Genomic DNA, 51337 nt, shown 5'->3' with positions numbered 1-51337 from the left:
CTGAGCCAGAGCGGTCCGGATACCAACGGACAGCTTCTTGATGATCTTGGTCTGATAGGCACCACCCACACGGGATACCGAAACACCGGCGTTCACTGCCGGACGGATGCCGGAGTTGAACATGGCCGATTCCAGGAAGATCTGACCGTCGGTGATGGAAATCACGTTGGTCGGAACGAACGCGGAAACGTCGCCAGCCTGGGTTTCGATGATCGGCAATGCGGTCAGCGAACCGGTTTTGCCGGTTACTGCGCCATTGGTGAACTTCTCTACGTATTCTTCCGAAACGCGGGATGCGCGCTCCAGCAGACGGGAGTGGAGATAGAACACGTCGCCTGGGTAAGCTTCACGTCCTGGTGGACGACGCAGCAACAGGGAGATCTGGCGATAAGCCACAGCCTGCTTGGACAGATCGTCATAAACGATCAGCGCGTCTTCACCACGGTCGCGGAAGAATTCGCCCATGGTGCAACCGGCATACGGAGCCAGGAATTGCAGCGCAGGGGATTCGGAAGCACTGGCAGCCACGATGATCGTGTTGGCCAGAGCGCCGTTTTCTTCCAGCTTGCGAACAACGTTGGCGATGGTCGATTGCTTCTGACCAACGGCTACGTATACGCAAAAAATGCCGCTGTCTTTCTGGTTGATGATCGCGTCGATCGCCAGAGCGGTTTTACCGATCTGACGGTCACCGATGATCAGCTCACGCTGGCCACGGCCGACAGGGATCATGGCATCGACAGCCTTGTAGCCAGTCTGTACAGGCTGGTCTACCGACTTACGCCAGATAACGCCCGGAGCAACCTTCTCGACCGCATCGGTCTCGGTGTTGTTCAGGGGGCCTTTGCCGTCGACCGGGTTACCCAGTGCGTCGACAACGCGACCCAGCAGTTCCTTACCAACAGGAACTTCCAGGATGCGGCCGGTGCACTTGGCACTCATGCCTTCAGCCAGCGATGTGTAAGCGCCCAGTACCACCGCACCCACGGAGTCTTGCTCCAGGTTCAGTGCCATACCGTAGACGCCGCCCGGGAACTCGATCATCTCGCCGTACATAGCGTCGGCCAGACCGTGAATCCGCACGATACCGTCAGACACGCTGACGACAGTGCCTTCGTTTCGGGCTTGGGAGGCTACATCGAGTTTCTCGATGCGGCCCTTGATGATTTCACTTATTTCGGAAGGATTGAGTTGCTGCATTGCTCTGCTGCCCCTTCAAACTCAAGATTTCAATGCTTCGGCTAGTTGCGCGAGTTTGCCGCGAACTGAGCCATCGATAACCAGGTCGCCGGCGCGGATGATGACACCACCTATCAGGGCAGCATCCTCCGCAGCGTGCAGGCGCACTTCCCGGCCGAGCCGTGCACTGAGAACCTTGGCGAGTTTGTCTTGCTGTTCTTGGTTCAATGCGAAAGCACTGGTGACATCCACATCTACCGATTTTTCCTGCTCGGCCTTGTACAGCTCGAACAGTTCGGAGATCTCCGGCAGAAGCTGGAGACGGTCGTTTTCAGCAACGACGTGGATGAAATTCTGTGCCTTGGCATCGAACTTGTCGCCGCACACTTCAATAAAAGTGGCGGCCTTGTCTGCGCTCGTCAGTCGCGGGGCCTTGAGCAGGCGCTGCATTGTGTCGTCTTGCGACACTGCAGCAGCCAGGCCGAGCATGGCTGACCAATTGGCCAGTTGCTGGTGGGCCTGGGCATGCTCGAAGGCTGCCTTAGCGTAAGGTCGGGCCAACGTGGTCAGTTCTGCCATGATCGCCCTCGCTTAAATTTCTGCTGCCAGTTTGTTAACCAGCTCCGCGTGCGCGTTTTGATCGATTGTGGCACCCAGGATCTTCTCTGCGCCGTTGACCGCCAAGCTGCCCAGTTGGGCGCGCAGCGCGTCTTTGACGCCGTTCAGTTCCTGCTCGATCTCGGCCTGAGCCTGAGCCTTGATGCGGTCAGCATCGACACGGGCCTGTTCACGGGCTTCGTCGACAATCTGGTTACCGCGTTTCTTGGCTTGCTCAATGATTTCAGCTGCCTGAGCTTTCGCTTCGCGCAGTTGCTGACCCGCTTTATCTTGGGCCAGCTCCAGGTCGCGAGCTGCTCGTGTAGCAGCGTCCAGTCCATCCGCGATCTTCTTCTGACGTTCGTGCAAAGCCGCGATGACCGGAGGCCACACGAACTTCATGCAGAACAGCACAAAAATGAAGAACGCAACGGACTGGCCAATCAGGGTTGCATTAATGTTCACGCCAACACCTCGCTCGTTCGTTGTCCATCACACCAATCAACTCGAAAATTCGAGCGATTAGCCAGCGAGTTGACCAACGAAGGGGTTCGCAAAAGTGAAGAACAGAGCGATACCAACACCGATCATGGTTACGGCGTCGAGCAGACCAGCCACGATGAACATTTTAACTTGCAGCATTGGAACCATTTCTGGTTGACGCGCAGCGCCTTCCAGGAATTTACCGCCCAGCAAGCCGAAACCGATTGCAGTACCCAGTGCGCCCAGGCCGATCAGCAGTGCAACAGCGATAGCAGTTAGACCAACTACAGTTTCCATCTTTCCTCCCGACTTTTACGTCGTATTGGTTAGGTTTTTTTAGATTAAAGCGGTAAAGCAAAATCGTTTTTTACATCCGCCCTTGCGGGCGCCCCCTCACCGCAATGAGGGGATCATCAGACTCGCCAGGCGGGTCTTAATGGTTATCTTCGTGAGCCATCGACAGATAGACGATGGTCAGCATCATGAAGATGAACGCTTGCAGGGTGATGATCAGGATGTGGAATACAGCCCACGCCCATTGCAGAACCACGCCCAGACCGCTCAGCCAGAGCAAGCCGCTGCCGAACATAACCGCGATCAGGATGAACACCAGTTCACCAGCGTACATGTTGCCGAAGAGACGCAGGGCCAGAGAAACCGGTTTGGCGATCAGCGTCACGAATTCAAGCAAGAAGTTCACAGGAATCAACAGCGCCTGAACCAGAACATTCTTGCTACCGAACGGGTGAAGTGTCAGCTCGCCAATGAAACCGCCGATGCCTTTGACCTTGATGCTGTAGAAAATGATCAGTGCGAAGACCGACAGCGCCATACCGATGGTGGCGTTCGGGTCGGTGGTCGACACGGCGCGGAACGGAATGTGGTGGTCACCGGAAATCATGACGGCCAACTGTGGAATCCAGTCAACGGGTACCAGGTCGACCGCGTTCATCAGGAATACCCAGACGAAAATGGTCAGTGCCAGCGGAGCGATGACCGCGCTGCGACCGTGGAAGCTGTCTTTGACGCTACCGTCGACGAACTCGATCAGGACTTCAACGAAGTTTTGCAGTGCACCTGGTTGACCAGAAGTCGCCTTTTTGGCGGCCATGCGGAAAATCAGGACGAAAATCAGACCCAGAGCAACCGACCAGCCGAGAGTATCGAGGTGGAAAGCCCAAAAGCCCATTTCTTTTGCTTCTGCTGCGGAATGCGCGAAGCCCCAAGTGCCGTCAGGCAAATGACCGAAGGTCAAGTTCTGCAAGTGGTGCTGGATATAGCCCGAAGCTGTTTGCTCTGCCATGGTTGCCTCAAACGCCCTAAGGTCTCAAAAGTCTTGTTCTCATTAGCAGGGGTGCGAACCAACTGACCAACTGGGTCAGTATGAACACGCCGAAGACCGCCAGCGGGGCCAGCGGCTTCACACCTGCGAAGGTCAGTGCAAAAAGCACTGCCGTGAAAATCAGTTTGCCCGCCTCGCCGGCATAGAACGACCGAACGATGGCTTGCGCTGCCCTGGCACCGGAATACCGAAATGCCTTATGAGCAAAGTACAAATTGGGCAGCCACGCTATCAGGCCTCCGCACAGCCCTGAATACCCAGCTACGACTCCATGCCACTGCCAAAGCGTCACCGCCGCCAGTAACAGGAAAATAAATTGAGCCAGCAGTACCGGGAAAACAGCCAGGCGATGGAATGGCAAGCGGTTTGGCGTGCGTGTCTCCATCACATGGGCTCCTCGTATGCCAGCCGCCAAAATCAATAACTTGGCATAATTTGTGCCGACAAAATGCGCGCAGAGTATAGGGGCGGTTCAGCCCCTATTCAACTGCTGGGTAGTGATTTCCGACTACACGCTACGGACTATTTGTTTCAGCGAATGTGGGCGAGGACACCCTGCAACTCATCGAGCGAGTTATAGCGAATCACAAGCTGGCCTTTTCCCTTCTGCCCATGGCGAATCTGCACGTTAGAGCCTAGCCGCTCGGCCAGACGCTGTTCGAGGCGCGTGATATCCGGGTCGGCTTTGGCGGGAGCGGCAGGCTCTTGTTTACCACTCAACCACTGGCGCACGAGTGCCTCAGTCTGGCGCACGGTAAGACCGCGTGCGACAACATGTCGCGCCCCGTCCACCTGCCGTTCTTCCGGCAAGCCCAACAATGCACGGGCATGACCCATTTCCAGATCACCATGGGACAACATGGTCTTGATCACCTCAGGCAGCGCGATCAGACGCAGGAGGTTGGCGACGCTGACGCGCGACTTGCCCACAGCCTCGGCCACCTGCTGCTGGGTCAGTTGAAATTCCTGCTGAAGACGTTGCAGTGCAATGGCCTCTTCGATCGGATTCAGGTCTTCACGCTGAATGTTCTCGATGAGCGCCATGGCGATGGCGGCTTCATCCGGCACATCACGCACCATCGCCGGGATGGTGTCCACGCCGGCCTGCTGACTGGCACGCCAGCGGCGTTCACCGGCAATGATCTCGTAGCGGTTGTCAGCGATCGGCCGCACCACGATCGGCTGCATGACACCCTGCGCTTTGATCGAGTTGGCCAGTTCTTCCAGCGCTTGCGGGTCCATGTCCCGACGCGGCTGGTACTTACCGCGCTGAATCAGGTCCAGTGGAATGTGTTGCAGCTCACGCTGATCAGCCTTGACGGCCTGTTCTTCCAGCGCGCTGACGGTAGGACTGCTCAGAAGTGCGTCCAACCCACGTCCGAGTCCTCGTTTCTTGACGGCCATGGGATTTCCTTAAGTGGGCTGGGCTGCGGCGCGTGACGTACCGCGACGTTGACGACGAACCATTTCGCCGGCCAGGGCCAGGTACGCCAAGGCGCCTCGGGATGTCTTGTCATAGGCCAGCGCCGGCATGCCGAAACTCGGCGCTTCTGCCAGACGGATGTTGCGCGGGATCACGGTGTCGTAAAGCTGATCGCCGAAGTGCTCCTTCAGCTGCGCGGAAACGTCGTTGATCAGGCTGAGGCGCGGGTCATACATCGTCCTCAGCAGGCCTTCGACTTTGAGCTGTGGATTCAGCAATTCGGCGATGCGCTTAATGTTATCCACAAGGTCGCTCAGACCTTCCAAAGCAAAGTATTCGCACTGCATAGGAATGATCACGCCATCGGCCGCAACCAGTGCGTTGAGCGTGAGCATCGACAATGACGGTGGGCAGTCGATGAGGATGTAATCGTAGTTTTCCCGAATCGGTCCCAGTGCGGTGCGCAAACGGGACTCTTTCATCTGCATTTCCAGCAGAACGACTTCGGCGGCGGTCAGGTCACGGTTGGCCGGCAAGAGCTGGTAGCCGCCGTGCTCGGAAAAATGCATCGCCTGATTCAGATCACATTCGCCGATCAGTAGATCGTAGACCGAATGTTCCAGCGCGTGCTTATCCACACCGCTGCCCATGGTGGCGTTGCCTTGCGGATCGAGGTCGATCAACAGCACCCGTCGCTTGGTGGCGACCAGCGACGCTGCGAGGTTGATGCAGGTGGTGGTTTTACCCACCCCCCCTTTTTGGTTCGCTATCGCGAATACCTTAGCCATTCTTGCGTGTGTTCCCTGTCATGCCGTGCGGCGCAGTATCAGCAGATGCCGTTGACCTTGGCAACCGGGTACGGCCAAGGCTTGCGCGCTTTCCAGATGAAAATCTGCGGGCAATGCTACCAGTTCGTCCGCAGGATGCAGACCTTTCATCGCCAGCCAGCGCGTTTCGATGTCGCCCATGTGGCGAGTCCACTGCGTGAAGTCTTCAAGGCTGCTGAAAGCGCGGGAGATGATCCCGGTGAACGGCACGTCTGGCTGGAAGGCTTCTGCACGGCTGTGGATAACTTCCAGGTTGTCGAGCTTCAGCTCAAGTTTGACCTGGGTAAGAAACCGGGTTTTCTTTCCGTTGCTGTCAAGGCACGTGACTTTCATGTCCGGAAACAGGATCGCAAGCGGAATGCCTGGCATGCCTCCGCCGCTGCCGACGTCCAACTGGCGATTCCCTTCGATGAAAGGCACCACGCTCAAACTGTCCAGCAAATGCCGGGACACCATTTCATCCGGATCACGGACGGCGGTCAGGTTGTACGCCTTGTTCCATTTGATCAACAGCGCCAGATAACCCAGCAGCTGCGTGTGCTGGATTTCGGTCAGCTCGACGCCAAGCTCGCGGGCGCCGAGGGTCAATTCTTCTGCGTGTTGCGGGGTGACCATAGAACTCAAGCGCTTTGCTCCAACTGACGGCCCGCGCCGCGTTTTTTCAAATGAATCATCAACAATGAAATCGCTGCCGGAGTAACGCCCGGAATGCGGGATGCCTGGCCGAGGGTCTCTGGACGAGTTATCCCCAGCTTGCTCTGAATTTCTTTCGAAAGCCCGGAAATACCGGTGTAGTCGATGTCCGCCGGAAGCTTGGTGTCTTCACTGGCGCGCAGACGTGCAATTTCATCCTGCTGGCGGTCGATGTATCCCGCGTATTTGGTCTTGATCTCAACCTGTTCAGCGACCTGTGGATCAATTGACCCATTGCCTGTGATGGCTACAAGGCTTGCGTAGTCCACTTCCGGACGGCTGAGCAGATTCAGCAGATTGTATTCGTGGGTCAGCGGCGTCCCGAAGTGCGCCGAGACCGCATCGCCCTGTTCCGTGCCTGGTCTAATCCAGGTGGATTTCAGGCGCTGTTCTTCCAGTTCGATGCCTTCGCGCTTGGCGCAGAACGCCGCCCAACGTGCATCATCGACCAAGCCCAGCTCGCGGCCTTTTTCAGTCAGGCGCAAATCGGCATTGTCTTCCCGCAGGATCAGCCGGTATTCGGCGCGGGAAGTAAACATCCGGTACGGTTCTTGGGTGCCAAGGGTGATCAAATCATCCACAAGCACGCCGATGTAGGCCTCATCGCGGCGAGGGCACCAGCTTTCCTTGCCTTGGGCCCGCAGCGCAGCGTTGGCGCCGGCGAGCAGACCTTGCGCACCGGCTTCTTCGTAACCGGTAGTGCCGTTGATCTGGCCCGCGAAGAACAGACCACCAATCACCTTGGTTTCCAGACTGTATTTCAGGTCCCGCGGATCGAAGTAGTCGTACTCGATGGCGTAACCGGGACGCACGATGTGGGCATTTTCCATCCCGCGAATCGATCGCACGATCTGCAATTGCACGTCAAAAGGCAAAGACGTCGAAATACCGTTCGGATACAGCTCGTGGGTCGTCAACCCTTCCGGCTCAATGAAGACCTGATGGCTTTCCTTGTCCGCAAAGCGGTGAATCTTGTCTTCAATCGACGGGCAGTAGCGAGGACCGACGCCCTCGATCTCACCGGCAGCGGAATACATCGGCGAGCGATCAAGGTTGGCCGCAATGATTTCGTGGGTGCGTGCGTTGGTGTGTGTAATCCAGCAACTGACCTGGCGAGGATGCTGTTCCTTCGAACCCAAGAACGACATCACCGGAATCGGCGTGTCTCCCGGCTGCTCGGTCATCACGGAAAAATCCACAGACCGGCCATCGATGCGGGGCGGTGTACCTGTTTTCAAGCGGCCAACGCGTAAGGGCAATTCTCGAAGACGCCTTGCCAACGCGATTGACGGAGGGTCGCCGGCGCGACCGCCTGAGTAGTTCTGCAACCCAATGTGGATAAGTCCACCGAGGAAGGTTCCGGTAGTCAACACGACAGAATCTGCCATGAAACGCAGGCCCATCTGCGTGACTACACCGCGCACCTGATCCTGCTCCACGATGAGGTCGTCGCATGATTGCTGAAATATCCACAGGTTCGGCTGGTTTTCAATGATCTCGCGGATGGCAGCCTTGTAGAGGATGCGGTCTGCCTGGGCACGTGTCGCACGCACCGCTGGGCCTTTGCGACTGTTCAAAACGCGAAATTGAATACCGCCCAGATCAGTGGCGGTAGCCATTGCGCCGCCAAGCGCATCGATTTCTTTGACCAAATGGCTTTTACCAATGCCACCAATCGCAGGGTTGCAACTCATTTGGCCGAGGGTTTCCACGTTGTGCGTGAGCAGCAGGGTTTTCGCACCCATGCGAGCAGACGCCAGTGCTGCCTCGGTACCGGCATGACCGCCGCCGATGACGATCACTTCAAAACGGGAAGGGAAATCCACCACGCACCTCGTGCCTGTTAATGGGGGGAATAGGAAATTGGCGGCAAGTATAGGGACTTCGCCCCCCTGAAAGGAACCTTTTGCACAAAATTTAACCAGCTGTGGATGAATGGCAAATAAAAGAATAAAAAGAAGAGAAATTTATAAAAGCTTTGTTTTTATGTTTATGTTTAGAGACCGTCATATCTGTGGATAGATCTTTGTAAGTTCCGCAGAGCGTGGTGTACAGAGATTCAAAACCCTGTGTCCATGTAGACAGGAGACCCTTGGATAACATGTCTAAGCCTGTGGATCAAATGGTCTGTTACCCACAGGCGCGTTTACCCTCAGGTTAAAGCTTCACTTATCAACTGACCTCGTCCGTAGTTATACACAGAGCTCATTGTCAGTCTGGAGGCTCCGTTCATCAAAATTCAGACGAGCGAAAGCGCCCGCAGCAAAGCATCGCGAAAATTTCAGGAGGTTTGAGTGAGGGGAATCAGGCACCCCTTGAGAAAAGAGATGCCTGTGGACTAGCGGACTGGCTATTTTCCGATACAGAAGCTCGAGAAAATTCGCCCTAGAAGGTCGTCAGAGCTGAACGCCCCGGTAATTTCGCCGAGAAATTGTTGAGCCAGTCTCAGATCTTCAGCAAGAAGCTCACCCGCACCGGCCAAAGTGAGCTGTGCACGGCCGTGTTCCAACGAGGCGCTGGCTTTGTTCAGGGCTTCCAGATGCCTTCGGCGTGCGCTGAAGCTGCTTTCTGAGGTCTGTTGATAACCCATGCAGGCCTTTAGGTGCTCTCGCAGCAATTCAAGACCTTCTCCCCCAGCTTTGGCACTCAGGTTGATCGTGACGTGGCCGTCGGCGCTCATCTGTAGCCCTACGATATCTCCGCTGATATCGGTTTTGTTCCGGATCAATGTAACGTTGGCAGGATCAGGGCGTTCATCAAGAAATTCTGGCCACAGGGCAAACGGGTTCACGGCCTCAGGCGCAGTGGCATCAACCACGAGCAAGATGCGATCAGCCTCACCAATCGCTTTCAAGGCTCGTTCGACCCCTATCCTCTCTACCTGGTCATCGGTATCGCGGAGCCCCGCAGTGTCAACGACGTGAAGTGGCATCCCATCAATGTGGATATGTTCCCGAAGCACATCTCGCGTGGTGCCTGCGACCTCTGTAACGATTGCAGCCTCACGACCGGCCAGCGCATTCAGCAGGCTGGATTTTCCAGCGTTCGGACGGCCAGCGATTACCACAGTCATACCGTCGCGTAACAGCGCGCCTTGATTGGCCTCACGCTGCACTGTGGACAACTGTTCGCGAACGTCATCAAGCATGCTGAGCACATGGCCATCCGCAAGGAAGTCGATCTCTTCTTCGGGAAAGTCGATAGCGGCTTCAACGTAGATACGCAGCTTGATGAGCTTCTCTGTGAGGTTATGCACACGTTGGGAAAATGCACCTTGCAGTGAGCGCAGCGCATTTCGCGCAGCCTGTGCAGAACTGGCCTCGATCAGGTCGGCGATTGCCTCGGCCTGAGCCAGGTCGAGTTTGTCGTTGAGGAATGCACGTTCGCTGAATTCTCCCGGGCGGGCCAGGCGACTACCGAGTTGTACACAGCGCTGCAGCAGCATATCGAGCACGATCGGGCCACCGTGGCCTTGCAGTTCCAGCACATCTTCGCCGGTGAAGGAGTTCGGACCCTGGAAATACAGCGCGATGCCTTCATCGATGATCTGACCGTGTTCATCCTGAAATGGGCCGTAATGGGCGTGGCGTGGCTGCAGTTGCTTGCCAATGATGGCCTGCGCTGCGGCACTCGCCAACGGGCCAGAGATACGCACAATCCCAACGCCGCCCCGTCCTTGAGCAGTGGCAATAGCTGCGATGGTTTCACGAGGGACGTTCATGGTCCGGTTCCTGAGGAAGTGACAGATAGCAAAACGCCCCACGAGGGGGCGTTCTGCATTTACTTATTCACAGGGTAGATCAAGCCGCGGCTTTCTTGGCCTTCGCCTCGATGCTGCGCGTGATGTACCACTGCTGAGTGATGGACAGGGTGTTGTTCACAACCCAGTACAGCACCAGACCTGCCGGGAACCAGAGGAAGAAGAAGGTGAAGATGATCGGCATCAGCTTCATCACCTTGGCTTGCATCGGGTCCGGAGGTGTAGGGTTCAGACGCTGCTGGATGAACATGGTCGCGCCCATGATGATCGGCAGGATGAAGAACGGATCCTTGATCGACAGGTCGGTTATCCACAGCAGCCAAGGCGCTTGACGCATCTCGACGCTTTCCAGCAATACCCAGTACAGCGACAGGAACACCGGCATCTGGACAAGAATTGGCAAGCATCCACCCAACGGGTTGATCTTCTCTTTCTTGTACAACTCCATCATCGACTGCGAAAGCTTCTGACGGTCATCCCCATGTTGCTCTTTGAGTGCAGCCAGACGCGGGGCAACGGCACGCATGCGCGCCATCGACTTGTAGCTGGCAGCCGACAGAGGGAAGAAAAGCCCTTTAATCAGCATGGTCAGGAAGATGATCGACCAGCCCCAGTTACCCACAATGCTGTGGATATGTTGCAGCAGCCAGAAGATTGGCTGGGCAATGAACCACAGAATCCCGTAATCGACCGTCAATTCGAGACCTGGGGATAGCTCTTTAAGAACAGCTTGGCTCTTCGGACCCGCATAAAGCGTGGTCGTTGTTTCGGCTTTAGCACCCGGAGCGATAGTTACTGCTGGGCCAGTGAAACCGATGATGTAGTTGCCAGCGCTGTCTTTACGGGTGGTAACAGTGTTGCTGTCAGCCTTGTTCGGGATCCATGCGGTCACGAAATAGTGCTGCAACCAGGCCACCCAGCCACCCTGAACGGTGTCTTTGACAGAGCCTTTGTCGATGTCCTTCATCGAAACCTTTTTGTAAGGCTCCGAAGGTGTCCACATCGCCGCACCCAAGTACGTGGCAGTACCGGTCGCAGTGGTCGACGAAGGGTCGGCACTGGCATCGCGCTTCAGCTGAGCGAACAGGTTGCCGTTCCAGGGCTGAGCGCTCTGGTTGTCGATCAAGTAGCTGACGGTCAGGTCGTACAAGCCGCGTTTGAATGTGAAACGCTTGATGTAATTGACGCCGGCATCGCTGAATTTCAGGTCGACGACCAGATCATTCTGACCATCAGCCAGTTGGAAGCTTTTCTGTGTGGCCGAGTAGACCGGACGACCACCCGCGCGTGCATCAGGACCGTTTGCACCCGTCAGGCCGCTCTGTGCGAGAAAAGTACGCTCGCCACCGTTGTCGAACAGCTGGAATGGAATCTCTGGATGGTCTTGACGACGAGGATAAAGTGGCAAGCGAAGTTGCACCACATCACCGCCCACCGGGTCGATTTCCAGATTCAACACATCGGTTTTGACCTGAATCAGGTCTTTACTGGCGACAACCGGCGTCTCGACAGGCGCGGCTACTTCACCTGTTGCACTTGGTACGTCTGCATTGGCAGCAGCTGTACCTTGCGGGGTGTCAGGGAGCGCGGATGTGTTGGTGTTGGCGGCAACATTCTGAGTCGGCAAAGCAGCCTGACCATAGTCCTGGTTCCATTTCAGGACACCGACATAGGTCACGATTGCCAGGGCGACGATCAGGATCGTGCGTTTAATATCCATGATTACTCGGCCATCGAAGAGGAACGGGAGGTGGGAGCTGATGGAACCGGGTCGAAACCACCGGGATTCCAAGGATGACAGCGGCCTAAACGGCGTAAGGTCAGCCAGCCGCCGCGTACCAGGCCATGATGTTCAATGGCTTCGTACGCATAGCAGGAGCAACTGGGGTAGAAACGACAGTTTCTGGCCATCAGCGGACTAATGGCGTAGCGGTAAAACTGGATCGAAGCGAGCGCCAGTTTACGCATCTGGACTGTCTACCCCCGCAGTTTCGGTTTTGACTTCTGGAGTGGGTCGGCTGCGCGCCAGACGTTTCCAGAGCTTGCCGAAATGCTGAATCAATTCGGGGTTTTCAATGTCACCCAAGCCTTTACGCGCGACAACTACGATATCCCATCCAGCCAGGTTGTCCTGGTGGAGACGAAACGATTCGCGCATCAGGCGTTTCAAACGATTGCGCTCAACGGAAAGCTTGACGCTCTTCTTACCGATCACCAAACCCAAGCGGGCGTGATCCAGGTCGTTGTTGCGCACAAGGAGCAGGAGATTTTTCCCCGGAACCTTGCCGGCGGGGGAGTCAAAGACTGCCTTGAAATGCCGGGGTGTCAGCAAACGCTTTTCCCGACTGAAGTCCTGACTCACCACCTGTGCCGATTAATCAAACTGCCAGACGCTTACGGCCTTTGGCGCGACGACGCGACAGAACTGCACGGCCGTTTTTGGTAGCCATACGAGCACGGAAACCGTGGGTGCGGGCGCGCTTGATGGTGCTCGGTTGGAAAGTACGTTTCATGGTGTGTTACCTGGTTCGTCCACAACGGGCCGGAATGACCCCGTTTTAAGAGAGCGGGGATTCTAGAGAAAGCAAGCTCGCAGGTCAATTTCCAACCAGCGTTTCGTGCATTTACTTCATAGATGGATTTTCAGCGCCTTTGGCAAGGCTTCTCGGAGAGCGCGAATGATTAGACATAGAAATAAAGAAGGAAAGTATTTAAAGCTTCTCTGTAATGCTTATAAGAGCTAGGGCTGGTGATATCTGTGGATAAGATTCTGAAAGCCACGTTTTGTGTGCTGTACAGAGAAATGAAAGTCTGTCTAAAAACCGTGCTCCACCTGTGCTGCACCCTCGGAAAACCTGTGCGCGAAACGCCTACTTATCCACAGGAGGGTTGTCCACAGATTTTCGGCCCGGGTTATGCAAAGAGATCACTTGCCGTTATCCACAGGGCTTATGCACAGATACCGTACTGACTTTCATGACCATAAGATCTTGATTTTGAGATGCCTGTCAGCCTGCCACATGTGGATAAGTCGGCCGGGGCTGGGTACAATGGGCGCTTGTTTTTGCCTCAGCGGCTTTCGAAACTTAGGGGATATCCGTGTCAGTGGAACTTTGGCAGCAGTGCGTGGAGCTTTTGCGCGATGAACTGCCTGCCCAGCAATTCAACACCTGGATCCGTCCACTACAGGTCGAAGCCGAGGGCGACGAGTTGCGTGTCTATGCGCCTAACCGGTTCGTGCTCGACTGGGTGAATGAAAAGTACCTGGGCCGTATGCTCGAACTCTTGGGTGAACAAGGCCAAGGCATTGCACCTGCGCTTTCTTTATTAATAGGCAGCAAACGGAGTTCAGCGCCTCGTGCCGCGCCGAATGCTCCACTGGCAGCCGCCGCCGCGGCGTCTCAGGCTGCTCAGAACTCGGGTAGCACTCCTGCACCCGTCCAGCAGCCTGTTGCCGAACCGACGTCAGCGCCCTCGCCCGTTGTGCAGGCGATACTGGAGGTGGACGACGAGCCATCACGTGCCAGTTTTGACCCCATGGCAGGCGCGAGTTCTCAGCAGGCGCCTGCCAGGGCCGAGCAGCGCAATGTTCAGGTCGAGGGTGCGTTAAAGCACACGAGCTATCTAAACCGTACTTTTACGTTCGAGAATTTCGTTGAAGGTAAATCCAACCAGCTGGCCCGCGCTGCGGCCTGGCAGGTAGCGGACAATCCCAAGCATGGCTACAACCCGCTTTTCCTTTATGGAGGGGTTGGTCTGGGTAAGACGCACTTGATGCACGCTGTGGGTAACCACCTGCTCAAGAAGAATCCGAATGCCAAAGTCGTATACCTGCACTCTGAACGTTTCGTGGCCGACATGGTCAAGGCGTTGCAGCTGAATGCGATCAACGAATTCAAGCGTTTCTATCGCTCGGTCGACGCATTGCTGATCGACGACATTCAGTTTTTTGCCCGTAAGGAACGTTCGCAGGAAGAGTTTTTCCACACCTTCAACGCACTGCTGGAAGGCGGACAGCAGGTCATTCTCACCAGTGACCGTTATCCCAAAGAGATCGAAGGTCTTGAAGAACGTCTCAAGTCGCGCTTTGGCTGGGGCTTGACCGTGGCCGTCGAGCCACCCGAGCTCGAAACACGCGTCGCAATCCTGATGAAAAAAGCGGATCAGGCGAAGGTCGACCTGCCTCACGATGCCGCATTCTTCATTGCTCAGCGTATTCGCTCAAACGTACGTGAGCTTGAGGGCGCGCTGAAGCGTGTCATCGCTCACTCGCACTTCATGGGCCGTGATATCACCATTGAGCTGATTCGTGAATCGCTCAAGGACCTGCTGGCGTTGCAGGACAAGCTTGTGAGTGTGGATAACATTCAGCGCACCGTCGCTGAGTACTACAAGATCAAGATATCCGACCTGTTGTCTAAACGGCGTTCCAGATCGGTTGCGCGGCCGCGCCAGGTAGCGATGGCGTTGTCCAAGGAGCTGACGAACCACAGCTTGCCAGAGATTGGCGACGTGTTCGGCGGTCGGGACCACACCACGGTGCTGCACGCCTGCCGCAAGATCAACGAACTTAAAGAATCCGATGCGGACATCCGCGAGGACTACAAGAACCTGCTGCGCACGCTGACTACGTAATGCCAGCGCAGCTTATCAAGGCAAGGGACTAGACCATGCATTTCACCATTCAACGCGAAGCCCTGTTGAAACCCCTGCAACTGGTCGCCGGCGTTGTCGAACGCCGCCAGACCTTGCCGGTTCTGTCTAACGTGTTGTTGGTTGTCGAAGGCCAGCAGTTATCCCTGACCGGTACCGACCTGGAAGTCGAACTGGTCGGTCGCGTGCAGTTGGAAGAGCCGGCAGAGCCGGGTGAAATTACTGTGCCTGCGCGCAAGCTGATGGACATCTGCAAGAGCTTGCCCAACGACGCACTGATCGATATTAAGGTCGACGAGCAGAAGCTGGTCGTCAAGGCGGGTCGCAGCCGTTTCACGCTGTCCACTTTGCCGGCGAATGATTTCCCGACAGTCGAGGAAGGTCCAGGCTCGCTGACGTTCAACCTGGTGCAGAGCAAACTCCGCCGCCTGATTGAACGCACCAGTTTTGCAATGGCTCAACAAGACGTCCGTTACTACCTCAACGGGATGCTGATCGAGGTTCAGTCTGGCGTCTTGCGCGCTGTTGCCACTGACGGGCACCGTTTGGCGATGTGTTCCATGGCCGCAGAAATCGAGCAGGCTGATCGTCATCAAGTGATCGTCCCGCGCAAGGGTATCCTTGAGCTGGCGCGTCTGCTTACCGAGCAGGATGGTCTGGTCAGCATCGTGTTGGGTCAGCATCACATCCGTGCGACGACGGGTGAGTTCACGTTCACGTCCAAACTGGTTGACGGCAAATTTCCTGACTATGAGCGCGTTCTGCCCAAAGGCGGCGACAAGTTGGTGATCGGTGATCGCCAGGCGCTGCGTGAAGCGTTCAGCCGTACGGCGATTCTTTCCAACGAGAAGTACCGTGGTATCCGCCTGCAACTCGCCAGCGGTCAACTCAAGATTCAAGCGAACAACCCTGAGCAGGAAGAAGCAGAGGAAGAGATCAGCGTCGATTACAACGGCGGCTCGCTGGAAATAGGTTTTAACGTGAGTTATCTGCTCGACGTTCTCGGTGTCATGACCACCGAACAAGTGCGCCTCATTCTGTCCGACTCCAATAGCAGTGCACTGGTGCAAGAATCTGGCAACGATGATTCTGCATATGTCGTCATGCCGATGCGCCTGTAACCAGCTGCCACTCGATGTCTCTCAGTCGCGTCTCGGTCACCGGGGTGCGCAATCTCCACCCGGTGACCTTCTCCCCTTCTCCCCGAATCAACATTCTTTATGGTGCCAATGGCAGTGGGAAAACCAGTGTCCTGGAAGCCATACATCTGCTCGGGCTTGCCCGCTCGTTTCGTAGCGCTCGATTGCAGCCAGTCATTCAGTACGAACAACCTGCCTGTACGGTATTCGGTCAGGTTGAACTCGCTGAAGGCGGCCACAGTAACTTGGGCATTTCCCGTGACCGTCAGGGCGAGTTTCAGATTCGTATCGATGGTCAAAACGCCAAAAGCGCTGCTCAGTTGGCGGAGACGCTTCCACTCCAGTTGATCAACCCAGACAGTTTCCGTCTTCTTGAAGGGGCTCCGAAGATCCGTCGGCAGTTCCTGGATTGGGGAGTGTTCCACGTGGAACCTCGTTTCATGGCCACTTGGCAGCGTTTGCAGAAGGCGTTGAGGCAGCGGAACTCGTGGCTTCGACATGGTACACTTGACGGCGCTTCGCAGGCTGCCTGGGACCGTGAGCTGTGTTTAGCCAGCGACGAAATCGATGAGTTTCGGCGGGCGTATATCAAAGCTCTGAAACCCGTCTTCGAGCAAACTTTGAGCGAGTTGGTTCAGCTTGAAGGTTTGACCCTGAGTTACTACCGCGGTTGGGATAAAGAAAAAGACTTGAGCACCGTGCTCGCCTCTTCTCTTCACCGCGATCAGCAGATGGGCCACACCCAGGCAGGTCCGCAACGCGCGGATTTGCGGCTCAGGCTAGGTGGCCATAACGCAGCCGATATTCTCTCGCGCGGCCAGCAAAAGCTGGTGGTGTGCGCGTTGCGTATTGCACAGGGACATCTCGTGAGCCAGGCCCGACGTGGCCAATGTATTTATCTCGTCGACGATCTGCCTTCAGAGCTCGACGAGCATCACCGCAGCGCATTGTGTCGCTTGCTGGAAGAATTACGCTGCCAGGTTTTTATCACCTGTGTAGATCATGAATTGTTGAGGGAAGGCTGGCAGACGGAAACGCCAGTTGCTTTGTTCCACGTGGAACATGGCAGTATCACCCAGACCCACGACCATCGGGAGTGAATGCATGAGCGAAAATCAAACGTACGACTCGTCTAGCATCAAGGTGCTGAAAGGACTCGATGCCGTGCGCAAGCGTCCCGGTATGTACATCGGCGATACGGACGATGGTAGCGGCCTTCACCACATGGTGTTTGAAGTCGTGGATAACTCCATTGACGAAGCGCTGGCTGGCCATTGCGACGACATTAGCATCATTATCCACCCGGATGAGTCCATCACCGTACGCGACAACGGTCGCGGCATTCCGGTCGATGTGCATAAGGAAGAAGGCGTGTCAGCGGCTGAGGTCATCATGACTGTGCTGCACGCAGGCGGTAAGTTTGACGACAACTCTTACAAGGTATCCGGCGGTCTGCACGGTGTAGGGGTATCGGTCGTGAACGCACTGTCCGAAGTATTGAATCTGACCGTTCGCCGCAGCGGGAAGATCTGGGAACAGACCTACGTCCATGGCGTGCCTCAAGAGCCGATGAAAATCGTTGGCGAGAGCGATTCGACTGGTACCGAGATTCACTTCAAGCCGTCGGCCGAGACTTTCAAGAATATTCACTTCAGTTGGGACATCCTGGCCAAGCGGATTCGTGAACTCTCCTTCTTGAACTCGGGCGTCGGTATCGTTCTGAAGGATGAGCGCAGCGGCAAGGAAGAGCTGTTCAAGTACGAAGGTGGTCTGCGTGCTTTTGTTGAATATCTCAACACCAACAAAACGCCAGTTAACCAAGTGTTCCACTTCAACATCCAGCGTGATGATGGTGTGGGCGTCGAGATCGCGTTGCAGTGGAACGACAGCTTCAACGAAAACCTGCTCTGCTTTACCAACAATATTCCCCAGCGTGATGGCGGCACTCACCTCGTGGGCTTCCGTTCCGCACTGACGCGTAACCTGAACAATTACATTGAGCAGGAAGGTCTGGCGAAGAAGCACAAGGTTGCGACCACTGGTGACGATGCACGTGAAGGTCTGACCGCGATCATTTCCGTCAAAGTGCCTGATCCAAAATTCAGTTCGCAAACCAAGGACAAGCTGGTTTCGTCTGAGGTTAAAACTGCCGTGGAACAGGAGATGGGTAAATACTTCTCCGACTTCCTGCTGGAAAACCCGAACGAGGCAAAGGCTGTCGTCGGAAAGATGATCGACGCTGCGCGTGCTCGTGAGGCTGCGCGTAAAGCGCGTGAGATGACCCGCCGCAAAGGCGCGCTGGACATCGCTGGCCTGCCAGGCAAGCTCGCTGATTGCCAAGAGAAAGACCCTGCCCTCTCCGAGTTGTACCTCGTGGAAGGTGACTCTGCTGGCGGCTCGGCCAAGCAGGGGCGTAATCGTAAGACTCAAGCGATCCTGCCACTCAAGGGCAAGATTCTGAACGTTGAAAAAGCCCGCTTCGACAAGATGATTTCCTCGCAGGAAGTTGGCACCTTGATCACGGCGTTGGGCTGCGGCATTGGTCGCGAAGAGTACAACATCGACAAGCTGCGTTATCACAACATCATCATCATGACCGATGCCGACGTTGACGGTTCGCACATCCGTACGCTGTTGCTCACTTTCTTCTTCCGCCAACTGCCGGAACTGGTCGAGCGTGGTTATATCTACATCGCTCAGCCGCCGCTCTACAAAGTGAAGAAAGGCAAGCAAGAGCAATACATCAAAGACGACGAGGCCATGGAAGAATACATGACTCAGTCGGCTCTTGAAGATGCGAGCCTGCACCTGAGTGAATCAGCCCCAGGTATTTCCGGTCCTGCGCTGGAAAAACTGGTCAACGATTTCCGTATGGTGATGAAGACTCTCAAGCGTCTGTCGCGTCTGTATCCGCAGGAACTGACCGAGCACTTCGTCTACCTGCCACCCGTGTCGATGGATCAGCTTTCTGACCACGCCGCCATGCAGGATTGGCTGGCGAAATTCGATGAGCGTCTGCGTGTCGGTGAGAAGTCCGGCCTGGTTTATAAGGCGAGCCTGCGTGAAGACCGCGAGCGTAATGTCTGGCTGCCAGAAGTCGAGCTGATCTCCCACGGTCTTTCCAACTACGTCACGTTCAACCGCGACTTCTTCGGCAGTAACGATTACAAGACCGTTACAGCTTTGGGCGCGCAGATCAGCACGCTGCTTGAGGAAGGTGCTTACGTACAACGTGGCGAGCGTAAGAAGCCTGTCACCGAGTTCAAGGAAGCCCTGGCTTGGTTGATGGCGGAAAGCACCAAGCGCCACACCATCCAACGATATAAAGGATTGGGCGAGATGAACCCGGATCAATTGTGGGAAACCACGATGGACCCGACTGTTCGTCGCATGTTGAAAGTCACCATCGAAGATGCAATCGCAGCTGACCAGATATTCAACACGTTGATGGGCGATGCTGTAGAGCCTCGCCGTGACTTCATTGAAGCAAACGCGCTGGCTGTGTCGAATCTCGATTTCTGACGCGGTCATCGCTGTATCGCTGGGTGATTTAAGCCCGGCAATAGAAAACCGGCCATGTGCCGGTTTTTTTTTGAACACTTCTATCGTGTGTTCCACGTGGAACATTGCGCGGGCGTTTCAGATCTGGACAGCGTTTGATCCAAATATCGAACAGGAGATAAGCCTAACGAACCGAGACACCTGACTTAGAGGGCCCGCTCAGGGGGGGAATGTATCGATGAAATTACACTCTCTGTTGTACGTGTCTCAATAGTGTTACGGCCTCATGGACCGTCCGTCGATAGACTCACACAAGTCATATTCCTCAAGCATACTCAGACCGTCGAGCGATGCCGTCGAAGACATATTCTATTGTCCTGACGCACCCAATGGTCGCCGACGCAGTTCCCCGGATGCGACTGAAGTCGTGACGGATCAGCAGTCATCGGTTGTCCCGTGCGTCCCCGCTTTACGCATGGTTGATGTGAGAAATCCCATTTTGGTTTGCCACTTCCGAGTCATCTCGGTGCGGTAGCTATACCCAAAATTTTAATCCTGCCTGTTGTACCCGCTGCCATCGGACGAACCGATTGAGCAGTACGCCATCTGCCCTGCGATACGCCTCGGCAATGACTGGCTAAAAATCCCAGATCAAGATCGGCCCCACCGGAATGACCGGACGGGCTACGGCTTCGCTTTGCTCTATTTCCATGTCCGTTTTTTGGCCCTGTCGCGTGAAAGGATGTGTGAATGATCAACCGCAAAAATCTCATGACGTTACTCGTGGTCGTCCCCTTCCCGATGGCCGCCATGGCGGGCAAACCTCAAAGCGTGGAACTGGGCGGATTTGATTTCACCCCAACGTTGAAAGTCAGCGAGTTCTACGACGACAACTTTCGAACCCTGCCGGACCACGAGGAGGCGTCATGGATCACCTCCGTGCGCCCGACGTTTGTGCTGGAAACCCAGACCCGCACAAGCGGCTATCAACTGGAGTATGCCGTTGATAGCCGCACCTATCAGGACCACTCAGCCGCCGATCACGTTGATCAAGCTCTGACAGCCAGAAGCGTCATGGAGCTGGATGCGCGTAACAGGCTGAATTGGGAATTGGGCTACAAACGGGCTGAAGACACGGTGCAAACAGCCGAGCCCCGCGAGAACGACAAGTACACCCTGAAGAATGGCAAGCTCGGCTACACCTACGGCGCTCGGACTGCTATGAACCAGCTTGAGGTCTCGGCGGAGTATCAAGAGCTGCGCTATCGCAACAGCGGCACCCTTAACGACGACAAGGAACACGACACCAAAACGTACATCGGCACCTGGTATCACCGCCTTGGCGGCCAGACCCGAACGCTGGTGGAGTTACGCCACAGCGACTTCGATTACGTCCTCTCTAACAGCCCGCGCAACAGCACCGGCGACGCAGCCCTCGTCGGTGTGACACGTGACATCACCGCCAAGCTCAGTGGCAGCGTGCGCGTGGGCTACGAGCGCAAGAACTTCGACAACAGCGACGTGAACGACTACAGCAGCCCGACATGGGAGGCCAACGTCGAGTACAAGCCGCGCACGTATTCCACGTTTTCCATCAAGGCGAGCAAAGCCTTCGAGGAAGGCGACGATGGCGCAAACACCGTACACGACACCAGCACGCGTTTGGGCTGGCGACACACCTGGACGCCTTGGGTTGCCACTGACGTGCATTACCGTTACGCCGACCTCGAATACCTGGGCGTGGGAGGTCGTGACGACAAGCTGAATGACTACGGCGCATCGGTTATCTACTCACCCACCCGTTGGGCCGAGGTCTCGCTCGGCTACCAGCGATGGAAGAACGACTCTGATCTCAGCGATCAGACCTACACCCGCAACGTGTACATGCTGACGGTCGCCCTGAGTCTATAGGGGCGACCGGTCGCAAGCGTTTCATTCTGGAAAGGAGGTGCCCTCATGTCTGTACGTCAAATCATGATCGCCGCGATGTTGCTGGTCTGTAGCGCATCGACGTGGGCGGCGGCGCAGTACCAACTGAGCTCTGGCGATACGATCGCCATCAACGTGTTCGGGGAAAACGACCTCACCTTCAAGGAGATCGTCCTGAACGATGCCGGCGCGTTCAGCTACCCGTTTCTCGGGGAAGTCGTTGCGAAGGGCATGACCCCAACGGCCGTCGAGCAATTGATCACCACCAAGCTCAAGGACGGTTATCTGGTGAATCCCCGGGTGTCGGTCAGCGTGCTCAAGTACCGGCCGTTTTTCATTGGCGGCGAGGTCAAGTTGCCAGGCGGCTATCCGTTCCAGCCAGGGCTGACGCTCGACCGGGCAATTGCACTGGCAGGCGGGTTGACCGAGCGGGCGTCGGACAAACGCATCACGCTGGTCCGTGGTTCTGACCTGAAACGCAATGAGATCAAGGCATCACTGAGCACCCTGGTTGAACCGGGTGACACCATCAATATCGATCAGGGGTTCTTTTGATCATGGGCCAGATCAGCATTAGCAGAAGAAACGAGATTCCACGGTATCCCGCCGGCATGCCCGATGAGGACAAGGATTTCATCGATTCGCGCAAGATCGGTCAGACGCTGTGGTCGAGCAAATGGAGCATCCTGATCCTTACCCTGCTCGCGGTGATACTCGCGGCAGCGTTGATGCAGACCGTGACACCCATGTTTCGAGCGGTCGCTTCGCTGGTGATCGAGCCCAAGGGCACGTCGGTGATCACCTTTCAGCCCCCTGCCGACCCCAACAACCCCACCAGCGATTACCTGCAAACGCAGCTGAGCTTGATCCAGAGTCGCGGCGTGGCGGAGCGCGCGGTGCGCCAACTCAATCTGACGCAACACCCCGAGTTCGACCCGCGCCAACGGCCTTACCTGATGACGCGCTTCAAGGCGATGGTCTCCTCAGTCTGGCCGGAAATGTTTCCGGCGACGTGGAGCAAAGGGGAAGTGCTGACTCCGACGCAAGTGTTCGATGCCGCCGTGGCGGAATTGATGGAACACACGTCGGTGGGCTCGGTGGGCAAGAGTCAGTTGGTGACGATTGGGGTCACGCTGGAGGACAAGCAGACGGCAGCGGCAGCGGCCAACGCATTGGCCCGAGGCTATCTGGACAGTCGGCTGGACGCGCAAGTGAATGACTCACTCAATGCCAGTCGCTGGATGGATTCGCGCGTGATCGAATTACGCACGCAGTTGCAGGAGGCCGAGAACAAGCTCCAGGCCTACAGGGATGCCGAAGGATTGGTGGACGTGGGCGGTGTCACAACGCTGACCGCCAATGAGTTATCCCGCACCAGCGATCGCATGATCGATGCACGCCGTGAACGCGCCGAAGCCCAAAGTCAGTACCAACAAGTCCAGTCGATCAATGGCAAGGGTGCGGGTCAGCTTTCTACACTGCCCGCAGTGATCAACAACCCGGTGGTGCAGCAGTTCCAGGCCGATGTGGCGAAGGCGCAAGCGAAAGTCGATGAGCTGTCGAAACGCTACGGGGATCTGCACCCGAGCATGGTCGCCGCGCGCTCCGATTTGGCGGCCGCCAAGGCGAGCATGGCGACGCAAGTGAATCAGGTCGTTGCCGGTTTGCAGAACAACTACCAACTGGCACAAGCCAACGAGAGCGCATTGAGAACATCGGTGAATACCAGTCGTGCACAGATCCAGGACATCGCACGCAAAGAGTTCAAGTTGCGCGAATTGCAGCGGGACGTAGACAGCAACCGCTCGCTGTATGAAACCTTCGTCAATCGCCTGCGGGAAACCACAGCGACATCCGACCTGGGTTCAACCAATGCGCGCATCGTCGACGATGCCATCCCGCCGTTGATCCCGAACATGCCGCGCAAGTCACTGATTCTGTCGATCGCCGCGATTCTTGGCTTTGGTTTGGCGTGCGGGTTGTCACTGGTGCGTGACGCAATGAAGAACACCGTCAAATCCAGCGACGATGTGGAGAAGAAACTTCGCCTCCCGGTGCTGGGTGTGGTGCCGTTGCTGCAAAAGAAAAATCGTGCACGGATCGCCCGGCAGTTCGAACACAACGACGATTCGGCATTCAGCGAAGCCATTCGAACGGCGCGAACGGGGGTCATGCTCAGCGACATCGAGGTGCGTCGCAACGTGGTGGTGATCACCTCCTCCGTGCCCGGTGAAGGGAAAAGCGCCATCGCAGTGAATCTCGCTTGCGCACTGGGACGCCTTGAGCGCGTGTTGTTGATCGAAGCGGATCTTCGTCGGCCAACGCTGGCGAAAAACCTCGGCCTGAGCGACGGCCATATCGGCCTGGCGAATCTGGTCAACGGCAGCGCTCGCAGCGGCGAATGCATTCAGCAAGTTGGCGACATGGATGTCCTGCCTGCTGGCGCGGTGCCGTCCAACCCGCTGGAGCTGCTCGCCTCTCCCCGCTTCAACAGTTTTCTGGAGTGGGCCAAGCAGCGTTACGACCGCATCATTATCGACTCCCCCGCCAGCCATTCGGTCAGCGATGCGGCGCTGCTGTGTGCATTGGCGGATGCGGTGTTGTACGTCGTGAAGTCCGACAGCTCGGCCACGCCCGTGGTGCAGCGCGGGGTCGGGCAATTGCTGCGCAATCGGGCGCCGGTGATTGGCGTAATTCTCAACCAGGTCTCGGCGGTCAATCTGCGCTACGACCATCAAGGCTATTACGGCTATCTGCCGGGTGAGGCCTATCAGGCAACGGTGTAACGGGATAACGGCGACTGTCGCTACTGGAAATCATCAGCTCAGCCTGGGCAACGAATTACAGGCCACGCGACGAACGCTTGGGAGTACCACCATGCTTGCTCGACGCTTACATCCTTCGGTCAACCGGAGAGGCTTGACGTTCTGGGGTCAGTGGATCAGCGCCACCGCCCTGTCCAATCTGACCATCTGCTATCTGGTCTACGATCACTTCGGTCACATCCCCATTCCCTACCGCGTCCTTCTTCTGCTGGGGATGCTGGCGTCGGTGCCGATTTATTCGGCCCTGCACGTCTATCACAAGCGCTACGGCTACGGTCTTGGACTGCTGCGGTTGCTGGCTGCCTGGCTGGTGCTGATGGTATCGCTGTCAGCCGTGGTGCTGGTCTGCCTCGACTATGCCAATCTGGATCAGCCGCTGTTGGCGAAACTCGTCGGCTTTGGCTTCCTGGCGCAAGCGTGCAGCTACTTGCCATTGCGTTACCTGACCAATCTCCACGCTCGCTGGTTGCGTTTCGAACGCACGGCGCTGATCGTCGGCACCTGTCCCCTCGCCTATAGTCTGGCTCAGCAATTGCGTGAACGAGTGCCTGTGCTCGGCATGGTCGCGACAGGAGATGATGTCCCTCACGCCCCTGACGACGATGATCTTCCGGTGCTGGGCTCGTTGGAAAACCTCAATGATCTGGTGAGCCGAAGCAATATTCGTCGCGTGTACATCGCGATGCCATTGAGCAAGGCGGCACAAATAGAAGCGATTTACCTGGCCCTGCTGGACCTCAGCGTCGACGTGGTGTGGATTCCTGATTTCAGCAGCATGATGCTGCTCAATCAGTCGATTTCGCAGATCGAGCGTTTCCCTGCGATCTACCTCAACGAAACCCCAATCAGTTCGCACCCAGCGGCAGCCTTGGGCAAGGAATTGTTCGACCGTTGCATTGCGCTGATGGCGTTGATCGTCCTGCTGCCGGTGATGCTGAGTGTGGCGGTGGCAGTGAAGCTGTCGTCTCCTGGTCCGGTGTTTTTTCGTCAGCCGAGGCATGGGTGTAACGGCCTTATCATCATGGTCTGGAAATTTCGCTCCATGCGCCTACACGACGACACATCAGTGAAACAAGCGACGCAAAATGACTCGCGCGTCACCCGCGTGGGTGCGTTCATTCGCCGCACCTCCATCGATGAGCTGCCGCAGTTGATCAATGTGCTGCGCGGGGAAATGGCGCTGGTCGGCCCGCGTCCTCACGCCGTCGCCCACAATCACTATTACGGCGACAAGATCCTCGCCTACATGGCGCGGCACCGGATCAAACCGGGCATCACCGGGCTGGCGCAGATCAGTGGCTTGCGCGGCGAGACCGAGACCCTGGAAAAAATGCAGCTGCGGATCGAAAAGGATCTCGCCTACATCAATCACTGGTCGCTCTGGCTGGACATCAAGATTCTGGTGATCACCCCTTTCACCCTGTTCTCACGAAACATTTATTAAGCGCCTGCTGGCGAAGGAGAACGGCATGGCTGATCCCGAATTCACCGCCTCGGGTTTGCCCGGTACTGGGTGGCGCGGCGCGGTTCGGCAGGTATGGCAGGCGCGGTTGGTGCGCAACATCGCCACCACTATTTCCGGGAGCGCGGGGGCGCAGGCGATCAACCTGGCGTTGATCCCGGTAATCATGCGAATCTACGGGCCAGAAGCCTTCGGCGTGGTCGGCACCTTTCAAAGCCTCACTATCATCCTCATCCCGTGGTGCGCCCTTACCTACCCGATGTCGATTGTGCTGCCGCAATCAGAGCGGGATGCCCGGGGTTTGATTCGCTTGTCGCTGTGGGTAGCGTCGCTGATCTGCGGCATCACGGCCCTGCTCTTGTACGGCTGGGGTGAACAGGCCTCCCATGCTTTTGGCATCGACCTGCTGATCCCCTACCTGATGTGGCTGCCTGTGGTCATGTTCAGTTCGGCCGTGCTGGAAATCACCCAGCAGTGGCTCTACCGAAATCAACGCTTCAACCTCACCGCCCGCGCCGCTACGTTTCACGCCTTGATCTATAACGCGACGCGCACGGGCGCCGGTCTGATCATGGCGACGGCGACGGCGCCGGTTCTGGTGATCACCAGTTCGCTCTATTACGTTATCCACAGCGCGCTGCTGCTGATCGGCATTCGCCTGCGACGGGAGCCGAGTGTGTTCAGGGCCTCGACGGAAGCGACGATCGAACCCCGTAAGACGCTGCGTCAGCTGGCGTCCGAATACCGGGACTTCCCGCTCTTCCGTGCGCCTCAAGTCTTGATCAATGCGCTGTCGGTGCACATGCCGACCTTGGTGCTGGCGTCCGCTTTCGGTGCTGTCCCGGCTGGCTTTTTCGCGCTGTGCCTGCAAGTGCTGGCAATGCCGAGCAACTTCATCGGCAAGGCCGTTGGCAGCGTGTATTACCCGCGCATCACCCAAGCGATTCATGCCCGAGAAGCCGTGACCGGTCTGTTGCTGCGTGGCGTGATGGGCATGTCGCTAGCGGGTTTGGTGCCTTTCGCGGCGCTGGTGATTGCCGGGCCATGGCTGTTCGATCTGGCATTCGGCGGGCAATGGCACACCGCTGGAGAGTACGCACGATGGCTGGCGATTTCTGAATTTGCCGGATTCATCGGTGGCCCCTGCCTGGTGGCCATCCCCGCGCTTTCGCTGCAAAAAACGTTTCTGGTGTTCGAAATCGTCAGCACCAGTCTGCGTATTTCGGCCGTGATGGCGGGCGCGTTTTTCTTCAAGGATGCACTGGCGGTGGTCATGGCCTTCGCCGCTGCGAACGTGCTGATCAACCTGTCGATGATTGTGATCGTGCTGATCGAAGGGCGGCGTTGGCATTGCCGTCTTCAGGCGGCGCACCCCTGACCTAAAAAAACGGTTTTTTCCGAATCGGGCGGCAGCCACGCCTGCCGTTCGCTCATCCCTCTTGAGGCTCTGCACCCATGAATACTGAAAAGGTTTGCGCGATCATCCTCAACTGGAACGGTGCCGAACAGACGCTGAACTGCATCCGCTCGCTTGAGGCCTGTGGTTCGATTCCGGTGATCGTCATCGATAACGACTCCCATGCTTCCGATTACAAAAAGTTGCTGAGTGACATGGTGCAGCGGGATGTCACCGACACGCTCATCACCACGCAAGAAGACATCGCGCACGAAGGCCGCCGGTACGACCGTTGCTTGATCAGGAACAACGGCAATCACGGCTACGCCGGTGGCAATAATGTTGGCATCGATTACGCGATTCGCGCCGGGTACGACTATCTCTGGATTCTGAACAACGACATCACCGTCGAACCCGGTGCGCTGGAACGGCTGCTCGACACGATGCACAGCGATCCTTATTGCGGATTCAGCGCGTCCGTTCTGGTCTACGCCGATAACCCGGACATGGTTCAGTGCGTGGGCGGCGGCACCGTTTACCCGTGGTTGGGAAAGACCAGGTTGATCGGTAAAAAAGCCGATCGCTCGCAACTTCCGCAGCTCAATCTGCCCACACCCGATTATCTGATGGGGGCGTCGATGCTGGTCTCCCGCAGGGTGGTCGAAGAAGTGGGCCTCATGGACGAGCGCTATTTCATGTACTCCGAAGAAGTGGATTGGCAACGGCGTGCAGCGGCCCGAGGCATCTCTTGCCAAGTCGCGCTGGGCAGTTTCGCCCGGCATGGCGACAGCGGCAGCACCAAAGGTAAAAGCCACCTGTATCATTTTTACCGGAACCGTGCCGCCATCATGTACAACCGCAAATTCCACTCCACTGCATGTTGCGTCGTTTCATCGCTGGCATTGGCGTCGATCACCGTGCTGCAAAACAGCCGTAGTCTGAAAAACATTCGCTATGGCCTGAAAGGCATCAGCGAGGGGTTCGCGTTTTCCTGGCGCTGAAGGGCTAACCCCCTGCCTTGTCTGGCTTCTCCCATGAAGGTATTTCGTCGTGACCAGAGCGCTTTTTTCATACCGGACGTTGCTGTTCATCCTGCTGTTTCTGAATTCGGCGTGCCTGTTTCTGACCGACAACAAAAAAGCCGGACTGCCCTACGTGCGCGAGCTGTTCATCGTTGCAGTCGTGGTGTCCGCGCTGGGGTTGCTGTTGGTCTGGAAACGGGCGCATCAGTCGAGAGCGGCGCTGTGGATCGTGTGCTTCGGCCTGCTGTTGCCATTGCTGTCAGCGTTCTTGGCCAACGCAAAATTCGGACAGCCCCTTCTCTACGGCATGCTCGAAGAGCGTCGCAGCTTTCTTTACCTGCTGTTCTTCCCGGCCCTGTTTCTGATGATCAGGGCGAAACCGACTCAGGACGAACTAGAGCGGTTTTTCCTGATCTCCGGCCTGGCCTGCGTGCTCGTTGGCTACCTGTATTACTTCGGCGTGCTGCCGGAAAACAACGACGTCACGTTCAACGTCGATGACAAGGATTATGGCCTCAACCCGCTCCGACCCAATCGCTTCAGCATTGGCGCGGCCTACGTGAGCGTCTGTGCCTACATGCTGATGTACCGCATCCGACGCGCCTACTCGCTGGGATCGGTCTTGCTGCTGTTGCTGTTCGCCTCCTATCTCTGGCTGGTGCTGCAAACACGCAACACCATGTTGATGTGGGTATTGGGAGGCATCTGGATCTTTCGCACACGTTGGGGCGTGCTGCTGAAAACCGGCGCAGCGGTGATCGGGATTGTGTTGGTCGCGTACTTCATCGCGCCCGATTTTTTCGAGGACCAATACCAGCAATTCAACGCGCTCATTGGCGAAGCCACCACCGAAGGCGGCGTGCGCGTGACCACCTCAGACATCGTTCTCCGAGAAGTCCCCGCGAATTATTACGTCGGCATGGGGGCGCTGTCGTTGCAGTGGCAGAGCGGTTTTGCGCGGCTGTACAACGCCTACTTTTACCTGTCGGACGTGGGGCTGCTGGGCGTGTTGTACCGCTTCGGCTTTCTTACCCCGCTGATCGCCGGGTTCTACTACTTCGGTTACTGGCGAATCATGCGCAAGTGCCGGCGCAAGGGTGATTTGCTCAGCGGCTTGCAGCTGGATTTCACCCTTAACGCGTTCAATTTTTTCCTGTCGACTTCGATCATGTACGGCGGCGATCTGACGGGGCTGGCGCTCGCGGCTTTCGTGTATTTTGCGCGCGCCTCGGCGGTGCGCGAGTCAAGCGTGGGTCGGCCCTTGCCGGAATCGGTATTTCAGTCACCCATCCAACCGCACCGCTGAGTCAGCGGCGGGCAGCGCCTGGGCCGTATTGTGTGCATGTGGGCGTGTCCAAGTATTTGGCCAACACCTGCCATTGCGGCCGGTCCTGGCCATCGATCGGTTCCAGGTTCATCGGCTCGCGGCCCCAGCTCTCTCCCGACGTCCAGTACGCCAGTGGCACGCAATACGGCTGCAAGTATTTGAGCAGGCGGTCCGCGGCTACCGCCCAGCGAGGGTCGTTATCCGGAAAACCCATTTCACCAATTTGCCCACGACGACCGTTTTTCTGTAGCCATTGAATGAAGGGCTTGACCCGGTTCACGCCGATATCGGGATCAATGGGACGATTTTTCGCGTCTTTGTAGGTGCCGCTGCCATTGCTGTCCAGATAGAGATGGGCAGAAAACACCAGGTTGTTGGCCGGGTCTTTCAGCTTCAGCAAGGCGTCGTTGTTCTGCGGCCAGCGGGCAGCGCTTGCCCAGTCACGACCCTCGACAATGATCAGCCGCTTGCGGTCCACCTTGCGAATGCCGTCGATCCCGGCCTGCGCGGCCTGCGGCCAGACGGCGTCGGAGTCGTCGTGGGGTTCGTTCATCAAGTCGTACGCATACAGCGCTGGCGCGTCGTGCCAGCGTTCGGCAATGCGCTGCATCAACTGACGGTAATGGTCGACGGTCACGTCGCGGCTGCCGATCACCTGCTGTCGATACCGAGCATAGTTATGCACATCGATGATCACGCCGATGCCTTGCTGGTTCGCCTGCATGAGCATCTTGTCTATCAACCCGGCATACGTGGGGTCCAGCCCATCGCCCAACACCGGCTGTAATCGCTCCCACTTCACTGGAAAGCGCACGGTGCGTATGCCCTTGGCTTTCCAGCGGGCGAAATAGCCTTCGCTGGGGAAGAAGTAGTCCGTTCCGTTTTCGCCCGGAAACTTGCCTTCCGACGACTCGGCCCCCGAGACGTTGATCAGCACCATGGGCAAGGTGGCCGCCTGGGCGGGGATGTATAGCCCCTGAAAGACCGTCAGCGTCAGGCCGGCCAACACCGATCTGCGCAACCACCTCATAGCGCGACTCATCCTCACCGTTTTTTCACCGCGGAAATCTCCCGGACGGAATTCGTGTTGTTCAGGCAACGCGCGGCTTTGCCGTGCCTGTTTGTTTCGTCGCTCCCGATGTTTGCCGCTGGTACCCGAGAGGGTCGCACACGCCGGATTCGCGCTGCTGTTCAGTGTGGTCCGGCACTGCACGCGATTATTCATTAGCAGGAGCCCGCCCTATGAAAGTGTTTGGAATCGAGTTCTATCGTGGACGACAACGGGAGCTCATCGACGAGCTGATCAACCTCACGGACGCCCCTTTTAAATACTTGGTGACTGCCAACGTCAATCACATCGTATTGCTCGAACATGACGAGCAGCTTCGCGAAGCCTATCGGTATGCGGGCCATCGGTTATGCGACAGCCGAGTGCTGTACCCCGTGCTTCAGCGCCTGAATGCAGGGATTGCCGAACCTATCCCCGGCAGCACGTTGACCCGGGCCATGATGAACATCGCCCAGCTCAGGCAATGGGACGTCACCGTTCTGGGGTGCGAGCGAGACGTCATCACAACGCTCAAACGCAGTTATCCCTCCGTGACCTTTCATCACTACAACCCGCCTATGGGCTTCATCGACGACCCGCAAGAGGTCGAGCGTTGCGTTGATTTCATCCAGCGACAGCATTCGCGTATGACCGTGTTTTCCGTCGGCTCGCCACGCCAAGAGGTTCTCGCCTGCGAGGTGTACAAGCGTGGCGGTGCCACCGGAGTCGGCTTGTGCACGGGAGCGTCGCTGATGTTTCTCTCAGGCAAAGTCAGGCGAGCGCCGATGTGGGTCCAGCGGCTTTCACTGGAGTGGCTGCATCGGCTGTGCACTGAGCCCAAACGGCTGGGTCGACGTTACGCGGTGGATGCCTACCGCATTCTGCCGATCATCGCTCGGCAGTTCCGTAATCGGTCGGGGACTTGATCCCGTCCAAGTGACTTAACCCGTTCTGTAGGAGCGAATTTATTCGCGATTGGCCGGTAGGGACGACACATCTCTATTGCCCGAACGATTTTCGCGAATAAATTCGCTCCCACAGTTTTTCATCTGCGTCACACAAAACCCCGTCGATCCGCATCGTCCGGGGTTTTTTGCGTTTTACGCCGTACCTTTTCCCATCGCCGCCCAATACGCTTTCAGGCCGCTGAACGAATGGGTGATATGCGCAGCCAACGCATGCCGTCGCGCCATCGCCGGTTTCTCGATGAAGTGCCAGGAGAACACCGCCGCCGCCAGCACAATCGGGAACGCCACCAGCATCATGGCCACCGGCCCGACGCCCTTGAACTGATGAGCCAGGATTTCTTGCACCGGAAACGCATAAATGTAGACGCCGTACGAGTAATCGCCCAACCGGTTGTAGCGGTCGATCAGCGGGTGGGTCGCGAAGCCGAGATAGAAGATCAGGTAGGTCCAGGCCAGCACGAAACACTCGCTGAAATATGGCGTCTTGTAAGACCCGACTGCCAGCGCAGCCAGCGGCAAAAGCCAAATGAAGCGGTGCGGGATGTGCTGCCGATAGCGGTACAGCGACATGCCCAGTACGAACGGCAAACCCCATGTGAAGAAGTATTGCAGGCGGTGCATGTCCGCCAGCAGCGTGGTGTTGGCCGACATCACTTTGAACGCGACATAAGCAATCGCGTACACCAGCAGAAACACGGCGAAGCGACGATTCTGCCCATAGCAGGCGAACACCCCTAGCCCGCCGACCAGCACGTACAACATCACCTCGTAGAACAGCGTCCACAGCGAGCCATTGATGCCAGGCCATGGGTTATCTTCGAACAGCCCCGGCAATTGAAACTGCATGCTGAACAGCGTCAGGTTGTGGCTCAGGTAACCGTATATTGCGCCCGAGCGGAAATATTCTTGTATGCCGAGTGTCGTAAAGAGCGGGCCGATCAGAAACACGCTGATCAACAGCACCAGCGTCAGCCCCGGGTAAATGCGCAAAAAGCGCGCAGAGACAAAATCAATCGTGCCGGGGGCGCGGTCACGGCTCAGCGAAATGAAAAAACCCGACACGCAGAAGAAGGTGATCACGGCCAACTCGCCCAGCGAGAGGCCCAGCCAACCGGACAAAGGCTCAACCGCCGTGCTGCCCTGCGACAGTGGGTAACTGTGCGAAATCAGCACGGCAGTGGCGGCGAGCATCCTGATCAGGTTGAAATTGTTGTTCCGTCTGGACGCCAGATCACCCAATGTATTCATACCGCCTCCGCCCGTTAAACGAGCAACCACGTTTCGATCCATTCACCGCTGTGATGCGTTGCGCAGAGAGACTGGCGCAACACCGAAGGGGCCATAGGCGTATCCCACGTTGAAACCATACGCCGACCGTGTACAGCGTCTAATTGCCATCACTAATCGGCCTGTGAATAACCCGGTTGCCAAAATATTGACCAAAGCTGCGGCGCGATAGATTTCTCTGCATCCTGCGCCGGTTTCCAGCCGTTTCCACGGCGTTAATTCTGGAAGTGAACATGCCTGCCGACTCTGCCAATGCGACACCGCTGCACACCATCGAAGGGCTGCGACTGCAAGGTGAGACTGCCGAGCAGTGGCGCGAATGGGGGCCGTACCTGAGCGACCGGCAATGGGGCACGGTGCGCGAGGACTACAGCGCAGACGGTGATGCGTGGGCTTTCTTCCCTCATGATCATGCTCGCAGCCGGGTGTATCGCTGGGGCGAAGATGGCTTGGCAGGTTTCTCCGACAAGTCCCAGCACTGGTGCCTCGGGCTGGCGCTGTGGAACGAGCGTGACCCCATTCTGAAGGAACGCTTGTTCGGCCTGAACAACGCGGAAGGCAACCATGGCGAAGACGTGAAGGAGCTGTATTTCCACGTCGATGGCGTGCCGAGCCACGCCTACATGCGCATGCTCTACAAGTACCCTCACGCTGCTTTCCCTTATGGCGATCTGGTGGAAGAGAACGGGCGTCGCGGGCTGGACGACCCTGAATACGAAGTGCTCGACACCGGCGTGTTCAACGACAACCACTACTTCGACGTCAGCATCGAATACGCCAAACACACGCCCGATGACATCTTCATGCGGGTCACGGTGGTCAACCGTTCGGATAGGCAGGCGCGTCTGCACGTCCTACCGCAACTCTGGGCGCGGGACATCTGGAGTTGGGGCGACGAGGTCGAGCGCCCTGCCCTGTCGCGTGTGGATAACGTGGTGACCGCTCGGCATCCCAAGGCGTCCGCGCGAGAAGCCACGGCCTGGGGGCATGAAACGGCCGAGTGGGTTTTTTGCGAAAACCGCACCAATGCGCCGAAGCTGTTCGGTCGTCCTGAAGCCGGCCCGTTCAAAGACGGCATTAATGACTGGCTGATTGGCGCAAACCCGGACGCGATTCATCGAGACTCGGGTACCAAGGCCGCCGCTCATTTCGTCCTGACGCTGGAAGGCGGCGCCTCCCAAGCGGTGTACCTCCGGTTTGCGCCCGCCGGTTCAGCCCACGTGAATGCCCGCGCGCTCTTCGATCAACGTCGCAGGGAAGCCGACGAATTCTACGGCGCCTTGCAGCACACGCTGGAAGACGCCGACGCCCGCAATGTTCAGCGTCAGGCGCTGGCCGGGTTGCTCTGGTCGAAGCAGCTGTATTACTTCGACGTTAAGGCCTGGCTCGCGGGTGACCCCGGACTACCCCCTTTACCTGAAGGGCGCTCGCACATTCGCAATAACCAATGGCGCCACCTGTGCAATTTCGACATCGTCTCGATGCCCGACAAGTGGGAATACCCGTGGTACGCCTCGTGGGACCTGGCGTTTCAGGCCGTGGCGTTCGCCTTGATTGACGTCGATTTCGCCAAGGATCAATTGCTTCTGTTGGTCAAAGACCGCTTCATGCACCCCAACGGCCAGTTGCCCGCTTACGAATGGCGTTTCGACGACGCCAACCCGCCCGTTCATGCCTGGGCTTCGTGGCGCGTGTACCAGATGGAGAAGGCGCAGAAGGGCCAAGGCGACGGGGTGTTTCTTGAAAAGGTTTTCCACAAGCTGCTGCTGAATTTTTCCTGGTGGGTCAATCGCAAGGACGCCGAGGGCCACAACATCTTTCAGGGCGGATTCCTCGGCTTGGACAACATCGGTCTGTTCGACCGCTCGGCCGCTCTTGCCCCCGGTTATCAGCTCGATCAGGCGGATGGCACGGCGTGGGTCGCGGGTTATGCGCTGGACCTGATGCGCATCGCGTTGGAGCTGGCGCAGCACAACGAGGTGTACGTCGACATTGCCGTGAAGTTCTTCGAACACTTCCTTTATATCGCTGGCGCGATCAACGAAGTCGACAAGGACGAAGTCGAAGGCCTGTGGAACGATCAGGACGGCTTTTTCTATGACGTGTTGCACCGGCCGGATGGCGTGCGTGAGTCCGTGAAACTGCGTTCCTTTGTGGGCTTGATCCCGCTGTTCGCCGTCCGCGTGTTGGAGCAGCGCGAACATGAAGGTCTGAGAGGTCTGCGTGAACGGTTGCTGGGTTTCCTGCATCACCGTCCTGATTTGGCGGCGCTGGTCTCGCGCTGGACCGAACCGGGCAAAGGCAATAGGTTGCTGCTGGCGCTATTGCGCGGCCAACGCACCAAAGACCTGATCAAACGCATGCTCGATGAAAGCGAATTTCTGTCGCCCCACGGCATCCGCTCGTTGTCTCGGTACTATGGCGAAACCCCATTCAGCATGAAGATCAACGGCAACACGCTGTCGGCGGATTACGAACCGGCGGAGTCGAACTCCCGTCTGTTCGGCGGCAACTCCAACTGGCGGGGGCCGGTGTGGATGCCCTTGAACTACATGCTGATCGAATCGTTGCGTGAGTTTCATCGCTACTACGATGAGAACTTTTCGGTCGAATACCCAAGCGGCTCGGGCTATCTGGCCTCGCTTGACGAAGTGGCTGACGGACTCAGCCACCGTATAAACAGACTTTTCCTACGCGACGAAGACGGCAACCGGCCTTCCATGGCCGGTTATCCACAGCTTGAAATAGACCCGCAGAGTCGGGATCTCGTGTTGTTTCACGAATACTTCCACGGCGAAAACGGCCGTGGCCTTGGGGCATCGCACCAGACGGGCTGGAGCGCGCTGGTGGCCCTTCTGCTTCAACCAAAGGCATAAACTCGTCGGCTGACTCGGCGAGACGCGCTGTATTAGGAAAGGGACGGGGTTAAAGGAGCGGTAACCGGATGTCGTTTCGCAAGTACCAGAAAGTGCTGGCCATCCCTCGGGTGCTGCCAGCGACGCTGTTCATGTTCGTTGCGGGTCTGCCGCTGACGATCATGACCCTCACGCTCAGTCTGCATGTGCTGAATGAAATGGGGCGCAGTTATTTCGATGCCGGTGTCGTCGCGACCGCCACGGCGTTGGGGTTTGCCGTGGGCTCGCCGCTGTTGGGGCGCAAGATCGATTCCCACGGTCTGCGCCCGGTGGTGGCCGTCAGCGGCACGATATCCACCGTCGCGTGGCTAGGTCTGCCGCTGGCGAGTTATCCCGTCTATGTCTGTCTGGCTTTTATTGCTGGCATGTTCACGGTGCCAACGGGTTCGCTGGCCCGTCAGTTCGTGGCCAGCCTGGTGCCTGAAGACCAGCGTCGCCCGGCGTATTCGCTGAACATGATGTTGATGGAACTGGGGTTCGTCATTGCACCTGCCACCGGCATTCTCCTGATCACGTCCTACTCAGCGACGGCGACCATCGTTGGTATCGGCGTGTGGCGGGCCATTTCGTACATCGTGCTGTACAAGCTGAACTGGCCTACGCGTTCTCTCGACGAAGCCGCTCAGAAGATACAGCGTGTCCGACCCAAGTTGAGGACGTGGATGAGCGGCCCGCTGCTGTCCGCAATGTTTGTCAGTGCGGCGGCGTTGTTTGTGCTCTACGGGACTGAGCTGGCGCTGATTGCTGTGCTGCGCGGCAATGGCGAAATCGCGTTTACGGGGTATGTGATCGCGGCCATGTCGCTGGCCTCGATCGCTGGTGGTTTTGTGCATGGCATCGTGCATCGCGCTTGGTCTCAAATGCAGTTGGCGGTGACCATGACGCTGTTAATCCTGCCTGTCGCAATGTTTGATCAGGTGTGGTGGTGGCTGTTGTTGGCTTTGTTGCCGAACAGTTTACTATGCACCCCTACATTGGCAGCGGGATCGGAAGCTGTCGCCAAACTGGCGCCTTCGGATGTGCGAGGCGAAGTGATGGGGCTGCATGACTCGGCGTATCGAATAGGCCAGACGCTGTCTGCCCCGCTCGTTGGCTTTGCCATCGACAGCCTTTCCCCTGCGATGGGGTTCGTTGCGGCAGCTAGCGGAGGGCTGGTTTTGATTGGGATGGCGGCGCTTTGCAATCTGTGGATATCCGCGCCGAAAACGCTTCCGTAAAAACGACATCGGTCTTGACCGCGAAGGCTCAAGACCGATGTTTTCAAGCGTAAAAAATATCTGTCAGAAAAAACTTATGCACGTTTTTGGTTCGATCATCGCCTCTGGAAATAAGCAACAAAATCAGAAGGTTATGAACGATTCTCAAAAATTTCACACATTTGGTGCACAGGTTATCCACAATTCACGCCGGTGATTTTTCCGGTGTGGGCGCTGGCATGACAGGCGAGCCTAGCGCCTTCTGCGTGGCCTCGTTCCAGGCGGACACCCGATCATTCAGCGCGGCAATCGCCCGCGGGCCAGTGCCTTCTGCATACATCGGCTCACCAATCACTACTTCGATAGTGCCGGGCTTCTTGGCCCACCCTTCTTTTGGCCAATACCTGCCCGCGTTATGGGCGATGGGCAGGACCGGCAATTCAGCATTTACTGCCATGGCCGAGCCGCTGCGTGAGAACTTGCCGATCTGACCGTAGGGCACCCGCGTTCCTTCCGGGAAAATCAGCACCCACACGCCGTCCTTGAGCAGTTCGTCACCCTTCTTGGCCACCACCTTGAGCGCGGCCTTCGGGTTGTTACGGTCAATGGCGATAGGGCGAAGCATCGCCATCGCCCAACCGAAGAACGGCACATACAGCAGTTCACGTTTGAGGACCTGACTCAGCGGCTGGAAATGCGCCGACAGGAAGAAGGTCTCCCACGTGCTCTGGTGATTGGACACGATCACGCACGGCGTCTTCGGCACGTTTTCCTGGCCGGTGACGTTGACCTTGATGTTAAGGAACACCTTCGTCAGCCAGACCGCACAGCGACACCAATACACGTTGATGAAGCGATAACGAACGCGGAAAGGCAGAAAAGGCGCAACGAAGAAACTCAGCGAACACCACAGCAGGGCAGTGGTGCCCAGCAGCAGGTAAAAGATGAAGATCCTGATGGCCTGCACTATCGACATAGCTGCTTTTACCGTTACGGGCAGTGCCCGGATGGAGCGTACCGTTGGACGACCGGTCAGTCGTTCGTTGATGCGCTGTTGTGAATAAGTTTTGCGGCAACCGCCGCCAGGTCGTCAAAAATCAACGTTCCTGCGGGCAACGGGTTGCTCCGCGTCTTGTGTCCTTTGCCGGTCATGACCAGAACAGGTTGAGAGTCGACGGCCACCGCCGCCTCCAGGTCACCCTTGCTGTCACCGACGAACCAGATTCCGCGAAGGTCCACGGCGTAATGGTTGGCAATGTTGCGCAGCATGCCCGGCTTGGGCTTTCGGCAATCGCACCCCGCGTCCGGGCCATGCGGACAATAAACGATCAGGCCGACCTCGCCGCCCTGCTCCGCCACCAGTGCGCGCAAACGGGCGTGCATGGCGTCCAGCGTGGCGAGGTCGTAATAACCGCGAGCAATGCCGGACTGGTTGGTGGCCACGGCCACTGTCCAGCCCGCCTTGCTCAACTGCGCGATGGCCTCGATCGAGCCGGGAATCGGAATCCACTCCTCCACCGACTTGATGTAAGCGTCGGAGTCTTCGTTGATCACCCCGTCCCGATCGAGAATCAGCAGTTTCAAATCATGCGCTCCGGCGTTAGCCCAACAGGGAGATGTCAGCGACGCCGAGGAACAGATTGCGCAGACGCGCCAGCAACGCATAACGGTTGGCGCGCACGCTGGCGTCTTCGGCGTTGACCATCACGGCCTCGAAGAAGGCGTCCACCGGCTCGCGCAGTGCTGCCAGACGGGCCAGCGCTTCGTTGTACTGACGGTTGGCGGACATTGGCGCGACGGCCTGGTCTGCCTGCTGAATCGCCGAGTACAGCGAGAACTCATTGGCGTTGTCGAAGTATTTTGGCTCGACGGTCTGGGCGATGCTGCCCTCGGCCTTGCTCAACAGATTCGACACGCGCTTGTTCACGGCGGCCAGTGCAGCGGCTTCCGGCAACTTGCGGAACGCCTGAACTGCTTGCACGCGCTGGTCGAAGTCCAGCGCCGAGCCCGGTTGCAGGGCACGAACCGACAGGTAGACCGAGACATCGACGCCTTCGTCTTCATAACGCGCACGCAGGCGGTCGAAGATGAACTCCAGCACTTGCTCGGCCAGTCCGGCCGGTTTGACCTTCGCGCCAAACTGAGTGACGGCGAATTGCACGGTCTTGATCAGGTCCAGGTCCAGCTTCTTCTCGATCAGAATCCGCAGGATGCCCAGCGCAGCGCGACGCAGTGCGTACGGGTCTTTGCTACCGGTTGGCAGCATGCCGATGCCGAAGATGCCGACCAGGGTGTCGAGCTTGTCAGCGATGGCCACCGCTGCACCGGTCAGGGTGCTTGGCAACTCCGCGCCCGCGCCACGCGGCATGTACTGCTCGTTCAGCGCCAGTGCGACGTCTTCCGGCTCGCCATCGGCCAGCGCGTAGTAGTAACCCGCCACGCCCTGCATTTCAGGGAATTCGCCAACCATCTCGGTCGCCAGGTCGCACTTCGACAGCAAACCGGCACGGCCTGCGCGCTGAGCATCGCCACCGACGCGTGGCGCGATGAACGCGGCCAGCTTCGACACGCGCTCGGCTTTGTCGAACACAGTGCCCAGCTGGGCCTGGAACACGACGTTCTGCAGGCGCTGGTTGAAGGTTTCCAGCTTCTGCTTCTTGTCCTGTTTAAAGAAGAACTCGGCGTCGGTCAGGCGTGGGCGAACGACTTTCTCGTTACCCAGGACGATCTGCGACGGGTCCTTGCTTTCGACGTTGGCGACTGTGATGAAGCGCGGCAGCAGCTTGCCTTCAGCGTCCAGCAGGCAGAAATACTTCTGGTTGTCCTGCATGGTGGTGATCAGGGCTTCTTGCGGCACCTCAAGGAAACGCTCCTCGAACGAGCACACCAGCGGCACCGGCCATTCGACCAGCGCGGTCACTTCGTCCAGCAACGCAGGCGGTACGATGGCGGTGCCTTCGTGTTGGGTCGCCAGTTCGTCGACACGCTTGCTGATCAGCGCACGACGCTCGTTGAAATCAGCCAGCACGTGAGCGGCACGCAGGTCGCTGGCGTAGTTCGCTGGCGAGGTGATACGGACGCTTTCCGGATGATGGAAACGGTGGCCACGGGATTCACGGCCAGCGGTCTGGGCGAGGATCGTGCAGTCGATGACCTGGTCACCGAACAGCATCACCAGCCATTGGGTCGGACGCACGAACTCTTCCTTGCGCGCACCCCAGCGCATGCGTTTCGGGATCGGCAGGTCGTTGAGCGAGTCTTCGATGATGGTTGGCAGCAGGCTTGCGGTCGGTTTACCGGCGATGCTCTGGCTGTAACGCAGCTTCGGGCCGCTCTGATCGATTTCGCTCAGGTCGACGCCACACTTCTTGGCGAAGCCAAGAGCTGCCTGGGTCGGATTGCCGTCGGCGTCGAACGCCGCCTGACGTGGCGGGCCGTCCAGATTGACGCTGCGGTCCGGCTGTTGGGTTGCCAGCTCGGTGATCAACACGGCCAGACGGCGCGGCGCGGCATACACCTGCTTGGCGCTGTAGGTCAGGCCAGCGGCTTGCAGGCCTTTTTCGATACCGGCCAGGAACGCGTCGGCCAGGGTGTTCAGTGCTTTGGGTGGCAGTTCTTCGGTGCCCAATTCAACCAGGAAATCTTGAGCACTCATTGTGCAGCCTCCAGCTTCGCCAACACTTCGTCGCGGATATCAGGTGCGGCCATCGGGAAGCGAAGCTTGGCCCGGGCCATCAAGTACGCCTGGGCGACGGAGCGGGCCAGGGTGCGTACGCGCAGGATGTATTGCTGACGCGCAGTCACGGAAATCGCGCGACGGGCATCCAGCAGGTTGAAAGTGTGCGAGGCCTTGAGGACCATTTCGTAGCTCGGCAGTGGCAGCTCGGCTTCGATCAGACGCATCGCTTCGCTTTCGTAGAAGTCGAACAGTTCGAACAGTTTGTCGACGTTGGCGTGTTCGAAGTTGTAGGTCGATTGCTCCACTTCGTTCTGGTGGAACACATCGCCGTAGGTCACTTTGCCGAACGGGCCGTCAGTCCAGACCAGGTCGTAGACCGAATCGACGCCTTGCAGGTACATCGCCAGACGCTCAAGGCCGTAGGTGATTTCGCCGGTGACCGGGTAGCACTCGATGCCGCCCACTTGCTGGAAGTAGGTGAACTGCGAGACTTCCATGCCATTGAGCCAGATTTCCCAGCCCAGGCCCCAGGCGCCCAGGGTTGGAGATTCCCAGTTGTCTTCGACGAAACGCACGTCGTGGACCAGCGGGTCCAGACCGACGTGTTTCAGGGAGCCGAGGTACAGCTCCTGGAAGTTGTCCGGGTTGGGTTTCAGAACCACCTGGAACTGATAGTAGTGCTGCAGGCGGTTAGGGTTCTCGCCGTAACGGCCATCGGTAGGACGACGGCTCGGTTGTACGTAGGCGGCGTTCCAGGTTTCCGGGCCAACGGCGCGCAGAAACGTGGCGGTGTGGAAAGTGCCGGCGCCCACTTCCATATCGTAGGGCTGAAGTACCACACAACCTTGCTCAGCCCAGTATTGCTGGAGGGCGAGGATCAAGTCTTGGAAGGTACGCACGGCTGGCGTAGGCTGGCTCACGAAATTCACCTGTACTGGGGGGCTGCGATTTAAAGAGCGGGAGTATACCCGATTCAGCAGCGCCTCCACCCTTGGGAGCCCTATGCCACGCTGCTTTTGGTGCAACGAAGAGCCGATTTACATGGACTACCACGACCAAGAGTGGGGTGTGCCGTTGCGCGACGCGCAGAAGCTGTTCGAGTTTCTATTGCTCGAAGGGTTCCAGGCCGGCCTGTCGTGGATCACCATTTTGAAGAAACGCGCCCGCTACCGCGAAGTGATGTTCGACTTCGACGTGCGCCGGATCGCGGCCATGACCGACGCTGAAATCGAAGAATTGATGCTGGAGCCGGGCATCGTTCGCAACCGCCTCAAGCTCAACGCCGCCCGCAAGAATGCACAGGCCTGGTTGCGCCTCGAAGACCCGGCGGCGTTTGTCTGGTCGTTCGTCGGTGGGCAACCCAAAATCAATCACTTCCAGGGGCGCAGCGAAGTCCCGGCGATCACCCCTGAGGCCGAGGCCATGAGCAAGGCGTTGAAGAAAGCGGGGTTCACGTTCGTGGGGCCGACCATCTGTTATGCCTATATGCAGGCGACCGGAATGGTCATGGACCACACGACGGATTGTGATCGGTATGCCGAGTTGGCGAACGCGTGAGAGATGAACATCTGTGGGAGCGAATTCATTCGTGAAAAATCTGCCAGGCGATAGAGATGCATCGGCTGTACCGGCCTATCGCGAATAAATTCGCTCCCACAGGGGATATTCGTTCAGCTCAGCGGGCGACAGTGAGTTGGGCGAACGCTTGTGCTGAATGGTTACAATGCCCGCCTCATCGATTCAGGAGTGATCTGTGGATAAGTTCAAAGGCGCCATGATGGTCGGGGCGTTGCGATTGTTTGCATTGTTGCCTTGGCGCGCCGTGCAGTGGGTGGGTACCGGCATCGGCTGGCTCATGTGGAAACTGCCCAACCGCTCCCGCGAGGTGGCGCGGATCAACCTCTCCAAGTGTTTTCCCGAGCTGAGTTCGAGCGAGCTTGAGGCGTTGGTCGGTCGCAGCCTGATGGACATCGGCAAGACCCTGACCGAAAGCGCCTGCGCCTGGATCTGGCCTGCGCAAAAATCGATCAATCTGGTGCGCGAAGTCGAAGGGCTACAGGTGCTGAAAGACGCGCTGGCCTCCGGCAAAGGCGTAGTCGGTATCACCAGCCACCTCGGCAACTGGGAAGTGCTTAACCACTTCTATTGCAGCCAGTGCAAACCGATCATTTTCTATCGCCCGCCAAAGCTCAAGGCGGTGGATGAACTGCTGCGCAAACAGCGCGTGCAACTGGGTAACCGCGTCGCGGCCTCGACCAAGGAAGGCATTCTCAGCGTCATCAAAGAAGTGCGCAAAGGTGGCTCGGTGGGCATTCCGGCTGACCCGGAGCCAGCAGAGTCGGCGGGTGTCTTCGTGCCGTTTTGTGGGACGGTGGCGCTGACCAGCAAATTCGTGCCGAACATGTTGGCCGGTGGCAAGGCCGTCGGTGTGTTCCTGCACGCGATGCGCCTTGAGGATGGCTCAGGCTACAAGGTGGTCCTGGAAGCCGCGCCGGACGACATGTACAGCACCGACACCGAAACCTCGGCGGCGGCGATGAGCAAGGTCGTGGAGAAATATGTACGGGCGTATCCGAGCCAGTACATGTGGACGATGAAGCGCTTCAAGAAACGGCCTGAGGGCGAGAAGCGCTGGTATTGATCTTCAGGACATGTGCTGAACCTGTGGGAGCGAATTCATTCGCGAGAGGCCAGCGCGGGCGATGCATATTCGTTGCCTGCCACATCGCATCGCGAATGAATTCGTTCCCTCAGTGATCCGGGGCGCTCTAGAATCCGTCGAGCGCTTCCGGTCGCGTTACTCGGCCTTGCGATCCAGCTTTTTGAGAAACACCGTCATCTCCTTCTCGGCCTGCTTGTCACCATGGCCGACCGCCGCTTGAATCCCCTGCTCCCACGCCTGACGAGCCATCAAGTTATCCCCTGAAGCGAGCCAGGCCTTGCCAAGCAGCTTCCACGCCGCCGAGTATTTCGGGTCGAATTCGACACAGCGCTGCAAATGCTCCGCTGCCTTGGCATGATCCCCGGCATCGAGATAACCCTTGCCCAGCCCGAAGCGCAGCAAGGCGTTGTCCATGCCCTTGGCGAGCATCTTTTCCAATGATTCGAGCACGCGGACCCCTCCTTCAGAAAAAGCTCAACCCGACCTGAAACAGACGTTCCACGTCGCGGATATGCTTTTTATCCACAAGGAACATGATCACGTGGTCGCCGGATTCGATGACCGTGCTGTCGTGAGCGATCAGCACTTTGTCCGCACGAGTGATCGCGCCAATGGTGGTACCGGGCGGCAGGTTGATGTGCATGATGGCCTTGCCGATCACCTTGCTCGACTTGGCATCGCCGTGGGCCACGATCTCGATGGCTTCCGCCGCGCCCCGCCGCAATGAATGCACGCTGACGATATCGCCGCGCCGTACGTGGGCCAGCAACGTGCCAATGGTCGCCAGCTGCGGGCTGACGGCGATATCGATCTCCCCGCCCTGCACCAGATCCACATACGCCGTGTTGTTGATGATGGTCATGACCTTCTTCGCTCCCAGCCGCTTGGCCAGCAGCGAGGACATGATGTTGGCCTCGTCGTCGTTGGTCAGCGCCAGGAACAGGTCAGCGTTGTCGATGTTCTCTTCCATCAGCAGGTCGCGGTCCGAAGAGCTACCTTGCAGGATCACCGTGTTATCGAGGGTGTCCGACAGGTAGCGGCAACGCGCCGGGTTCATCTCGATGATCTTCACCTGGTAACGGTTTTCGATGGCCTCGGCCAGTCGCTCGCCAATCTGCCCGCCCCCGGCGATGACAATGCGTTTGTAGCTGACGTCCAGCTTGCGCATTTCGCCCATCACCGCACGAATGTCCGCCTTGGCGGCGATGAAGAAGACTTCATCGTCAGCCTCGATCACCGTATCGCCTTGAGGAATGATCGGACGATCACGACGGAAGATGGCCGCGACGCGTGTATCGACTTCCGGCATGTGGGCGCGTAACTGGCGCAGTTGCTGACCCACTAATGGGCCGCCGTAATAGGCTTTCACGGCCACCAGCTGCACCTTGCCGTCCGCGAAGTCGATGACTTGCAGCGCGCTCGGGTATTCGATCAGGCGCTTGATGTAGTTGGTGACGACCTGTTCGGGGCTGATCAACACGTCCACCGGAATGGCATCGTTGTCGAACAGACCCGAGCGGGTCAGGTACGCCGACTCGCGCACACGGGCGATCTTGGTCGGCGTATGAAAGAGGGTGTAGGCGACCTGGCAGGCGACCATATTGGTTTCGTCGCTGCTGGTCACGGCGACCAGCATGTCGGCATCGTCTGCCCCGGCCTGACGCAGCACGGTGGGAAATGAGCCGCGGCCCTGAATGGTGCGAATGTCCAGACGGTCGCCCAGCGCTCGCAGGCGATCCGGGTCGGTGTCCACGACGGTGATGTCATTGGCCTCGCTGGCCAGATGCTCAGCCAGCGTGCCGCCCACCTGGCCCGCACCGAGAATGATGATCTTCAATCAGCCTCTCCCTGAAATGTGTTGCGTCGCCCTGCGAATGACTTTGTGGGAGCCAGCAAGCCGGCTTCCACAGGTGAAGATGTGTTCACGCAGACGCAGCGATCTTGATCAGCTTCGCGTAATAAAACCCGTCATGCCCGCCCTCCTGTGCCAGCAACTGCCGACCGTGAGGCTGTTTCAGCCCCGGCGGCGGGTTGCCTTGCTGACCGGCGATGTCCAGCTCGCGCGCCCCCGGTGTGCGGGCAAGGAAAGCCTCGATCACTTCAGTGTTTTCAGTGGGCAGCGTCGAACAGGTCGCGTACAGCAAGATCCCGCCCACTTGCAGCGTCGGCCACAGCGCGTCGAGCAGTTCGCCTTGCAAAGTCGCCAAGGCGGGAATGTCGTCGGCCTGACGGGTCAGCTTGATGTCCGGGTGACGGCGGATCACACCGGTTGCCGAACACGGCGCATCGAGCAGGATGCGCTGGAACGGCTTGCCGTCCCACCATTGATCGGTGGCGCGGGCGTCCGCGGCGATCAGTTCGGCAGTCAGCCCGAGACGGTCGAGGTTCTCTTTCACACGCACCATGCGCTTGGCTTCAAGGTCCACCGCAACGACACCGGACAAGCCCGGTTGCACTTCCAGCAGATGGCAGGTCTTGCCCCCCGGCGCGCAGCACGCGTCGAGCACGCGCTGACCCGGCGCCAGCTCCAGCAGGTCGGCGGCCAGTTGCGCGGCCTCGTCCTGAACGCTGATCCAACCCTCGGCGAAGCCCGGCAGCGAGCGGACGTCGCCGGGTTCGGTCAACACGATGCCGTCTTGGCTGAACGAACTGGCAATGGCCGAGATGCCGGCGTCTTGCAGCATTTGCAAGTATTGCTCGCGGGTTTTGTGACGGCGATTGACCCGCAGAATCATCGGGGGGTGCGCGTTGTTCGCGGCGCAGATGGCTTCCCAATGCTCGGGCCATGCAGCCTTCAAGGCTTTTTGCAGCCAGCGCGGGTGAGCAGTGCGGACTACCGGGTCGTGTTCCAGCTCGATCAGCAACGCTTCGCCTTCACGCTGAGCGCGGCGCAACACGGCATTGAGCAAGGCTTTAGCCCACGGCTTCTTCAGTTTGTCAGCGCAACCGACCGTCTCGCCAATGGCAGCGTGAGCGGGAATACGCGAATAAAACAGCTGATACAGGCCTACGAGCAGCAGCGCCTGAACGTCGTTATCGGCTGCCTTGAAGGGCTTTTGCAGCAGCTTGGCCGCCAACGCCGAAAGACGAGGCTCCCAACGCGCCGTGCCTAACGCCAGGTCTTGCGTCAGGCCGCGATCACGATCATCCACCTTGTCGAGTTGCGTGGGCAACGAGCTGTTCAGCGAAGCCTTGCCACTGAGCACGGCAGCCAAAGCCTTGGCGGCGGCCAGACGCGGGTTCATTGCGCGTCAGCCGAGAGACCCAAAACGGTCCCGGTCGCGAACTTCTCACGACGGCTGTTGAACAGGTCGGCGAACCCCAGCGGTTTACCGCCCGGCAATTGCAAGCGGGTGAGGCGAAGGGCCTGTTGCCCACAGGCGACGATCAGGCCGTCTTTGCTGGCGCTCAGAATCGTACCCGGCTCGCCCTGGCCTTCTGCGGTTTGCGCGGCCAGCACTTTCAAGGCTTCGCCGTTGAGGGTGCTGTGGCAGATCGGCCACGGGTTGAAGGCACGCACCAAGCGCTCCAGCTCATCGGCCGGACGCGACCAGTCGATGCGCGCTTCATCTTTATTCAGTTTGTGAGCGTAAGTTGCGAGGCTGTCATCCTGCACTTCGCCCACCAGCGTGCCCTCGGCCAGACCCGCGATGGCTTGCACCACGGCAGGTGGGCCAAGTTCGGCCAAGCGATCATGCAACGTGCCGCCGGTGTCTTCGCCCGTGATTGGCGTGACGACCTTGAGCAGCATCGGGCCGGTGTCCAGTCCTGCCTCCATACGCATCACGGTCACGCCACTTTCGGCGTCGCCCGCTTCCACTGCGCGCTGAATTGGCGCCGCACCGCGCCAGCGAGGCAGCAGCGAAGCGTGGCTGTTGATGCAACCGAGCCGCGGAATGTCGAGGACCACTTGCGGGAGGATCAGGCCGTAGGCAACGACGACCAGCAGATCCGGCTTGAGCGCGGCCAGTTCGGCCTGGGCCTCGGGGGCGCGCAAGGTCGGCGGTTGAAAAACGGGAATGGCGTGTTGCAGGGCGAGTTGCTTGACCGGGCTTGGCATCAGCTTGTGGCCACGACCCGCCGGGCGATCAGGCTGGGTGTAGACCCCAATCACGTCGTAAGGGCTGTCGAGCAGGGCTTTGAGGTGTTCGGCAGCGAATTCCGGGGTGCCGGCGAAGACGATGCGCAATGGCTCAGTCATGGGCTTCTCGTTGTGTAAAAAAGAAAAGGCCTCAGCAAGAGGCCTTTTGGGTGAGGGATCAAGCGTTCTGCTTGTGCTGTTTTTCCAGCTTTTTCTTGATCCGGTCACGCTTGAGTGTGGACAGGTAATCGACGAACAGCTTGCCGTTCAGGTGATCGCATTCGTGCTGGATGCACACGGCGAGTAGGCCTTCGGCGATCAGTTCGTAGGCCTGGCCGTCGCGGTCCAGCGCCTTGACCTTGACCCGCTGCGGGCGGTCGACGTTCTCGTAGAAACCGGGAACGGACAGGCAGCCTTCCTGATACTGGTCCATCTCGTCGGTCAGCGGCTCAAGCTCCGGGTTGATGAAAACCCTGGGCTCGCTGCGATCTTCCGAGAGATCCATTACAACGACGCGCTTGTGTACGTTAACCTGCGTCGCCGCCAGACCGATGCCAGGCGCTTCGTACATGGTTTCAAACATGTCGTCGACCAACTGGCGAATGCCGTCGTCCACAGCAGCCACCGGCTTGGCGATGGTGCGCAGGCGCGAATCGGGAAATTCGAGAATGTTTAAAATGGCCATATACGTAAGAGATGCACTTGTAGGGTAAAGTCAAAATCGGCTGCTAGGCTTGGGGGCGTTACAAGACAAGCGGGCAGCCCTTGTAAAACAGAAGTCTCGCAAGACTCCACGTTTCACGCGAAGCCAACATGATAAAGGGATTCACCGCATGAGGAAATCACTACTCGCCCTGCTGCTGTTGGCCGCGACAGGCCTTGTCCAGGCGCAAGTACAACTCAAGGAAGGCCATCCAGAGCGCTACACCGTTGTCGCCGGTGACACGCTTTGGGACATTTCCGGCAAGTTTCTCAGTCAGCCATGGAAATGGCCGCAGCTCTGGAGAGCCAATCCGCAGGTTCACGACCCGGATCTGATCTACCCCGGCGACACCCTGACGCTGATCTACGTGGACGGCCAACCGAGGATCGTCGCCAATCGTGGCGAGTCTCGCGGCACCATCAAATTGTCACCGCGTGTCCGTAGCACGCCGATTGCCGACGCGATTCCCACCATCCCGTTGGGTGCGATCAATGCGTTTCTGCTGAACAACCGCATCATCGACACCCCTGAAGAATTCGAAACCGCCCCGTACATCGTGGCCGGCAACGGCGAGCGCGTGCTCAGCGGCGCCGGCGACCGCATCTACGCCCGTGGCCAATTCAGCCCGGACCACGTGTCGTACGGGGTCTTCCGTAAGGGCAAGACTTACTTCGATCCAGAGACCAACGTTCCGCTGGGCATCAACGCCGACGACGTGGGCAGTGGTGAAATCGTGGCGGCCGAAGGTGACATCGCAACGTTGCAGATGCAGCGCTCTACGCAGGAAGTCCGTTTGGGCGACCGTCTGTTCGTCAGCGAAGAACGTGCGATCAACTCGACCTTCGTGCCGAGCGAGCCGCAGCAGGAAATTCGCGGCACGATCATCGACGTGCCGCGCGGCGTGACGCAAATTGGCGAGTTCGACGTGGTCACTCTGGACCGGGGCAAGATGGACGGTCTGGCCGATGGCAACGTGTTGGCGATCTACAAGGCGGGTGAAACGGTGCGTGACCGACTCACCGGCGAACAGGTGAAGATTCCCGACGAGCGCTCGGGGCTGTTGATGGTGTTCCGCACCTACAACCACCTCGCTTACGGCATGGTCTTGCACGCGACCCGATCGTTGGCGGTCAATGACCGGGTGCGCAATCCGTAATCCTATGTATCAGCTCTAAAACACTTTTTTCCACCGGCATGCTTCACTTATCTAAACGTTGTCAACAGAGTTATCCACAGGTTGGCCCACCTTTTGAGGTGGGTCGCCGGTCAAGGAAGATCTCATGCCGATGTTCGAAAAAGTGGGGCAGTCGCCTGCCGAACTAGAGGCGCGCCTGCGTCTCCATCGCTTGCCTGAAATTGGCGGCAAGCGTTTTCAAACTCTCATCAATGCCTTCGGCAGTGCCTCTGCTGCCCTGAGTGCGCCAGCCTCCGCCTGGCGTTCTTTGCGTCTACCCGCGATCAGTGCCGACGCCCGACGCGAGCCGAGCGTACGCGATGGCGCCAGTGCTGCATTGGCCTGGCTAGAGCGGCCGGGCCAGCATTTACTGATGTGGGACGACCCGGACTACCCCGCTCTGCTGGCCGAAATTCCTGATCCGCCGCCACTCCTTTTCGTCGCCGGTAATCGCGCTTTGCTTGATCGCCCACAGTTGGGAATGGTCGGCAGTCGGCGTGCCTCCCGACCCGGACTCGACACCGCTGCCGCGTTTGCACGAAGCCTGGCGGGCGCCGGATTTGTCGTCACAAGCGGCTTGGCGTTGGGCATCGATGGGGCTGCTCATCAGGGTGCGCTGGACGTTAAAGGCGCCACGATTGGCGTCCTGGGAACAGGGATCGAAAAACTTTATCCACAGCGGCACCGTCAGCTCGCGGCGAACATGGTGGCCCACGGTGGTGCGGTGGTTTCGGAGCTGCCGTTGGATGCTGATCCTCATGCCAGTAACTTTCCGCGTCGGAACAGGATCATCAGCGGCCTGTCGTTGGGCGTGCTGGTGGTAGAGGCGAGTGTCGCCAGTGGTTCGCTGATCACGGCGCGGCTGGCGGCGGAGCAAGGCCGCGAGGTGTACGCCATTCCGGGGTCGATCCATCATCCCGGTGCGCGGGGCTGTCATCAGTTGATTCGGGAAGGCGCGACACTGGTCGAAACCGTCGATCATATTCTTGAGGGTTTGCAGGGATGGAAGAACCTGGCGCCCGCTCAATCGCCTGTGGAAACCCCCGCCAAGCCCGACCATCCCCTGCTGTCGCTGCTGCACGCTGCGCCGCATACCAGCGAAGCGCTGTCCGCCAGCAGCGGGTGGCCGCTGCCGAAGGTGCTGGTGGCGCTGACGGAGCTTGAGCTGGACGGCTGCGTGGCGAGTGAAGCAGGACGATGGTTTGCCCGGGCACGCTGAGGTTAAACTGCCGACCAGCGTTTATTCGGAGAGCGAACGATGGTCAGCAGTTGGCGTGTGCAACAAGCCGCACAAGAAATTCGTGCCGGGGCGGTGATTGCCTATCCAACCGAAGCGGTCTGGGGTTTGGGCTGTGATCCTTGGGATTTCGAGGCGGTGTACCGTTTGTTGGCGATCAAGGCGCGGCCTGTGGAAAAAGGCCTGATCCTGATTGCCGACAATATCCGTCAGTTCGACTTTCTGTTCGAAGACTTCCCGGAGCTGTGGATCGACCGCATGGCCAGCACCTGGCCGGGCCCGAACACCTGGCTGGTGCCGCACCAGGGCCTGCTGCCCGACTGGATCACCGGCGGACGCGACACCGTGGCCCTGCGCGTCAGCGACCATCCGCAAGTCCGCGAACTGTGCGCCCTCACCGGCCCGCTGGTCTCCACCTCAGCCAACCCCACCGGCCGCCCGGCTGCCCGCTCCCGCTTGCGGATCGAGCAGTATTTCCATGGGCAACTGGACATGGTGTTGAACGGCGAACTGGGCGGCCGCCGCAATCCGAGCGTGATTCGGGATTTAGTGACGGCTGAAGTGGTGCGTGCGGGTTAAGCCCTCGCATTGATCGTTCCGTGCGGGAACCCTGCCAGTCCTTAGGAGCTGGCTTGCCTGCGATCTGCCCGGGGGCGCGTCCGACCGCAGCGGCAGCAGAACCGGTGAATGCGGTGCGTCTGGTACAACCAAGGTGTCAGGTTTTACGACTGCTACGCAGCCGATCGCAGGCAAGCCAGCTTGTATGGTAAGACTCGAAGGGGTGGGTGGGACCAAAAGCCAGCTTCTGACTGTTAGCAGCAGTACAGAC

The 51337-nt window shown here is 58.2% G+C and carries 45 protein-coding genes; 19 read left to right on the top strand and 26 right to left on the bottom strand.

Annotated elements, in window-relative coordinates; translation table 11 throughout:
- The 15 genes from atpA to rpmH all read right to left on the bottom strand — a co-directional run.
- On the bottom strand, positions 1 to 1200 hold a 1200-nt coding region (gene atpA / locus ACIQAL_RS31180), incomplete at its 3' end, for a F0F1 ATP synthase subunit alpha (protein ID WP_401152494.1).
- Positions 1201 to 1221: 21 nt separating this feature from the next.
- Positions 1222 to 1758, bottom strand: a complete 537-nt coding sequence (locus ACIQAL_RS31175) for a F0F1 ATP synthase subunit delta (protein ID WP_166593943.1) — start codon at positions 1756 to 1758, stop codon at positions 1222 to 1224.
- Positions 1759 to 1770: 12 nt separating this feature from the next.
- A complete protein-coding gene (locus ACIQAL_RS31170) occupies positions 1771 to 2241 on the bottom strand; it encodes a F0F1 ATP synthase subunit B (protein WP_166593942.1) in 471 nt (156 codons plus the stop codon).
- A 57-nt stretch (positions 2242 to 2298) separates the two neighbouring features.
- Positions 2299 to 2556, bottom strand: coding sequence for a F0F1 ATP synthase subunit C (atpE, locus tag ACIQAL_RS31165; RefSeq protein WP_002555987.1), 258 nt, complete (start codon positions 2554 to 2556; stop codon positions 2299 to 2301).
- A gap of 136 nt (positions 2557 to 2692) precedes the next feature.
- Positions 2693 to 3562, bottom strand: coding sequence for a F0F1 ATP synthase subunit A (atpB, locus tag ACIQAL_RS31160; protein WP_081564624.1), 870 nt, complete (start codon positions 3560 to 3562; stop codon positions 2693 to 2695).
- Positions 3563 to 3578: 16 nt separating this feature from the next.
- Positions 3579 to 3986 carry a F0F1 ATP synthase subunit I gene (locus ACIQAL_RS31155; RefSeq protein WP_166593941.1) on the bottom strand — a complete coding sequence of 136 codons (408 nt, stop codon included), beginning with the start codon at positions 3984 to 3986 and terminating at the stop codon, positions 3579 to 3581.
- A gap of 146 nt (positions 3987 to 4132) precedes the next feature.
- Complete coding sequence (locus tag ACIQAL_RS31150) at positions 4133 to 5005, bottom strand: ParB/RepB/Spo0J family partition protein (RefSeq protein WP_166593940.1); 873 nt, start codon at positions 5003 to 5005, stop codon at positions 4133 to 4135.
- A gap of 9 nt (positions 5006 to 5014) precedes the next feature.
- Positions 5015 to 5812 carry a ParA family protein gene (locus tag ACIQAL_RS31145; protein WP_166593939.1) on the bottom strand — a complete coding sequence of 266 codons (798 nt, stop codon included), beginning with the start codon at positions 5810 to 5812 and terminating at the stop codon, positions 5015 to 5017.
- A gap of 18 nt (positions 5813 to 5830) precedes the next feature.
- The gene (rsmG, locus tag ACIQAL_RS31140) at positions 5831 to 6466 is read right to left on the bottom strand and encodes a 16S rRNA (guanine(527)-N(7))-methyltransferase RsmG (RefSeq protein ID WP_401152497.1); all 636 of its coding nucleotides are present in this window, start codon (positions 6464 to 6466) and stop codon (positions 5831 to 5833) included.
- A gap of 5 nt (positions 6467 to 6471) precedes the next feature.
- Complete coding sequence (mnmG, locus tag ACIQAL_RS31135; RefSeq protein WP_341961072.1) at positions 6472 to 8370, bottom strand: tRNA uridine-5-carboxymethylaminomethyl(34) synthesis enzyme MnmG; 1899 nt, start codon at positions 8368 to 8370, stop codon at positions 6472 to 6474.
- 524 nt (positions 8371 to 8894) lie between these two features.
- Complete coding sequence (gene mnmE / locus ACIQAL_RS31130) at positions 8895 to 10265, bottom strand: tRNA uridine-5-carboxymethylaminomethyl(34) synthesis GTPase MnmE (protein WP_401152489.1); 1371 nt, start codon at positions 10263 to 10265, stop codon at positions 8895 to 8897.
- Between the two features lie 79 nt (positions 10266 to 10344).
- On the bottom strand, positions 10345 to 12024 hold the full coding sequence (gene yidC / locus ACIQAL_RS31125; RefSeq protein WP_401152487.1) for a membrane protein insertase YidC: 1680 nt from the start codon (positions 12022 to 12024) through the stop codon (positions 10345 to 10347).
- Between the two features lie 2 nt (positions 12025 to 12026).
- Entirely contained in the window at positions 12027 to 12272 is a 246-nt protein-coding gene (yidD, locus tag ACIQAL_RS31120) for a membrane protein insertion efficiency factor YidD (protein WP_166593935.1), read from the bottom strand.
- On the bottom strand, positions 12265 to 12666 hold the full coding sequence (gene rnpA / locus ACIQAL_RS31115) for a ribonuclease P protein component (RefSeq protein WP_166593934.1): 402 nt from the start codon (positions 12664 to 12666) through the stop codon (positions 12265 to 12267). Before rnpA ends, yidD begins: the two co-directional genes overlap by 8 nt.
- A gap of 16 nt (positions 12667 to 12682) precedes the next feature.
- The gene (rpmH, locus tag ACIQAL_RS31110) at positions 12683 to 12817 is read right to left on the bottom strand and encodes a 50S ribosomal protein L34 (protein WP_002551315.1); all 135 of its coding nucleotides are present in this window, start codon (positions 12815 to 12817) and stop codon (positions 12683 to 12685) included.
- 586 nt (positions 12818 to 13403) lie between these two features.
- On the opposite strand from rpmH, the gene dnaA reads away from it, so the two are divergent.
- The 11 genes from dnaA (at position 13404) to ACIQAL_RS31055 (ending at position 29537) form a co-directional block, all read left to right on the top strand.
- Positions 13404 to 14939 carry a chromosomal replication initiator protein DnaA gene (gene dnaA / locus ACIQAL_RS31105; RefSeq protein ID WP_401152479.1) on the top strand — a complete coding sequence of 512 codons (1536 nt, stop codon included), beginning with the start codon at positions 13404 to 13406 and terminating at the stop codon, positions 14937 to 14939.
- A gap of 35 nt (positions 14940 to 14974) precedes the next feature.
- Positions 14975 to 16078: a DNA polymerase III subunit beta gene (dnaN, locus tag ACIQAL_RS31100; protein ID WP_401152477.1), complete on the top strand. Its 1104-nt coding sequence runs from the start codon at positions 14975 to 14977 to the stop codon at positions 16076 to 16078.
- Positions 16079 to 16092: 14 nt separating this feature from the next.
- Positions 16093 to 17196 (top strand): DNA replication/repair protein RecF, encoded by a 1104-nt coding sequence (gene recF / locus ACIQAL_RS31095; RefSeq protein WP_341961078.1) that lies wholly within the window; start codon positions 16093 to 16095, stop codon positions 17194 to 17196.
- A gap of 4 nt (positions 17197 to 17200) precedes the next feature.
- Positions 17201 to 19618: a DNA topoisomerase (ATP-hydrolyzing) subunit B gene (gene gyrB / locus ACIQAL_RS31090; RefSeq protein WP_401152474.1), complete on the top strand. Its 2418-nt coding sequence runs from the start codon at positions 17201 to 17203 to the stop codon at positions 19616 to 19618.
- Positions 19619 to 20347: 729 nt separating this feature from the next.
- On the top strand, positions 20348 to 21508 hold the full coding sequence (locus ACIQAL_RS31085; RefSeq protein WP_401152471.1) for an outer membrane beta-barrel protein: 1161 nt from the start codon (positions 20348 to 20350) through the stop codon (positions 21506 to 21508).
- Between the two features lie 45 nt (positions 21509 to 21553).
- The gene (locus ACIQAL_RS31080) at positions 21554 to 22081 is read left to right on the top strand and encodes a polysaccharide biosynthesis/export family protein (RefSeq protein WP_401152469.1); all 528 of its coding nucleotides are present in this window, start codon (positions 21554 to 21556) and stop codon (positions 22079 to 22081) included.
- 56 nt (positions 22082 to 22137) lie between these two features.
- A complete protein-coding gene (locus ACIQAL_RS31075; protein ID WP_401152466.1) occupies positions 22138 to 24312 on the top strand; it encodes a GumC family protein in 2175 nt (724 codons plus the stop codon).
- Positions 24313 to 24403: 91 nt separating this feature from the next.
- The gene (locus tag ACIQAL_RS31070; RefSeq protein WP_401152463.1) at positions 24404 to 25795 is read left to right on the top strand and encodes an undecaprenyl-phosphate glucose phosphotransferase; all 1392 of its coding nucleotides are present in this window, start codon (positions 24404 to 24406) and stop codon (positions 25793 to 25795) included.
- A 25-nt stretch (positions 25796 to 25820) separates the two neighbouring features.
- A complete protein-coding gene (locus ACIQAL_RS31065) occupies positions 25821 to 27191 on the top strand; it encodes a lipopolysaccharide biosynthesis protein (protein ID WP_401152460.1) in 1371 nt (456 codons plus the stop codon).
- Positions 27192 to 27268: 77 nt separating this feature from the next.
- A complete protein-coding gene (locus ACIQAL_RS31060) occupies positions 27269 to 28210 on the top strand; it encodes a glycosyltransferase family 2 protein (RefSeq protein ID WP_401152458.1) in 942 nt (313 codons plus the stop codon).
- Between the two features lie 49 nt (positions 28211 to 28259).
- Positions 28260 to 29537, top strand: coding sequence for a hypothetical protein (locus ACIQAL_RS31055; RefSeq protein ID WP_401152455.1), 1278 nt, complete (start codon positions 28260 to 28262; stop codon positions 29535 to 29537).
- Between the two features lies 1 nt (position 29538).
- Here the strand turns inward: ACIQAL_RS31055 and ACIQAL_RS31050 are convergent, their stop codons facing one another.
- Entirely contained in the window at positions 29539 to 30588 is a 1050-nt protein-coding gene (locus ACIQAL_RS31050) for a glycoside hydrolase family 5 protein (protein ID WP_401152453.1), read from the bottom strand.
- Between the two features lie 212 nt (positions 30589 to 30800).
- Here ACIQAL_RS31050 and ACIQAL_RS31045 point away from each other — a divergent pair, with 212 nt between their 5' ends.
- Positions 30801 to 31532, top strand: coding sequence for a WecB/TagA/CpsF family glycosyltransferase (locus ACIQAL_RS31045; RefSeq protein ID WP_166593923.1), 732 nt, complete (start codon positions 30801 to 30803; stop codon positions 31530 to 31532).
- A gap of 174 nt (positions 31533 to 31706) precedes the next feature.
- Here ACIQAL_RS31045 and ACIQAL_RS31040 read toward each other — a convergent pair whose 3' ends face one another.
- Positions 31707 to 32822 carry an acyltransferase family protein gene (locus ACIQAL_RS31040; protein ID WP_401152450.1) on the bottom strand — a complete coding sequence of 372 codons (1116 nt, stop codon included), beginning with the start codon at positions 32820 to 32822 and terminating at the stop codon, positions 31707 to 31709.
- Between the two features lie 272 nt (positions 32823 to 33094).
- Here ACIQAL_RS31040 and ACIQAL_RS31035 point away from each other — a divergent pair, with 272 nt between their 5' ends.
- A complete protein-coding gene (locus tag ACIQAL_RS31035; protein ID WP_401152448.1) occupies positions 33095 to 35737 on the top strand; it encodes an MGH1-like glycoside hydrolase domain-containing protein in 2643 nt (880 codons plus the stop codon).
- Positions 35738 to 35805: 68 nt separating this feature from the next.
- Entirely contained in the window at positions 35806 to 36993 is a 1188-nt protein-coding gene (locus tag ACIQAL_RS31030) for an MFS transporter (RefSeq protein ID WP_401152445.1), read from the top strand.
- A gap of 184 nt (positions 36994 to 37177) precedes the next feature.
- Here the strand turns inward: ACIQAL_RS31030 and ACIQAL_RS31025 are convergent, their stop codons facing one another.
- The 4 genes from ACIQAL_RS31025 to glyQ are packed head-to-tail and all read right to left on the bottom strand — an operon-like array spanning position 37178 to position 41571.
- Positions 37178 to 37948: a 1-acyl-sn-glycerol-3-phosphate acyltransferase gene (locus ACIQAL_RS31025; protein ID WP_166593919.1), complete on the bottom strand. Its 771-nt coding sequence runs from the start codon at positions 37946 to 37948 to the stop codon at positions 37178 to 37180.
- Positions 37949 to 38004: 56 nt separating this feature from the next.
- Positions 38005 to 38556, bottom strand: a complete 552-nt coding sequence (gene gmhB, locus ACIQAL_RS31020; protein WP_401152442.1) for a D-glycero-beta-D-manno-heptose 1,7-bisphosphate 7-phosphatase — start codon at positions 38554 to 38556, stop codon at positions 38005 to 38007.
- 16 nt (positions 38557 to 38572) lie between these two features.
- A complete protein-coding gene (glyS, locus tag ACIQAL_RS31015; protein ID WP_401152439.1) occupies positions 38573 to 40627 on the bottom strand; it encodes a glycine--tRNA ligase subunit beta in 2055 nt (684 codons plus the stop codon).
- Complete coding sequence (gene glyQ, locus ACIQAL_RS31010; RefSeq protein WP_401152436.1) at positions 40624 to 41571, bottom strand: glycine--tRNA ligase subunit alpha; 948 nt, start codon at positions 41569 to 41571, stop codon at positions 40624 to 40626. The genes glyS and glyQ overlap by 4 nt, the downstream gene beginning before the upstream one ends.
- An 82-nt stretch (positions 41572 to 41653) precedes the next feature.
- Here glyQ and ACIQAL_RS31005 point away from each other — a divergent pair, with 82 nt between their 5' ends.
- Together ACIQAL_RS31005 and ACIQAL_RS31000 are read left to right on the top strand one after the other, a co-directional pair.
- Positions 41654 to 42208 (top strand): DNA-3-methyladenine glycosylase I, encoded by a 555-nt coding sequence (locus ACIQAL_RS31005; RefSeq protein WP_401152434.1) that lies wholly within the window; start codon positions 41654 to 41656, stop codon positions 42206 to 42208.
- Between the two features lie 196 nt (positions 42209 to 42404).
- Positions 42405 to 43292, top strand: a complete 888-nt coding sequence (locus ACIQAL_RS31000; RefSeq protein WP_401152431.1) for a lysophospholipid acyltransferase — start codon at positions 42405 to 42407, stop codon at positions 43290 to 43292.
- Positions 43293 to 43448: 156 nt separating this feature from the next.
- Here ACIQAL_RS31000 and ACIQAL_RS30995 read toward each other — a convergent pair whose 3' ends face one another.
- The 5 genes from ACIQAL_RS30995 to def all read right to left on the bottom strand — a co-directional run bounded on the left by ACIQAL_RS30995 (position 43449) and on the right by def (position 48079).
- Complete coding sequence (locus tag ACIQAL_RS30995) at positions 43449 to 43763, bottom strand: tetratricopeptide repeat protein (RefSeq protein ID WP_401152429.1); 315 nt, start codon at positions 43761 to 43763, stop codon at positions 43449 to 43451.
- 13 nt (positions 43764 to 43776) lie between these two features.
- On the bottom strand, positions 43777 to 45150 hold the full coding sequence (gene trkA / locus ACIQAL_RS30990) for a Trk system potassium transporter TrkA (RefSeq protein WP_166593912.1): 1374 nt from the start codon (positions 45148 to 45150) through the stop codon (positions 43777 to 43779).
- An 85-nt stretch (positions 45151 to 45235) separates the two neighbouring features.
- The gene (gene rsmB, locus ACIQAL_RS30985) at positions 45236 to 46558 is read right to left on the bottom strand and encodes a 16S rRNA (cytosine(967)-C(5))-methyltransferase RsmB (protein ID WP_401152426.1); all 1323 of its coding nucleotides are present in this window, start codon (positions 46556 to 46558) and stop codon (positions 45236 to 45238) included.
- Entirely contained in the window at positions 46555 to 47514 is a 960-nt protein-coding gene (gene fmt, locus ACIQAL_RS30980; protein ID WP_401152424.1) for a methionyl-tRNA formyltransferase, read from the bottom strand. Before fmt ends, rsmB begins: the two co-directional genes overlap by 4 nt.
- A 58-nt stretch (positions 47515 to 47572) precedes the next feature.
- Positions 47573 to 48079 (bottom strand): peptide deformylase, encoded by a 507-nt coding sequence (def, locus tag ACIQAL_RS30975; protein ID WP_401152422.1) that lies wholly within the window; start codon positions 48077 to 48079, stop codon positions 47573 to 47575.
- 148 nt (positions 48080 to 48227) lie between these two features.
- On the opposite strand from def, the gene ACIQAL_RS30970 reads away from it, so the two are divergent.
- The 3 genes from ACIQAL_RS30970 (at position 48228) to ACIQAL_RS30960 (ending at position 51087) form a co-directional block, all read left to right on the top strand.
- A complete protein-coding gene (locus tag ACIQAL_RS30970; RefSeq protein WP_401152419.1) occupies positions 48228 to 49253 on the top strand; it encodes a LysM peptidoglycan-binding domain-containing protein in 1026 nt (341 codons plus the stop codon).
- 124 nt (positions 49254 to 49377) lie between these two features.
- On the top strand, positions 49378 to 50490 hold the full coding sequence (gene dprA / locus ACIQAL_RS30965) for a DNA-processing protein DprA (RefSeq protein ID WP_401152417.1): 1113 nt from the start codon (positions 49378 to 49380) through the stop codon (positions 50488 to 50490).
- Between the two features lie 39 nt (positions 50491 to 50529).
- The gene (locus ACIQAL_RS30960; protein ID WP_166593906.1) at positions 50530 to 51087 is read left to right on the top strand and encodes an L-threonylcarbamoyladenylate synthase; all 558 of its coding nucleotides are present in this window, start codon (positions 50530 to 50532) and stop codon (positions 51085 to 51087) included.
- The last annotated feature ends 250 nt before the right edge of the window (positions 51088 to 51337 follow it).

Source organism: Pseudomonas sp. NPDC088368, assembly GCF_044753445.1.
In the GTDB taxonomy this organism is placed as follows: domain Bacteria; phylum Pseudomonadota; class Gammaproteobacteria; order Pseudomonadales; family Pseudomonadaceae; genus Aquipseudomonas; species Aquipseudomonas bambusae.
The sequence above is the reverse complement of the archived record's forward strand: the minus strand, read 5'-3'. Positions and strand labels throughout refer to the sequence as shown.

Excerpts from the sequence above, each read along its gene's own strand:
- ACIQAL_RS31025 (WP_166593919.1), bottom strand. The coding sequence starts at position 37,948 with ATGTCGATAGTGCAGGCCATCAGGATCTTCATCTTTTACCTGCTGCTG.
- ACIQAL_RS31075 (WP_401152466.1), top strand. The coding sequence starts at position 22,138 with ATGCCCGATGAGGACAAGGATTTCATCGATTCGCGCAAGATCGGTCAG.
- ACIQAL_RS31145 (WP_166593939.1), bottom strand. The coding sequence starts at position 5,812 with ATGGCTAAGGTATTCGCGATAGCGAACCAAAAAGGGGGGGTGGGTAAA.
- ACIQAL_RS31150 (WP_166593940.1), bottom strand. The coding sequence starts at position 5,005 with ATGGCCGTCAAGAAACGAGGACTCGGACGTGGGTTGGACGCACTTCTG.
- dnaN (WP_401152477.1), top strand. The coding sequence starts at position 14,975 with ATGCATTTCACCATTCAACGCGAAGCCCTGTTGAAACCCCTGCAACTG.
- ACIQAL_RS31070 (WP_401152463.1), top strand. The coding sequence starts at position 24,404 with ATGCTTGCTCGACGCTTACATCCTTCGGTCAACCGGAGAGGCTTGACG.
- ACIQAL_RS31035 (WP_401152448.1), top strand. The coding sequence starts at position 33,095 with ATGCCTGCCGACTCTGCCAATGCGACACCGCTGCACACCATCGAAGGG.
- yidC (WP_401152487.1), bottom strand. The coding sequence starts at position 12,024 with ATGGATATTAAACGCACGATCCTGATCGTCGCCCTGGCAATCGTGACC.
- ACIQAL_RS31175 (WP_166593943.1), bottom strand. The coding sequence starts at position 1,758 with ATGGCAGAACTGACCACGTTGGCCCGACCTTACGCTAAGGCAGCCTTC.
- ACIQAL_RS30960 (WP_166593906.1), top strand. The coding sequence starts at position 50,530 with ATGGTCAGCAGTTGGCGTGTGCAACAAGCCGCACAAGAAATTCGTGCC.
- dprA (WP_401152417.1), top strand. The coding sequence starts at position 49,378 with ATGCCGATGTTCGAAAAAGTGGGGCAGTCGCCTGCCGAACTAGAGGCG.
- rpmH (WP_002551315.1), bottom strand. The coding sequence starts at position 12,817 with ATGAAACGTACTTTCCAACCGAGCACCATCAAGCGCGCCCGCACCCAC.
- ACIQAL_RS31030 (WP_401152445.1), top strand. The coding sequence starts at position 35,806 with ATGTCGTTTCGCAAGTACCAGAAAGTGCTGGCCATCCCTCGGGTGCTG.
- atpB (WP_081564624.1), bottom strand. The coding sequence starts at position 3,562 with ATGGCAGAGCAAACAGCTTCGGGCTATATCCAGCACCACTTGCAGAAC.
- yidD (WP_166593935.1), bottom strand. The coding sequence starts at position 12,272 with ATGCGTAAACTGGCGCTCGCTTCGATCCAGTTTTACCGCTACGCCATT.
- ACIQAL_RS31040 (WP_401152450.1), bottom strand. The coding sequence starts at position 32,822 with ATGAATACATTGGGTGATCTGGCGTCCAGACGGAACAACAATTTCAAC.
- atpE (WP_002555987.1), bottom strand. The coding sequence starts at position 2,556 with ATGGAAACTGTAGTTGGTCTAACTGCTATCGCTGTTGCACTGCTGATC.
- rsmB (WP_401152426.1), bottom strand. The coding sequence starts at position 46,558 with ATGAACCCGCGTCTGGCCGCCGCCAAGGCTTTGGCTGCCGTGCTCAGT.
- def (WP_401152422.1), bottom strand. The coding sequence starts at position 48,079 with ATGGCCATTTTAAACATTCTCGAATTTCCCGATTCGCGCCTGCGCACC.
- ACIQAL_RS31050 (WP_401152453.1), bottom strand. The coding sequence starts at position 30,588 with ATGAGGTGGTTGCGCAGATCGGTGTTGGCCGGCCTGACGCTGACGGTC.
- gyrB (WP_401152474.1), top strand. The coding sequence starts at position 17,201 with ATGAGCGAAAATCAAACGTACGACTCGTCTAGCATCAAGGTGCTGAAA.
- mnmE (WP_401152489.1), bottom strand. The coding sequence starts at position 10,265 with ATGAACGTCCCTCGTGAAACCATCGCAGCTATTGCCACTGCTCAAGGA.
- ACIQAL_RS31045 (WP_166593923.1), top strand. The coding sequence starts at position 30,801 with ATGAAAGTGTTTGGAATCGAGTTCTATCGTGGACGACAACGGGAGCTC.
- fmt (WP_401152424.1), bottom strand. The coding sequence starts at position 47,514 with ATGACTGAGCCATTGCGCATCGTCTTCGCCGGCACCCCGGAATTCGCT.
- ACIQAL_RS31155 (WP_166593941.1), bottom strand. The coding sequence starts at position 3,986 with ATGGAGACACGCACGCCAAACCGCTTGCCATTCCATCGCCTGGCTGTT.
- recF (WP_341961078.1), top strand. The coding sequence starts at position 16,093 with ATGTCTCTCAGTCGCGTCTCGGTCACCGGGGTGCGCAATCTCCACCCG.
- ACIQAL_RS30970 (WP_401152419.1), top strand. The coding sequence starts at position 48,228 with ATGAGGAAATCACTACTCGCCCTGCTGCTGTTGGCCGCGACAGGCCTT.
- rsmG (WP_401152497.1), bottom strand. The coding sequence starts at position 6,466 with ATGGTCACCCCGCAACACGCAGAAGAATTGACCCTCGGCGCCCGCGAG.
- ACIQAL_RS31085 (WP_401152471.1), top strand. The coding sequence starts at position 20,348 with ATGATCAACCGCAAAAATCTCATGACGTTACTCGTGGTCGTCCCCTTC.
- ACIQAL_RS31005 (WP_401152434.1), top strand. The coding sequence starts at position 41,654 with ATGCCACGCTGCTTTTGGTGCAACGAAGAGCCGATTTACATGGACTAC.
- ACIQAL_RS31080 (WP_401152469.1), top strand. The coding sequence starts at position 21,554 with ATGTCTGTACGTCAAATCATGATCGCCGCGATGTTGCTGGTCTGTAGC.
- ACIQAL_RS31065 (WP_401152460.1), top strand. The coding sequence starts at position 25,821 with ATGGCTGATCCCGAATTCACCGCCTCGGGTTTGCCCGGTACTGGGTGG.
- ACIQAL_RS31060 (WP_401152458.1), top strand. The coding sequence starts at position 27,269 with ATGAATACTGAAAAGGTTTGCGCGATCATCCTCAACTGGAACGGTGCC.
- glyS (WP_401152439.1), bottom strand. The coding sequence starts at position 40,627 with ATGAGTGCTCAAGATTTCCTGGTTGAATTGGGCACCGAAGAACTGCCA.